Origin of the sequence: Aeromonas sp. 600724 (assembly GCF_049175135.1) — a bacterium.
In the GTDB taxonomy this organism is placed as follows: domain Bacteria; phylum Pseudomonadota; class Gammaproteobacteria; order Enterobacterales; family Aeromonadaceae; genus Aeromonas; species Aeromonas veronii_A.
This window is the reverse complement of sequence record NZ_JAAKUM010000008.1, coordinates 115343-171906: the sequence shown is the minus strand read 5'-3', so window position 1 is coordinate 171906 and position 56564 is coordinate 115343. Positions and strand designations below refer to the sequence as shown.

Genomic DNA, 56564 nt, shown 5'->3' with positions numbered 1-56564 from the left:
CCGCTCGCTGGCAGGCAAACTGATCCGTCAGGGCGAGGTCATGGTGGATGGTATTGTGGTCAAGCAGCCCGCCTTCCATATCAATGAGCAGAGCCAGATCGAGTTTGACGGCGTGCTGCTGACGCTGGAGCAGCGCAACCGCTATTTCATGCTGCACAAGCCGGAAGGGTATGTCTGCTCCAACGAGGATCCGGATCACCCGACCGTCTTCTTCCTGATGGATGAACCGGCGATGGGCAAGCTGCACGTAGTGGGTCGCCTCGACCTCGATACCACGGGTCTGGTGCTGGTGACCGATGACGGTCAATGGTCCCACCGCATCACCTCGCCGCGCCACGAGTGTGCCAAGACCTATCACGTCTGGCTGGCCGATCCGGTGAGCCCGGATGCAATCGAGCTGTTCGCCGAAGGGGTCTACCTGCGTAACGAGACCGATAAAACCCGTCCTGCCCAGCTGGAAATTCTCGGCGAGTGCGAGGCCCGCCTGACCATCCACGAAGGCAAGTACCATCAGGTCAAGCGGATGTTTGCCTCCATCGGCAACAAGGTCGTTGGCTTGCATCGCGAGCGGGTGGGCGGTTTGACGCTGGATGAAGATCTGGCACCCGGTGAATACCGCGAGCTGACCGCTGAGGAGATTGCCCTGTTCTGATCAGGGGGGGCCGGGTGTCAGTGAGTGCTGAAACCCAGCACCAGCGCGGTGCCCAGGGTGGCAATCAGTGCCCCCGCCCAGGCGGCAATGGATGGCCGCTCCCCCGAGTGCCACCACAACAGCGGCAGCAGCAGTACCGGTGTGGTAGAGGAGAGAATGGCCACCATGCCCACCTCGCCCTGCCGCAGCGCCATCAGGATCAGCGTCATCCCCAGCCCCATCGCCAGAAAACCGTTGGTGGCAATCATGGCGAGGATCTGGCGATTGACCGGTTTGAGCGGCATGGCCAGCGGCAAGCGCCCAAGCCGCAGGACGCAGTGGGCCAGCAGGGCACTGCCCATTCGGATACCCGATGCACTCACCGCATCCACCTCACCACTCATCATCACCGGCTTGGCGATGATGGCCCCCACGCTCTGACACAGTGCCGCCGTCAGGCCAAGGCCAATCCCCAGCGCCAGATTGCCACGGATCTGCTCCCACTCGTTGCTGCTACTGCGTCTGCCAAACAGGATCGCCAGCATCACGCCAGCAAAGACCAGCATGGCCCCCAGCAGTCGCCAGCCTGTCAGCTGTTCATTAAAGAGCCACAGCCCAAGCAGGGCGGAAAACAGCGCATGGCAGGAGAAGAGCAGGGCACTGCGTCTTGGCCCCAGCCGGTTCATGCAGGCAAACAGCGCCGTATCGCCCACGAAGATGCCGACCAGCCCCGAGATGGCGAGCAGGGGCAGGGCGCTTGCGGTGAGGGTTTGCCAGCCACCGGTGAGCAGACTCATGGTGCCGAGCATCAGGCTGACCAGAAACATGCGCCAGCGGCTGTAGGCAAATGCGCCGAGATGACGGGCCGGTTTGACCGAAATTAGCGCTGCAATTGCCCATAAACTGGCCGACGCGAGGGCCAGCCACTCATAACCCATAAAAACTCCTGAAAAAATTAACCCGAAAGACTCCATCTCCCGGGCAAGCCCGATACAATACGGGGCGTTTTCGGGGATAACAAGAGCGGTATCAGGCATTCATCAGGCGCGCCGTCGGCCTTCCCCTCCTGCAGTGGTTTTATTCGAGGTTTTGTCATGAGGTATGGTTTCTTCCCCAAGCTGGCGCAACGCTGGCTCTCCCCGCTATTGCTTGCCGTGCTGGCAGGGCCCCTGGCCCATGCCACCACCGTTGAGCAGCAGCCTTTGCTTGCCGATCGGCAAACCCTGGTCAAGGGCAACGGTGCCGAGCCGGAGTCGCTGGATCCTGCGCTGGTGCGCTCCGGTTTTCCGGGTGAGGCGGTACTGGTCGATCTGTTTGAAGGGCTGGTCAGCGAAGATGAGCAGGGGCATATCGTCCCCGCTCAGGCCCAGCGCTGGGAGGTGAGTGAAGATGGGCTGGAGTGGCGATTCTTCCTGCGCCCCCAACTGAAGTGGTCCAATGGCGAGCCGCTGGTGGCCGCTGATTTTGTCTATGCCTGGCGCCGTCTGCTCGATCCGGCCATCAACTCTCCCTCTGCCGGATTGCTGCTGGCCACGGGGATCAACAATGCGCAATCCATCTATGCCGGCGCGCTGGAGCTCGGCAATCTGGGCATTGAAGCGCAAAGCGATCAGATCCTGAAAATCACCCTGGAGCGGCCGGCTCCCTATTTCCTGCAGCTCATCAGTCAGCGCCCCTTTGTGCCGGTCAATCAGAAGGCGATTGCCAAATTCGGCAAACAGTGGACCGAGCCCGGCAAGCTGGTGAGCAATGGTGCCTACCGGCTGGCAAGCTGGACGCCAAACGAGCGGATCGAAGCCGAGCGCAATATCCACTACTGGGATGACTTTCACACCCGTATCGGGCGTGTCACCTACCTGCCGATCACCTCGCAACATGCCGAACGGCTGCGCTATGAGGCTGGTGAAATCCAGCTTACCAACAAGGTCTCCCTCGGCTATTACCAGAAGATGAAGCGCGAATATCCGGAGCGGCTCTGGGGCTTGCCGCTGTTTGGCACCTATCTCTATGCGTTCAATTTGAAGCGCCCCGAACTGCAGGATGTGCGGGTGCGTCAGGCGCTCTCCATGGCGGTTGATCGACAGCAGCTCATTGAATCAGTGAGCGGGCAGGATGAACAGGCGGCATGGTCGCTGTTGCCGGAGATGCCGGGTTACCCCCGGGTGATATTGCCTGTGGCGCTTGAAGATATGCCAACCCGCCAGGCCAAAGCGGCAGCGCTGCTGTCAGCGGCCGGGTATAACAGTGCGAATCCACTCAAGCTGAGCATTACCTACAACAGCGCAGAAACCCACAAGCAGATGGCGATGGCCATTGCCGCCATGTGGCAGAAGCTGGGGGTACAGGTCACCCTCAGCAGTCTGGAGTGGGGCGCCTATCAGGTGGCCAAGGATAGCGGTGATTTCCAGGTGGCCAGAAGCTTCCTGTTTGGCGATTACGTGGAGCCATCAGCCATGCTGGGCAGCTTCCGTTGTCAGGATCTGCGCAACGAGAGCGGCTACTGCAATCCCGACTTTGATCTGATGCTGGAGCAGGCAGCCAATACGCTGGACAGCGCGAGCCGGGTTGAACTCTACCGGCATGCCGAACAGTTGCTGCTTGAGGAGGCGCCGATCCTCCCCGTGTATCATTACAATCAGATGAGACTGGTCGATCCCGCGCTGCGAGGGCTGCCCAGCCAGAATTTGAAAGGGACGATTGCCACCAAGGATCTCTATTTCAGCCCGCAGTGAGGAGCATTTCATGAAACTTGCCATCATTTCCGACATCCACGGCAGCATCATTGCGTTGGAGCGGGTGCTGACCCAACTTGACTCCTGGCAGCCGGATCACTATCTGCTGCTCGGCGATCTGCTCAACCATGGCCCGCGTAATCCTCTGCCGGAAGGGTATAACCCGGCGGCAGTGGCTGACAGGCTCAACGAGCTTGCGCCACAGATCATCGCGGTGCGGGGCAATTGCGATTCCGAAGTGGATCAGATGCTGTTGCGCTTTCCCATCACCGCCCCCTACAACCAGTTGCTGATCGATGAGCGGCGCTGGTTTGTCAGCCACGGTCATCTTTATCGCCCGGACGAGGTACAGCTACCGGCGGGTAGTCTGTTCATGAGCGGCCACACCCATGTACCTGTGCTGGAGTGGCAGGGGGAGCGGGTATTGATGAACCCGGGGTCGATCTGTTTCCCGCGCGGCGAGTTGCCTGCCAGTTACGGGAGCTATGAGGACGGGGTACTGCGCGTCAATGCGTGTGAGGACGGGCGAGAGTTGTTGCGACTGGTGCTTTAAAACGGAGTGCAAAAATGCAAGGCCTGATAAGAGATGTCAGGCCTTGATACCGTAAGAGCGGGTGCCAGAGCGAGTGTTACCCTTGGCGTCATAGGTCAGGCTGTTGCGATCACGCAACTGACTCAGAAAGGTTGCCAGACGACGGTTGGAGACGATGCTCAATTCAAGCAAGCGACCGTTGATATCATTTTGTGCCTGGCAGGCATCCAGTTTTGCGCGAAGCTGCGCCATCTCGTCGGGATAGGCTGCTAGCTGCAGTGCCAGTTCCGGCATCTCTGCCAGTGTCTTGTCCAGAGTTTCTATCGCAGCAAGCAATTGCTGTTTGCGCTCGGTCAGTGCAGGCAGGGCCAGTGCCTGATGCTGCTCGAGCAAGCTGAACTCCTCTTCCAGAATGCCTTGCATCTGGCTAAGGTAATCATCTTGGGTGTGCAGTAACGAAGGTAAGTCCATCATCCCAGAACTTTGTCCAGATTGGCCTCGAAACTGAACATCTTCTTGGCTACAGCGTCGCTGTTAACCTGATATTCGCCACTCGCGACGGCTTTTTTCAGTCGTTCAACCTTGCTCTCGTTGCCGGTTGAGGCGGTATTGAGGTTCTGTTGCATTTTTTGCAATTGTTGCGCCTCACTGGTCAAGGAGACGGAGTCCAGCTTGACAGTGGTCGCTTTGTTTTCGGGCGATGAGGTGACTGACTTGCTGCCTGTCCCTTGGCTATTAGCGGTATTTTGCAACCGATTATTCGCCAAGTTGTTGATATTGTTGATGGCCATTTTAGTTACCTTCGTCTGCTTTAAGATTTGCTTACCTGTTTATCGGTGCGGCAGGTCAAAACTTTAGAAAAAAAATTGTCAGGCTCCAGATATCAAAAAGTGACTGATGCGGCACCGACTGCTGTGACTTTACCTTCCACCGTTTTGCCGGAGCGAATATTGACGAGTTTGATGATCTCTCCGAAACTGCCATCTTGCAAGGCTCGGGCCATGGTTTTGATCTGGAAGTTGCTGTTTTCGGCTGTCAGGGTGACCTGATCCCCTTTACATATCACGCAAACCTGGCTCAAGCGGATGGGCTGTCCCGGTTTGATCTCCCGCTTGCTGCGTACCCCAATCAAAGGGGCCGGGTTGGTCAGATAGTCACCACGGATCAGGGTTTGATCCTGAAACGCCACTACCAGCTTGCTTTCATTCAGCAGATCCCCTTTGGCAATGGGGTCGGTGACAGTAACAAAGGGTTTTTGAATACTGACCCTTACCGGTAAGTAGACATCCCAGGGTTTTTCTTCCTCACACTTCATGTAAACAGTTGTATTACGACGAATTTCCATTTTTGCTGGCAAGCTGATGGTCAACAGATCATCGCAACGGGTTAGCGGGAGTCTCTCATCAAGGGTCGCGGCAGTGACCTCTGCTCTGGCATCCAGCGGCAGATCGAGTTGACCATAAACGAACTCTTGTGCCTGCTCTCTCAGATAGGTTGTGACATCCGAGGCATGGCTCGAGGATATGCTGCCAAAAAAGAGGCTGATGAGTAAAAGTCGGTTAATCATTTTCGCTCGTCGGTCGATAAGTTGTTCACGCATATCACCATATTTAACTATGATTGCTTCAGAATCTGTTTGTTGTCACATCGATAGTCTGACGCAATCCATCACGCATGCATGATTAATGCCAAGCGTTTTTAGGGAGTGTTTATGGCCAGTATCCTGGACTCGGTCAACCAACGTACCCAGCTAGTGGGGCAAAACCGGCTGGAATTGTTGTTGTTTCGTCTCAATGGACGTCAAAGATTTGGCATCAACGTATTCAAAGTGCGTGAAGTGTTGCAGTGCCCCCCCTTGACCGTGATGCCCAAGTTGAACTCCTGTATTCGCGGAGTGGCTCATATTCGTGGCCAGACTATCTCGGTCATCGATCTCAGCATGGCAATGGGCAAGCGCCCCATTGAAGATTTGAGCAAGTGCTTCATTATCATCTCCGAGTACAACCGCTCCATTCAGGGTTTTTTGGTGCACTCGGTCGAGCGCATCATCAATATGAACTGGGAATCTATCCTTCCTCCCCCCAAGGGGGCTGGTCGCATCAACTATATGACGGCGGTTACCGAGGTTGATGGCGAGTTGGTCGAGATCCTCGACGTTGAACGTATTCTCAACGAAATATCTCCGGTTTCTACTGAGGTCAGCCAGGAGCTGGTGGAGGCCAGTGTCGAGCATCCGACCTTGGGACGTCCCGTATTGGTTGCTGACGACTCTTCGGTTGCGCGCAAACAGGTACAGCGTGCGCTGGAGGCGATCGGAGTTGAATGCGTGCTGGCAAAAGATGGCCGCGAAGCATTGAACATGCTGCTGGAGATGACCAAAAATGGCCCTATCAAGGATCAGATTGCGCTGGTGATTTCCGATATCGAAATGCCCGAGATGGATGGCTATACATTCACTGCCGAGATCCGGAATAATCCCAATCTCAAAGATTTGCATGTTATTCTGCATACCTCGCTCAGTGGTGTATTTAACCAGGCTATGGTGCAAAAAGTTGGTGCAAACAACTTTATTGCCAAGTTCCAGCCTGATGAATTGGCCAAAGCCGTACAAAACGCACTCTAATTTAAAGAAGAACAGCTGCATGAAGACACTTTCGGATGACTTATACAAACAGTTCAGCAACTTTCTTGCGGTTCAGAGCGGGATCGTGCTGGGTGATAACAAACAGTATCTGGTGAAGAGCCGTCTTTCACCTTTGATGGCACAGTTTGGCATCGAGAGTCTGTCTGAACTGGTCACCCGTGCAATGAGTGTACGAGAGCGTGACCTGAAAATGGCGGTTGTTGATGCGATGACCACTAACGAGACCCTCTGGTTTCGTGATACATATCCGTTCCAGCTGCTGACCGACAAGATTTTTCCTGAATTGGGCAAAAGTGGTCGCCCTGTCAAGATTTGGTCTGCTGCCTCATCTTCGGGACAGGAGCCATATTCTATCGCCATGACGGCGCTGGAGCAGCAGATGAAGAAGCCGGGTACCTTGCCCGGTGGAGTGCAGATTGTCGGGACAGACATATCGACTACCATGCTGAATCAGTGCAAGGAAGGGGTATATGACAGTCTGGCTTTGGCACGCGGATTGTCGCCAGAGCGCAAGAAGATGTTTTTTGAGCCCTATGGTGACAACAAAATGCGGGTGGTAGAGCGAGTCAGAAAATTGACCACCTTTCGGCCGCTCAATCTGCTGGAGAGTTATAGTCTGCTCGGTAAATTTGACATCATTTTTTGCCGTAACGTGCTTATCTACTTTGCACCGGAAGTGAAGTCAAAAATCCTCAACCAGTTTGCATCCAGCCTCAATCCTGGTGGATACCTGATGCTGGGAGCGTCGGAATCGCTGGCGGGTTTGACTGACCGATTCGAGATGATTCGGTGCAATCCCGGAATTGTTTACAAGGTCAAATAACGTTGCAGCCCATGGTATTCAATGAGTTGTGATTGGTGACATTGTTATAAGAGAAGGAGGCACAGTGCCTCCTTCTCTCTTTATGGCTCCATTCTTATAGCTCCATTCGTGATGGCATTGCACCATGTTCCTATCTATCGCGCAGCAGATCCTTGCACTCCGTTTAAAGGCTTTTATAGCTAGGCTCGACGGCCCGCAGCATTTTGAAAATCGTCTGGCACATCTCTTGCAGGCAAAATATACCAAGCAGGAGGTGTGCTATGGCTTTTTCATTCGACAAGGCATTTGGTATCCATCAATACACGCTGGGTGTTCGCGCCAAGCGTGCCGAGGTGTTGTCCAGCAATATTGCCAATGCGGACACGCCAGGTTTCAAAGCAAGGGATATCAACTTTGCACAGGCATTGCAGGATGCCCAGCATAAACAGGGTTTTGGCCTGGTAACAACCAGTGAAAAGCACTTTGCCTTGAATATGGATGCCCCCGGTACTGTTCAATACCGCAATCCGTTGCAGCCTGATACGGGTGATGGCAACACGGTGGATGTGCAGCAGGAACGGAGCGAGTTCTTGCGCAACAGTCTGGAGTACCAAACCTCCCTGGAATTTATGAATCGCAAGATCAGTGGCCTGCTTAAAGCCCTGAAAGGAGAGCAGTGATGAGTTTGTTCAAGGTCTTTGATATTGCCGGCTCGGCCATGAGTGCGCAGTCCGTGCGCCTCAATACAGTTGCCAGCAACATGGCCAACGCGGACAGCGTAAGCTCCAGCGTGGAAAACACTTACCACGCCAGGCGGCCAGTTTTTGCCGCTCAGCTCGATCAGGCCATGTCAGACAAGCAGGGATCGGTCGGCGTTGAGGTGAAGGGCATTGTCGAGAGCAAGGCTCCACTGCTCAAGGAGTACAACCCCAACCATCCGATGGCGGACAAGGATGGCTTTATCTTCAAACCGAACGTCAACATGGTTGAAGAGATGGCTGACATGATCAATGCCTCGCGCAGCTACCAGACCAATGTACAGGTTGCAGATTCGGCCAAGAAGATGCTGCAGCAGACGCTCCAGCTTGGCAAATCCTGATAGGAGGGATGCAACATGGTCGACACCACAAACAGTGTGAACGGCATTGGCCGTACCACGACCCAGACCACAGGCACCACAACGACGCCGAAGAAAGAGCTGGATCAGGCTTCGTTTATGAAACTGCTGACCATGCAACTATCATATCAGGATCCCTTCAAGCCGGTGGACAATGCCCAGATGCTCTCCCAGATGGCTTCCATGTCTACCTCGGAGGGGATCAGCAGTCTGTCTACCCAGATGGGCAAGCTCAATGAGCAGATGATCTCCAGCCAGGCTCTGCAAGCATCTTCTCTGGTTGGCCAGAATGTACTCTTGCCCAGCAATGTGGGCTATCTGGACAAGGAGGGCCCTGTTTCCGGTGTCGTTCAGGTTGGCACGACCAATCAATACGCGGGTGTCAAGATTATCGTTGAAGACGAGGCGGGTCAGGTCATCAAGGAATTTAGCCTGGAAGGAGAACAGAAGGGCAATGTGGAGATCGCCTGGGATGGCACTGACAAGGCGGGCAACCGGGTCAAGCCAGGCAAATACGTGATCAAGGCCAGTGGCAGTGTGGATGGCAAGGCAGAAACTATTCCCACATACGCTTATGGCAAGGTCGACAGCGTTGCCCTGGGGAATGCAACAAATCCCACAATGCTTAATTTGAAGGGACTGGGGAGCACCCTGCTGAGTTCCGTCCTGCAAATATCAGGCACCAATCCAAACCAGACGGCTACTCCGTCAAAAACCACGTCGACAGCATCGATCTAAGGAGCTGGATATGTCATTTAACAATGCCTTGAGCGGTGTCAACGCGGCACAAAAAGACTTGAACGTCACCGCTAACAACATTGCGAACGTCAATACAATGGGCTTTAAAGAGTCCCGTGCCGAGTTTGCGGATGTCTACGCCAACTCCATCTTTGTCAATGCCAAGACTCAGGTCGGTAACGGTGTGGCGACCGGTGCTGTTGCCCAGCAGTTCCATCAGGGTGCGCTGCAATTTACCAATAACGCACTGGATTTGGCCATTCAGGGGAACGGCTTCTTTGTCACCTCTGATGGTTTGACCAACCTGGATCGCACCTACACCCGTGCCGGTGCATTCAAGCTCAATGAAAACAGCTATATGGTCAACAATCAGGGCCACTATCTGCAAGGCTACGAGATCAACGCCGATGGCACACCCAAGGCGGTCAGTATCAATGCGACCAAGCCGATCCAGATCCCTGATCGGGCGGGTGAGCCGATCAAAACCAGCAAGATTGATGCAAGTTTCAACTTGCCTTCCACCGCATCGCCCCTGCCTGCAGGTAATGGTGCGGGGGATGCCTCCACCTTTGACCCTAAGGATTCCAAAACCTACTCCTCATCCACCTCAGTGGTGATTTATGACTCGCTCGGTGAACCTCACACTATCACCCAGTATTTTGTCAAAGAGGCAGATCCAACAGACCTGACCAAGCCAGCCAGCCCGACAGCTTGGCGCATGTATCTCTATCAAGGTGACAAGCCGGTCGATATCGTCGGAGGGGTGACGCCAACAATGGCCACAGGGTTGAATCCTGCACCTGCCGGTGCCCGAATTACCTTTGGTGCCGATGGTAAAATGATTACTCCGACCACACCGGCAAACATCCAAACGGAGCAGTTGGGGGCAGCAGGAGCGGGAATTATTACCAATGGTGCGGATCCTACCCAGCAGGTAGATATCACTTTCGGCACTGTGACCCAATATGCCTCACCGTTTGAAGTCAACAAGTTGTCACAGGATGGTTCCACTGTCGGCCGTTTGACCAAGGTCGAGATCACGCCGGATGGGATTGTCTCTGCAACCTACAGCAATGCCACCACCATCAAGGTAGCCATGGTGGCCATGGCCAAATTTGCCAACTCGCAAGGGCTGACCCAGGTGGGTGATACTTCCTGGCGGCAATCCCTGCTCTCCGGCGATGCTTTGCCGGGAACGCCCAATTCAGGCACCTTCGGTACCATCAAATCGTCGGCGCTGGAGCAATCCAACGTAGATTTGACCTCCGAACTGGTTGATCTGATCACTGCCCAGCGTAACTTCCAGGCGAACTCCCGCTCTCTGGAGGTCAACAGTTCGCTGCAGCAGACCATCTTGCAGATCCGTTAATTCCTCTCAGGCGACGGGGCACCTTGGGTGCCCCGTTTTTTTATCGTTCTCTACTGTCGAATGGCGTGGCATTCCCCTTCTGTTGGCATCCAAATTGCAGTTCTGCTGTCAGAGTCATCTGTTTGACGGAGAATCCCATGGATCACCTGCTTTATATCGCCATGTCCGGGGCCAAAGAGAACATGAACAGCCTGGCTGTTCGCGGTAATAACCTCGCCAATGCCAATACCACCGGCTTTAAATCCGATTTCGAGCAGGCCCGCAGCATGCAGGCCTTTGGTGAGGGGCTGCCCAGTCGGGTATTTGCCATGACGGAACGTCCCGGCCAGAACCTGCAGCATGGCATGTTGATGACCACGGGGAGGGATCTTGACGTGGCGGTGGATGGTCCCGGCTGGATTGCGGTGCAAGATCCGAAGGGGGGGGAGGCCTATACCCGTATGGGAAATCTGCAGGTCAATGCGACTGGCAACCTGCAGACCTCTACCGGCTTGAACGTCGTGGATGACGGTGGTCAACCCATCGTGCTGCCAATGCCGATGGAGAAGCTGGAGATTAACCGGGATGGCACCATCAGTGGCCGTCCTGAAGGGGCCGCCGCGAATTTGTCGGAAGATTTTCAGCGGATCAAACTGGTTAACCCGGCCGCCGATGCGGTAGAGAAGGGCCAGGATGGGCTTTTTCGGCGCAAAGATGGCCAGAATGAGCCTGCCTCTGCCAACGTTGGCCTGATCGCCGGCTCCCTAGAGGGGAGCAATGTCAATGTGGTGGATGAGATGACCAACCTGATCCGGTTACAACGACAGTTTGAAACCCAGGTCAAGATGATGAAAACGGCCGAAGAGAATGACGAGGCCCAAACCCAGTTGCTGCGTATCAGCTAATCAAGGAGTTACCTATGAATCCTGCACTCTGGATCAGCAAGACCGGGTTGGATGCTCAGCAGACCAATATTTCGGTCACCTCGAACAACCTGGCGAACGCCAGCACCGTTGGTTTCAAGAAATCGCGGGCCATTTTCGAGGATCTGCTCTATCAAAACATCAATCAGCCCGGCGGCCGTTCGTCGGCGGATACCGAGTTGCCCTCCGGCTTGATGCTTGGCGCGGGCGCCAAGGTGGTGGCTACCCAGAAAAACCACAGTCAGGGCAACGTACAGACTACGGATAATTCGCTGGATCTGATGATCAGTGGCCGTGGCTACTTTGAAATTCAATTGCCCGACGGCAGCCTGGCCTATACCCGTAATGGGCAATTCACCCTTAACAGCGAAGGCACCATAGTGACGCCGGGTAACGGTTATCCCCTGCAGCCAGAAATCCAGATCCCGGAAAATGCCCAGAGTGTCACTGTCGGCACTGATGGTCAGGTCTCGGTACAGCTGAAGGGGGATGGTGCTTCTCAAGTGGTCGGACAGATCACCCTGTCAGACTTTGTCAATGCCAGTGGTCTGCAGCCGATGGGTGAGAACATGTTTCTGGAAACCCAGTCCAGCGGTGCAGCCATTCAGGGAACTGCCGGGGCGGATGGCATGGGGGTCTTGAAGCAAGGGATGCTGGAAAGCTCCAACGTTAACGTCACCGAAGAGCTGGTGAATCTGATCCAGGCTCAGCGGGTCTACGAGATGAACTCTAAAGTCCTCTCTGCGGTGGATGGCATGATGTCCTTCCTGATCCAGCGGACCTAATGGGGGGAGCCATGATGAAAAGCGTATGGATGCTGGGGTTGCTGGTGTTGGGGGGGTGTAACAGTACCCCCAATACACCCAGGCCTGATGACCCCGAGTTTTCCCCCGTATACGGGGAGTCGGAGCCAGTCTCGGTGAGACCGACGGGTGCTATTTTTCAGCCGGATCAGGTTAATGGCATCTATTCGGATATCAAGGCGCACAAGGTGGGTGACATCATCACCATCGAGCTGGCCGAGTCCACTTCCGCCTCGAAGAAGGCAAATACCCAGAGTGGCAAGGATAACAAGTTCAATCTGGATCCGGTGACGCTGGGGGGCGTGCCTGTCACTGCCAGCCCCTATGATCTCTCCGCATCCATCGCTCAAAACAGTGCCTTCAAGGGGCAGGCCAAGGCGGATCAGAGCAACAGCCTGCAGGGCAATATTTCGGTCAGTGTGGCCAAGGTACTGCCCAATGGCAATCTGCTGGTACGGGGCGAGAAGTGGATCATGCTCAACAATGGCAATGAGTATATCCGTATCACAGGTCTGATTAGACCGGAGGATGTCACCTCGGATAACAGCGTGTCATCCCAGAAAGTGGCGAATGCCCGTATCTACTATGGTGGTACCGGCGATCTTGCCAATACCCAGGAACAGGGATGGCTTACCAGCTTTTTCAATGGTCCATGGTGGCCGCTCTAGGAGATGTTATGAAGTCACTCCGTTTGGTTACTCTGCTCTGCTGTCTACTGCCTTTGGGGATGGCGAATGCCGCCCGGATAAAGGACATCAGCTCAGTAGAGGGGGTGCGTAGCAACCAGTTGATCGGCTACGGTCTGGTCGTGGGTCTACCCGGTACCGGCGAGAAGAACAACGCCTTTACCGAACAGACCTTCCGCACCATGCTCAACAACTTTGGTATCAAGGTACCGGACAACATCAAACCCAAGATCAAGGATGTGGCGCCGGTGGCAATCCATGCGGATTTGCCGCCGTTTGCCAAGCCGGGCCAGACCATAGACGTCACTGTTTCTGCCATCGGTGAGGCCAAGAGCCTGCGCGGTGGTACGCTGCTGCAGAGTTTCCTGAAAGGGCTGGATGGGCGGGTCTATGCAGTCGCACAGGGCAGCCTGGTGGTAGGCGGGCTGGGTGCCGAGGGGGCTGATGGCTCCAAGGTAGTGGTCAATACTCCGACCGTCGGCCGGATTGCCAATGGTGCAACCGTAGAGCGAGAGGTGCCCAACTCATTTAGTCAGGGAGATACGATTACCTTCAACCTCAACCGCCCCGACTTTACTACTGCGCGTCGGCTGGCTGACGTAGTCAACGATCTGGTGGGGCCCAATACCGCTCAGGCTCTGGATGCCACCTCGGTCAAGGTCTATGCCCCGCGGGATCCGGGCCAGCGAGTCTCCTATCTGGCGACTATCGAGAACCTGGAGGTGGACCCGGCCAACGAGGCGGCCAAGATCATCGTCAACTCCCGCACCGGCACCATCGTTATCGGCAGTCAGGTGAAGCTCAAACCGGCGGCCATCAGCCACGGAGGCCTGACGGTGACCATAGCCGAAAACCAGCAGGTCTCTCAACCCAACCCGCTGGCAGGGGGCGAGACCACGGTCACCAACAACTCGACCATCAATGTCCAGCAGGAGCCCGGGCGGATGTTCAAGTTTGATACCGGTGCGACTCTGGACGATCTGGTCCGAGCGGTCAATCAGGTCGGGGTCGCCCCCGGTGATTTGATGGCTATCCTTGAGGCGCTGCAGCAGGCAGGTGCCATCGAGGGGCAACTGGTCATATTGTAACTGGCGGCAAGTGATTGCCACGGGTGGCAATGAGGTAAGCAAAATGGCGGAGTTTGACACCAACAGCGGCATGAATCTCGGGGTGGTGCAGGATATCAAGAACCTGGACCGTCTGCGCCAGATGAGCCACAGCAAAGAGGGACAGGCCGGGGCACTGCAGGGGGCTGCGCGCCAGTTCGAGTCAATCTTTACCCAGATGTTGTTTCAGAGCATGCGTCAGGCCAACGGGGTGTTGACTCAGGACAACCCGATGAACAGCAGCTATACCCAGTTCTATGAAGGGATGCTGGATGAACAGCGAGTGGCAGACATGTCCAGCAAGGGGGGGCTTGGATTGGCTGATATGGTGGCTAGGCAGCTCTCACCGGCGACATTTGTCCATCAGGATGGCCGGGTGCTCAAGATGCCGCAACGGACGGAACGGGTCTATAAACCCTACGAGCCACCCAAGACGGCTGCCACTGATTTGATCTCGGCATCAAAAGTTGGCAAAGATTTTGCTGAAAAAGAGATGACCGAGGGGGTCAAGGAGAGCCACGCACTCACTATGCCCCGTCGACCGCACCGCAGCATTCCGCCCATGGGACGCATGGCCAGCGAAGAGGGCAGTGCCGCCAGTAGTGGGGGCAAAGAGTTCGATACGCCGGAAGAGTTCGTTAATCGCCTGATGCCGCTGGCCAAGAAAGCGGCCGACAAGTTGGGGTTAAGCCCGGCGGTACTGGTCGCTCAGGCGGCATTGGAGAGCGGCTGGGGCAAACGGGTGATCAAGGATGGTGAAGGGCAGATGACCCATAACCTGTTTGGCATCAAGGCCGATCCTCGCTGGGAAGGGCCCAAGGCGGTAGTCAGCACCCTGGAATATGAAGAGGGAGTGGCGTCCCGCCAGAAAGCGGCGTTTCGTTCCTATGGCTCGTTTGAAGAGAGCTTCAACGACTATGTGGACTTTCTCACCTCCGGTTCCCGCTACAAGGGGGCCCTGGCCAGAGTGGACAGTCCGGATCGCTACTTCGAGGCGCTGCAACAGGCGGGTTATGCCACCGACCCGCACTATGCCAGAAAACTGAAACAGGTATTGCGCAGTGATGCCATTGCCCGATACAACGAGATGGAGCTGTAACATATGGCAAGCGATCTGCTTGGAATTGGTACATCGGGCGTGCTGGCACAGCAGCGCCTGCTGCAGAGCACCAGTAACAATATCGTAAACGTCAATAGCCAGGGCTATGTGCGTGAGCGTACGCTGGTGTTTACCAATGCCATCGGTCTTGGCACCGGTGACATCAGGACCGAGCGGGTAATCAACAGCTATATGCAGGGAGAAGTGCGTCGCGATACCTCTGCCTTTTACGCATCCCTGACTCATTACGAGCAGCTGGCCGGCGTGGATCGCCTGCTGGGAGATAGCAGCAATAGCGTAGGGGAGACTATCACCTCTTATTTCAAGTCCTTTCATTCGGCAAATGAATCACCCGCCGAGATCGGTGGCCGCAAGGTAGTGATGACGGAGCTGAGCGGTATGGTGAACCGCTTTCACACACTCTCGGCCCAGCTCGACAAGCAGAGCGATACCCTCAACACCCGTATTGAAGATGAGACCAAGCAGGTCAACAGTCTGCTCACCAGCATCAATGATCTCAACCAGGCGATCATCCGTACTCAGGGGTCTCCCGAAGAGAACCTGATGCTGTTTGATCAGCGTGACGAGGCGATCAGGCAGCTCTCCGAGAAGATGGATATCCGTACCGTAACCCAGGCTAACGGCAGCGTATTGGTCAATATGAGCACTGGTCATTCGCTGATCCTGGATGGGGGCGTTGCCCAGTTCAAGGTGGTGGCGGGCGATCCCGATTCCCGTGATCAGGAGTTGCAGCTGACTCTTGGCGACAATCAGGCTCTCATCGATCACGATACCTTCGGGGGGGCCATGGGAGGGCTGTTCAAGGCGCGTACCGACCTGGAGCCGACCAAGCGTGAACTGGGCCAGCTGGCCGTTGCGATGGCGGATGCCATGAACCAGCAAAACCGTCTCGGGATGGATCTGGACAACGAGTTGGGCAGCGATATTTTCACCCTGCCAACCAGCAAGGGATTGCCTTATGGCGACAACACAGGGTCGGTCGGAGCGAATGTCAGCTTTGTACCCGGCAAAGGAAGCTCTGTAACCCCCTTCGACTATGAAGTGCGCTTTAGCAGTGCGACCGGATATGAAGTGTTCTCGCTGGACAAATCTGGTAATCGCACCTCTGTGGCGACGGGCACCACGCCGCCAGCAACGTTTGAACTGGCTGGCCACGGGATCTCGATCGATCTCACCGGTACGCCAGCGGCAGGAGACAAGCTGCTGCTGCAACCAACCAAGGGGGCTGCTGCCGGGCTGGCTCAGCAGATCAACCGGCCGGAAGACCTGGCCTTGGCTGCACCTCTCAAAGTACAGAAGACTACCAACAACATCGGCAGTGCAGACATCAAGCTCGATGGCATCTTCAATACCGGAACGGGTTCCGGTTTTGGTACCAACAGTCTGGATCCCGCCGCTCCCCAGATCGTCAAGATCGGCAATAACGGCAATTATGAGGTGTATGCCGGTGATAGCACTACCTTGATCGGTGTCGCGCCGGCAGCCAGCAAAGGGCAGAATTTGATGGCCTCGATAGTAAACCCCTTTCCGGGTGGGCCTGCGGTCTACAGCAACCCGAAACAGAGCCCGGGCTACGAGTTCAGCATTACCGGCACGGTAGAACAAACCGACAGCTTCCAGCTTAGTTACAACACCAATGGTTTTGCTGATAACAGCAATGGTCTGGCAATGGCTGAGTTGCATAACAAGGATCTGGTACGCAAAAGCACCAATGGTGGTACCACCAACGACAAGATGACCTTTAACCAGGCTTACTCCGGGTTGGTGATGGAAGTGGGTAACAATACCAGTCAGGCAAAAACCCTGCTCAAGGCTAATGAATCCAAGCTGATCCAGAGTACCGGGATCTACGAGAGCGTCTCCGGGGTCAATCTGGAGGAGGAAGCGGCCAATCTGATCCGTTTCCAGCAATCTTACGCGGCATCCGCGCAGGTGGTCAGTACGGCCAAAACCATCTTCGATACACTGCTTTCGTCCGTGAGGTAACGTCATGCGCATCACTACAAACATGATCTACGATCGGAATCTTTACTCCCTCACCAATACCAACGAGCGACTGGACAAGGCCTATCAGCAGCTGCAAACCGGCAACAAGTTTCAGAGCGCCGGTGAGGATCCGGCAGGCATGAGCCAGAAGATGGCGCTGACCAAAGAGATTGAACTGTTTAAACAGTACGGGGTGAATGGCAGTTTGCTGCAGAACAGTCTGGGGCATGAAGAGACGGTATTGGACTCTCTCAATACTGCGATGCTCAGTGCCCAGACCCTGATCCAGAAATCCAATAATGGTGCCATTAGCCTGGATGACCGAAAGGCCATTGCCAGCGAACTGGAAGGGTTGCAGCAGCAAATGTTTGACCTGATGAACAGCAAGAACTCATCGGGTGAATTTATTTTCGGGGGCAATCAGAGCAAGACCCAGCCCTATGTGAAAGATGCCAACGGTAAATACATTTATCAGGGAGATCCTGGCCAGCGAAATATTCAGGTATCGCCCACAGTGCAAATTGCTGCCAATGACTCCGGACAAGATCTGTTTGAAATCGTAGCAACCAGAAGAACCGCCAGTGCCACCAGTGCGAATATCAAGGTCGGGGTCGGGGATCAGGGGGATTTTGATAATTTCTATAAATCCAGTTACGACCCGGCACTGCCCAGCAACACCTACACAGTCTCCACCACAATTGGCCCGCCCGATACCTATGATATCAAGGATGCGGGTGGCAATACCCTGCAGACAGGTAATTACACTCCCGGTACCAAAATACCGTTCAATGGTCTCGAACTGACACTGGATCAGCCTGCAGGTGGTGCAGCACAGCAGTTTGCTCTCAATCCTCCCAAGAATGACAACGTGTTGAACGGGATGTCAGACTTCATTACGGCTCTGCGTGATCCCAATATTTCAGCCGAGAGTTTTGAGCAAAAAGTGGCCGATGCCACCGTTCATATGAAAAATGCCCGTTTGAACATTGATCATGGGCTGGGTGAACTGGGTGGCCGGATGAACAGTCTGGAGCAGGTGATGGGTTCCAACGAGGGGTTGAGCACCCTCAATGCCGAGGCGAGAGCCAAGGTGTCGGAAGCCGATCTCTATGAGGTAATTTCAGCACTGTCAAAAGAGGATGCGGCATTGAGTGCCTCGCAGCTCTCGTTCAGCAAAATAAGTCGTCTGACGCTATTTGACTATATTCGCTAAGAAAAGGCCCCTATGGGGCCTTTTTGCTATGCATCCCCGGCAGATTTCCCCTGATATGTTCCGACAATTGTAACAAGCTGTTGCCATACCCTGTTTCCTGGTTGAGGCGGGGTTGACCTCCCTGTGGGATTGGATAATCATGCCGCCCGCACAACAGAGGGTTGTGCATATTATTTGCAGCATCTCGTTAGGCGAGGCTCCTGTATAAACACAGGCCACTGATCTCACGACGTCCAGAGACGCCCAAGATCAGGACAGTTTTCATCGGATTAAGGTGTAAACCCAAGTGGCTTCCGGCATGCCGGATACGTTATGCAGTGCTAAAGCTGGTACGTGGGGATGATGACACGCCGAACGGCGTCATTTCCTGCCTATTACTCGTCAATCAAATTGCTGTTTTCTTTCAGACAGCGAACGGTCTCCGCTCGCGCTCAGGCTTGCCTGAAATCACATGAGGTTCTTTGTGATGAAGAAAACACACACCATTCTCAACCGTCATCAACTGCTCGATCTCGCCAGCCTGCAAGGCTGGCTGGAACACAATCTGGATCCGGTTCAGCGCGCCGATCAGCTGCTGACCCTGCGTCCGGAAGAGCTCAACTGCATCTTTGACACCTTGCCTGCGTCAGAAGGGGCAGAACTGATCGCTTCTCTCTCCGCAGAGAGTGCCGGTCGCCTTTTGCTGCGGCTCCATGGCAGCATCGTCAGCGTGTTGCAGGAGGCTATTCCCCGTCGCGAAATGGTGGCTATCCTGCGCAAACTGAGTCGTCAGGATCGCACCATGTTGCTGGCTCGCTTCCCGACCCAGGCGCAGGCCATCTACTACTCACTGCTGGATTGGCCGCCTGAGTCCGTCGGGGCCAATATGCGCCACGAGTATCTGGCAGTGAGCGAACAGGATTCCGTCGGCAAGGCCAAGCAGCTGATCCACGATGCCTGGGACAATGCCCAGCTGTTCCGCCACATCTATGTGGTCAACGTGGATGGCCGTCTACAGGGGAGTATCTCGCTCAAGAGCTTGCTGATTGCTGACCCCGAGGCCAGTGTCGCTAACCTGATGGACCGAGAGACGGTGCGGATCAACGCTCGGGCTGATCAGGAGCTGGCGGCGCGCCTGCTGATCGACCGCGACCTGTCGGTATTGCCGGTCGAGGATCAGGGGCGACTGGTCGGTATTTTCCACGTCGATGATGCCGCCGACATCCTGGAGCTTGAATCTACCGAGGATGCCGAGATGCAGGGTGGCTCATCACCGCTCGATACCCCTTACTTGCAGGCGACCCCCTGGCAGTTGTGGCGCAAACGGGTGGGCTGGCTGCTTATCCTGTTCGTGGCGGAAGCTTACACCGGCACCGTGCTGCGGGCATTCGAGGAGCAGCTGGAAGCCGCCATCGCGCTGGCCTTCTTCATTCCGCTCCTGATCGGTACTGGCGGTAACAGCGGCACCCAGATCACCACCACCATAGTACGTGCCATGGCGGTCGGGGAGGTGAGTCTGCGCAATCTCGGCACCGTGCTGAAAAAGGAGCTCTCCACCGGTCTGCTCATCTCGGGGGCCATTGCCATGGCGGCCTGGGTACGGGCATGGAGTCTCGGCGTCGGTCCCCAGATTGGCATGGTGGTGACCTTTACTATCATCGCCATCGTGCTCTGGAGTGCCACGGTCGCATCCATTATTCCCATGGTGCTGCGTCGTTTCCGCATCGATCCGGCGGTGGTCTCTGCACCCTTCATCGCGACGCTGGTGGATGGTACCGGCCTTATCATCTACTTCGAGATGGCCAAGCTGTTGCTGCCCGAGTTGCAGTAACCGGGAGATTGAGATGCAAAAGGCAGCCATTGGGCTGCCTTTTGCATTTATCTTTTTCCGGTTTAGCCGAGCTGGAACAACAGTGGCCAGCCCTGCTCCTGGCAATAACGATGCTCCTTCTCCAGATTCTGCATCAGGAGACGGTTCTCCTCGCACCAGTCAATCGGCAGGGTCACGACCAGCTGATCCCCTTGTACCGCGACTTTCCACTCGGGCAGCAGGTTGTCCTGGCGCTTGTGGTGAGCGGCGACTGCGAGGCGCAAGATGCGGATGCAACGCAGCACCGTTTGCATGTCGTGGTTGGGTAGGGGCGGCAGCTCGGAGAGCTTGAGCCCCTTGCGCTGAAAGCGTACCAGCGCTGCCAGCAGGGCCTGATCGTCCTGGTTGAAGCCAGGCAGGTCGGTGTGTTGCAGGATATAGGCTGAGTGGCGATGAATGCCGCTGTAGTTGATGGCAAGGCCGATTTCGTGCAGCCGCGCTGCCCAGCCGAGGATGGCGCGATAGGGCTCAATCTCCATCTGCCAGGGCTCTTGCAGGGCATCAAACAGGGTCAGCACGCTCTGCTCAACCCGGGCTGCTTGTTTGCGGTCCATCCGGTAGTGGGTGCCGAGCGCCTGCGCGGTACGCTCGCGAATATCGTGGTGCTGCAAGCGTTCCTCGAATTCATAAAGCAACCCTTCGCGCAGCGCACCATCGGAGTAGTCGAGCCGCTCTATGGGCAGCGAGGTAAACAGCCCGAGCAGGATGGCGACCGCAGCGGCAAACACCTCCTGACGCTCCTCGGTAAGCCCGACCAGTTTGAGGTTATCGACTCGCTTGCGCTCAATCATCAGCGCCTTGAGCCGCTCCAGCCCCTCCAGCGTAATGCTGCCGTCAGTCAGCCCTTCCCCCTGCAGCACGTCGCGCACGGTACGAATGGAGCCTGAGCTGCCAAGGCAGCTCTGCCAGCCCAGCTTGCGGTACTGGTTGACGATGGGGGCGAGTTGGTGCTGCGCCTCTAGCACGGCATTGGTGAAGTGTTTGTCGCTCAGCTTGCCGCTGGCGAAGAAGCTTTGGGTAAAGCTGACGCAGCCCATCTTGCGACTGGTGAGGGCCTTGTGTTCAAACCCTTCACCGATGATGAGTTCGGTGCTGCCGCCGCCGATATCGATCACCAGTACCTGACCCTCGATATGCTGGGTATGGGCGACACCCTGATAGATGAGGCGTGCTTCTTCCTGCCCGCTGATGATCTCGATGGGGTGGTTGAGCACCTTGGCTGCTTCACTCACAAATTCGCGGGCGTTGCTGGCACGGCGCAATGTGTAGGTACCGGCGATGCGGATCTGATCCGGTTTGATGTTGGTGAGCCGCTCGGCAAACAGCGACAGACAGGCGAGGCCGCGTTCCATCGCCTCCGGGCTCATGCGTTTTTGCTCATCCATCCCTTCCGCCAGCCGCACTCGCTCCTTGATGCGATCGACGATGCGAAAACGCCCTTCGCTCAGATGGGCGATCACCATATGAAAACTGTTGGAGCCGAGATCCACGGCGGCATAGAGACTATTGTCCATTGTTTGACTCGATACGTTTGAGATAGTCGTAAATCGCCACCTGAGAGCGGATCTTGCGGCGGTTGCCCCGCTTCACATATTCGTTCTGCTGGTCGGCATCAATGACCCGCGCCTTGCAGGTATCACTCAGTTGTAGTTCGAGAATGTCCATGATGCGCTGCTTGAGCCGCTCATCATAAATGGGGGTGCCCACCTCAATACGGCCGTCGATATTGCGGCTCATCCAGTCAGCGCTGGAGATATAGAGCTGGGGGTTGCCCTTGTTGTGGAACACCATCACCCGCGGGTGCTCGAGGAAGCGGTCGATGATGCTGATCACCTTGATGTTGTCACTGAGGCCAGGTACGCCCGGACGCAGGGCGCACATGCCACGGATGATCATCTGGATCGGCACCCCGGCCTGCCCGGCGGCATAGAGGCGGTTGATGAGATCCTTGTCCACCAGATTGTTGATCTTGAGGATGATGCCGCTCGGCTGGCCCGCCTTGGCGTTGGAGAGCTCGTTGTCGATGAGGCGATAGAGCTGACGGCGGCTGTTGATGGGGGAGACCAGCAGGTGGTTGAATTTGTAACGCTTATAGGGGTACTCGATGTATTCAAATACCCCTTCCACTTCGGCGGTGATATCCGGATTGCGGGTCAGCAGCGAGAAGTCGGTGTAGATCTTGGCGGTCTTCTCGTTGAAGTTGCCGGTACCGATATGGGCATAGCGCACCGCCTCGCCATTTTCGTGGCGGGTGATGAGGCAGAGCTTGGAGTGGATCTTGAGGCTCGGTACCCCGAATACCACCTTGACCCCGGCATCGGTGAGAATATTGGCCCAGTCGATGTTGGCCGCCTCGTCGAAACGGGCGCGCAGCTCGACCACCACGGTCACCTTCTTGCCGTTGTTGGCGGCATCGATGAGGGAGTGGATGATCCGCGACTTCTTGGCCACCCGATAAATGTTGATGCGAATGGCGCTGACCGCCGGGTCGAACGCCGCCTGGCGCACCAGCTCGGTGAAGTGGTGGAATTTGTGGTACGGGTAGTAGAGCAGGATATCCTGCTTGGTAATCGCATCGAAGGCGTTGACGAAGCCGTCAAAATCGCGGCAATCCAGCGCCGGCAGCTTGGGGTTTTCCAGATAGTCACGGCCCACGTTGGGGAAGCCGATGAAATCCTTGAAGTTGTGATAGCGTCCGCCCGGCATGATGGCGTCGTAGGAGCTGATCTGCAGCTTGAGTTTCAGGAAGCTTATCATGGCAGCGGGCATCTCCCGCTCGTAGACGAAGCGCACCGGCATGGCGGTGAGGCGCTGCTTCAAGCCATCACTCATCTTGTCCACCAGGCTCAAGTCCAGCTGGTCGGAGAGATCATATTCGGCATCCCGGGTCAGCTTCACCGCATAGGCGGCAATCTCGTCGTAGTCGAAGAAGCCCTTGAAGATCTCGTCGAGGCAGAAGCGGATGACGTTATCCAGAATGATGATCTGCTTCTTGCGGCGGGTCCCTTCCGGCGGCAGCTGGAAGAAGCGGGGCAGGTCGTCGGTCGGCACTTCCACCAGGGCGTACTGGATCACCTGACCGTTCTTCTTCATCTCGATGGCCAGATAGGTGTACTCATCCTTGAGGAATTTGACCGGATTGACCTCTTTGTTGAGCAGGATCGGGATGATGTGACGCAGCACCTTCTCCTTGAAGAAGACCCGCAGCCACTTCTGAATGGCATCGGAGAGCTGGTTCTCGTTGACCAGGAAGATGTTGTGGCGAGCCAGCGCAATCAACAGCTCCTTGTAGGTGTTGTCGAACGCCTCACCGAGCGCCATCACTTTTTGCTGGATGGCGCGCAGCAGCACTTTCGCTTCATCGTCGCCACCATGTACTTCATTGATGAGGATGCGACGCTTGACGTCCGATACCCGTACCTTGAAGAACTCATCCTGGTTGGAGGAGAAGATCCCCAGAAAACGAACCCGCTCGATGAGGGGCACCGTCTTGTCCATTGCCTCTTGCAACACCCGTTCATTGAATGAGAGCCAGCTCAGCTCTTTCTCTTCATACTGCTTGTCGGTGCTCATCTTGTGCCTCTGTTTCAGGTCGCGTCTGCGCGGCAGTTATGGCGTTAATATATGACAAATAAATGACAGTATTGTTACTGCTCGCTGAACGCTTCGTCGATGTCGACCACCAGATCGTCGGAGAGGGATTCCAGCGCGGTGATAAGCGTATCCATCGCGAGCCCGTCGGGCAGGGCAACCAGCGCATGGGCATAGAAGAGAGGGGCGCCGGAGTGGGGCGCCGGTTCACAGCCAGTGGTGAGATCGGCCACGTTGATCTCGAGCTGGCGCAGGATGCTGGCAACTTCGTGGACGATACCGGGGCGGTCGTTGCCGGTCACTGTCATCATGACTTGATGGGCTGGCTCGGCGGTAGGTGTCCCTTCGGCAAAGCTGATGGTCAGACCCGGTAGCAGGGCCAGTGCTTCGCACAGGCTGCGATAGTGCTCATCGGGGACAGAGACATGGAGGATACCGGCAAACTGTCCCGCCAGTTCGCTCATGGCGCTGCCCAGCCAGTTGCCCTGCTCGCTGCTGATGACTGCAGCCAGACTCTCGACGATCCCGGGTTTGTCTGCACCGATCACGGTGACCACCAATTGCTTTTGCATCCTGCTCTCCTTGAAATGGGATTTCTTGCTCTATCCCTATTGTGCCTGCTGGGGCTGGTCATATGAACCCCCGCCTGCTGACAAATAGATAAAAAGACGGGACTTTTCACTTTCTATACACGGGTCTGCTGCCTTGCTCCGTGGCGGCTGTGGTAAAGTAATTCCCCTTTCGTGTCGTGAACTGGATCGTGCTCTCATGAATACCCTTGTCCTATCGGGATTGCTGTTGCTGGCGCTGCTTGTGCTGGCGATCTTCTGGAGCAGAGGCAGACAGCAAAAGCGCCTGCCCTATGATGTGCAGGAGACCCTGTTCAGTCCCGCCGAACGATCGTTCCTCGCGGTGCTGGATCTGGCGGTGGGTGACAAGGCCCGGGTCTTTGCCAAGGTAAGAGTGGCCGATGTGCTGACGCCGCAGGCCGGGATCGGCAAGAGCAAATGGCAGCAGCACTTCAACAAGATCAGCGCCAAGCATTTCGACTATCTGCTTTGCCACCCTTCTGATCTCTCCTTTATCTGTGCCATCGAACTCGATGACAGCTCCCACCGCCATCAGAAGCGCAAGGCGCGGGATCTCTTTCTGAAAACCGCCTGCGACAGCGCCGGTCTGCCCTTGCTACAGATCCCGGCAAGTGCCAGCTATCTGGTGGAAGAGCTGCGCGAACAGATCCTGCCGCTGCTGGTCAAAACCAGCGAACCCTTGATTGACGATCTGCCGCACGGGGCGCGCCGCGAGCCGACGTTCAACCCTCTGCTGCTGGATGGTGTGGATGTTGGTGCCGGGATGCGTGGCCGCACTGCCCATGCCGAGGCTGTCTCGTCCTCGTCGCTCCACGAACCTGCCATCCGGGCCAAGGGGATGGTGGAGACACCACAGAGTGAGGGTGAGCTGGTCGATGGACTGTTCGCCGATGTAGAGGAGGACGAGGAGCTCGAGGTGCAGCATTGCCCCCGTTGCGATGCGCCGCTGGTGGAGCGGGAGGCGAAAAAAGGCCCCCACGCCGGTCGACTCTTCCTGGCCTGTAGTCGTTTTCCCGAGTGTCGTTATGCGGCGCCGCATCACCACCACAGCCACTGAGTTCATCTGACCGTGCTGCATGCTGCCCTCTGACGAGGGCAGTTTTCTTTCCGCCATTGGCGGCGTTTGCTAGCGGCGCCAATGCAGAAAATTCCTCGGCAAAATTTATCTAATCTCCCGTTTCTATCGATACACTTAGCCTGAATACGACAATTTTTGACAATGTGTCGGTTTTTTGGCACTTTGTGTGCCTGCAAAAAGACAGTCAGTAGCTGTTTTATTACTAAATAAAACAATAAGTTAGTTCAGGATATCGCGAGGGATGGATATGGTGGAGATGGGCGTGTTGATTGTTGATGCCGATGCGCAGCGGCGCCAGCAGTTGGGAACCGTGCTCTCGTTTATGGGGATCCTGTGGCAGGATGTCGCAGAAGGGGACCTGGATGTCGCCATCGAATCTTCTGGCCCACTGCAAGGGGTGCTGGTGGGTGAACTGGCAGGTCGCACCTTGCCCGAGTTAGTTGCCGCTTTCCCTCGTACCCCCTTTATCTCGCTGGTTGAGGCGGAACTGCCCAACAGCAACTTTATCGGGGTCGCGCTCTCGCCTTTTACCTATGAATCCCTCACCCGTCATCTGCACTTCTGTCAGGCTTTTGTCTCTCTCCATCCCCGTCAACAGACCCACGACAAGGGGCAGACGTTGCTGCGTTTGCTGGTGGGCAAAGGGAAGGGGATCCAGGAGGTTCGCCGCCTCATCAGCCAGGTGGCCGAGACCGATGCCAACGTGCTGATCCTTGGTGAATCGGGAACCGGCAAAGAAGTGGTGGCCCGTGCCATTCACGAACTCTCGGCCCGCAGTAGTGGCCCCTTTGTGCCTATCAACTGTGGTGCCATTCCTGCCGAGTTGCTTGAGAGCGAACTGTTCGGTCACGAGAAGGGAGCCTTTACCGGCGCCATCGCAGCTCGTCGCGGTCGTTTCGAGCTGGCGCAGGGTGGCACCCTGTTCCTCGACGAGATTGGCGACATGCCGATGCCGATGCAGGTCAAACTGCTGCGGGTATTGCAGGAGCGGCTGTTCGACAGGGTCGGTGGTGGCAAGCCCATTCAGGCCGATGTGCGCATCATTGCGGCGACCCATCGGGATCTGGAGGCATTGATCCGCAGTCAGGGTTTTCGTGAAGATCTCTACTACCGCCTCAACGTCTTCCCCATTGAGACCCCGCCACTGCGGGATCGCATCGATGACATTCCGCTGCTGCTGCAGGAGTTGCTCAACCGTCACGCGGAGCAGCACCACAGTGTGATCCGTCTGACCCAGCGGGCGCTGGAGTCGCTGATGCAGTACCCCTGGCCGGGCAATGTGCGCGAGCTTTCCAACCTGCTGGAGCGGCTGCTTATCCTCTACCCGCAACAGATCGTCGATGTGGCGGATCTGCCGAGTCGTTATCGTCTGTTGCCGAGCGAGCCGCGGGATGAGCGGCTGACCGAGATGGATGAGCGGGATGCGCTGGCGGCGGTGTTCCAGGAGCCGCCGGAGCTGGATCACCCCCTCGCCTCTGCCCGCACCATGCAACTGCCGGAGGAGGGGGTCAATCTCAAGGAGATGCTGGCCGACCTTGAAGTGGAGCTGATCCGCCAGGCGCTGGAGTCGCAGGACGGGGTGGTGGCCCGCGCCGCCGATCTGCTCGGCATGCGCCGTACCACCCTGGTAGAGAAGATGAAAAAGTACGGGATGAGCAAGGACGTTTAAGGGTCAAAGCCTTGACGTTAACATGCAATCTATTGCTTTAATTGAAATAATTTAGTGGCATGGAAATTGAATAACCTGACCCAATAGCCAGTTTGAGGTCAGGTTTATGACGATCCAGCAGCAGGACATGCCACTCCAGTCCCACGAAGTGAGCCAGCTCTATGCCATCTTCAAGGCGCTCCCCACCGGGGTGTTGCTGCTTGACGGGGCTGGGGTGGTCACCCGCGCGAATCCGGCAGCCATCTCCCTGCTGGGGGAGCCGCTGGAAGGAGAGCTCTGGCGCCGCATCATTGCCCGCTGTTTTGAACCACGTGAGGATGATGGCCACGAGATCTCCCTGCGCGACGGACGACGGGTCCAGCTTTCTACCCAGCCGCTGCCGGATCAGAGCGGCCAGCTGGTCTTTATCAATGACCTCACTGAAACCCGCAAGCTTCAGGATCGCATTAACCACATGAAGCGGCTGTCGGCGCTGGGCAATATGGCGGCTTCGCTCGCCCACCAGATCCGCACTCCGCTCTCCGCCGCCATGCTCTATGCCGCCAACCTGGCCAACCGTACCCTCAAGCCGGAGTCCCGCAGCCAGTTTCAGCAAAAGCTGATGGCCCGCCTCCAGGATCTGGAGAAGCAGATCAACGACATCCTGCTGTTTGCCCGCAATGGCGACAATCAGGTGGTCACCCCCATCTCGGTACAGGGCTTGCTGGCTGAAGTGCAGGCTGGTGCCGAGGCTTTCTGTCAGCAACAGGGCTGCGAACTGCACATGGAGGCGCCGGAGCCCGATCTCTGCCTGCTGGCCAACAGCAGCGCACTGGCGGGCGCCATCAACAACCTGATCGCCAATGCCCAGCAGGCGGGGGCCACGTCACTCTTGGTCAGCGCGGTGCGCAGTGGTGTCCGGGTGGAGATGCGTGTCATCGACAATGGCAAGGGGATCCCTTCTCACCTGCTTGGTCAGGTATTCGAACCCTTCTTTACCACCCGCTCCCAAGGCACAGGCCTCGGGCTGGCTGTGGTGCAATCCGTCGTGCGTGCCCATCAGGGGGAGGTCGGTGTGGCCTCGGTTCCCGGTGAAGGCACCTGTTTTACTCTGTCGTTCCCCCTGCATCAGCAGCAGGTGCAACTTGGAGGTGCAGCATGAGCCTTGTTAAGGAGCTGTGCCTGCCGAGAGGGAGCCATATCAATGCGGCCAGGTTGGCTGTCGTGGGAGGTGTAGCATGACTCAGGCCCGGATCCTGGTTGTAGAAGATGACAATGGCCTGCGCGAAGCGCTGGTGGATACCCTTTTGCTCGGCGGTTATGAGTGCCGTGAAGCGGACAGCGGCGAGCGGGCTCTGCTGGCTCTCTCCCGTCAGCCGTTTGACATGGTGATCTCCGATATCCAGATGGGGGGAATGGACGGCCTCACCCTGCTGGCGACCATTCGCCAGCAATATCCGCAGATACCTGTGCTGCTGATGACCGCCTACGCCAATATCGACGGCGCGGTGCGCGCCATGCGCGAAGGGGCCATCGACTATCTGGCCAAGCCCTTTTCGCCGGAGGTGCTGCTCAATCAGGTCAGCCGGTATGTGCCCGCTCAGAAGGTGGAAAAACGTGCCGTGGTCTACGGGGATCCCAAAACTGCCGAGCTGTTCCAGCTGGCGACCCGGGTGGCCAGAAGCGAAGCGACCGTGATGGTGACCGGCCCGAGCGGGACGGGTAAAGAGGTGCTGGCCCGTTACATTCATGACAACTCCAGCCGCGCCGAGCTGCCCTTCGTCGCCATCAACTGTGCCGCCATTCCGGAAAACATGCTGGAGGCGACCCTGTTTGGCTACGAGAAGGGCGCCTTCACCGGTGCGGTACAGGGGTGCCCAGGCAAGTTCGAACAAGCGCAGGGAGGCACCCTGCTGCTCGACGAGATCACCGAGATGGATCAGGGGCTGCAAGCCAAATTGCTGCGGGTGTTGCAGGAGAAAGAGGTGGAGCGGCTCGGCAGTCGCAAGATGATCCCGCTGGATGTGCGGGTCATCGCCACCAGCAACCGGGATTTGAAAAAAGCGGTGCAGGATGGCCTGTTCCGCGAAGATCTCTACTATCGCCTCAACGTCTTCCCGCTGCGCTGGTCTGCCCTCTGCGAGCGGCCCGGCGACATTCTGCCACTGGCGGAGCATCTGCTGGCGCTTCATGCCAGTCAGCAGGGACTGCCGACACCACAGCTGACGGACGCCTCGCGGGAACGGCTGCTGGCCCACCCCTGGCCCGGCAATGTGCGGGAGCTGGACAACGTGGTACAGCGCGCCCTGATCCTCACCCCGGACGGGGTCATTGATTGTGACCACCTCATTCTGGAGGAGCTGGATGAGCAGGAGATGGAGTTTGTCAGCGTGGAGCGCAGCTATGGTGGCGATCGCCTCGGCAGCGAGCTCAAGCAGCAGGAGCACCAGATCATCCTCGACACCCTGCAAGATTGTAACGGCAGCCGCAAGGCGGTGGCCGACCGACTCGGCATCAGCCCGCGCACCCTGCGCTACAAGCTGGCCCAGATGCGGGAGGCGGGGATCGATCTGCCAGCCTGAGGCCGGGAGGGAAACCGCACTGTGTGGGGGCTGTCATGGTCTTGACGGCCCGGCTCGATTATCATGGGGCCCTTGGCGCTTTGAGCCTGGGCCCTGTTTTTATTGGTAAAGCAGAGGACCGAGCCTTAATAAGGGACCCCTATGATCTCTCATCGAAAACTCGAAACCGTACTGAACCATCTGCTTGAGCCCCACGCCATCAAGGATTACTGCCCCAACGGCTTGCAAGTGGAGGGGCGCGAGCGCATTCGCAAGGTGGTGACCGGTGTCACCGCCAGTCAGGCGCTCATCGACGCGGCGGTGGCTGCCGAGGCCGATGCCATTCTGGTCCATCACGGCTACTTCTGGAGCGGTGAACCGGCCCAGATCACCGGCATGAAGCAGCGTCGGCTCAAGACCCTGCTGACCCACGATATCAACCTGTTTGCCTACCATTTGCCGCTGGATGTCCATCCCGAGGTGGGTAACAACGCCCAGCTCGCCAAGCTGCTTGACATCAAGGTGCGTCGCGGTCTGGAGCCGTGGAACAGCAAGAGCGTCGCCATGGTGGGCAAGCTGGAAGAGCCGATGAGTGGCGCCGACTTTGCCAAGCTGATTGCCGAGCGCCTTGGCCGTGAACCACTCTATTGTGGCGATACCGGCCCCGAGCTTATCCGTTCCGTGGCCTGGTGCAGCGGCGGCGGTCAGAGCTACATCAATCTGGCGGCGGAGCAGGGCATCGATGCCTTTATCTCCGGTGAAGCCTCAGAGCAGACCATTCACACCGCCCGCGAGATGGGGATGCACTTCTACGCCGCGGGCCATCACGCCACCGAGCGTTACGGCGTCAAGGCGCTGGGGGAGTGGCTGGCGACCGTGCATGGGCTGGATGTCACCTTTATCGATATCGACAATCCGGTGTAGGGTCGCTTGGCCGAGTAATCCGACCTAACCGCTGCAATCGTGCGGTAGGTAGAAATGACAAGGGAGGCCTAAGCCTCCCTTGTTGTATCTGACATGCAGTTGTTAGCTGTTACTCGCAGGCGTAACCAGCGGGGCCCAGCAGGGCGCCATCCAGTTGCACAGCGCCGTCCACCATCTGCAGCCTGCCTTCGCATAACCAGCGCACCACCAGCGGGTAGATTCTGTGCTCCTGCGCCTGCACCCGTGCTGCTACCTCGTCCGCAGTGTCCCCTTCAAAGATGGGGACGCGGGCCTGCAGGATCACCGGGCCCCCGTCCAGCTCTTCGGTCACGAAGTGGACGCTGGCGCCGTGTTCACTGTCACCGGCATCTATGGCGCGCTGGTGGGTGTGCAGGCCCTGATACTTGGGCAGCAGGGAGGGGTGAATATTGATCATCCGCCCGGCGAAATGGCGCACCAGATCGCCGCTCAATATCCGCATAAACCCGGCCAGCACCACCAAGTCCGGCTGATAGTCTGCCATCAGCGCCAGCAGGGCGGCGTCGTACTCCTCCCGGCTGGCAAACTGCTGCTGGGCCAGAATGGAGGTCGCCACCCCCGCTTCTTTGGCGCGAACCAGACCATAGGCATCGGCCTTGTTGCTGATGACGCCGACCACTTCACCGACAATCTTACCGCTTGCGCAGTGGTCGAGGATCGCCTGCAGATTGCTACCGCTGCCGGAGATTAGGACGAGGATCCGCATCATTTGATGACGACCTGCTCCTCACCGTCTGCTGCCTTGGCGATATGACCGATGTGCCATGCGTTCTCGCCTTCCGCTTTGAGCAGGGTCAGCGCCTTCTCCAGCTGATTGGCGGGCAGGGCGATGATCATGCCGACACCGCAGTTGAAGGTGCGATACATCTCGTGACGGGTGACGTTGCCAGCCTGCTGCAGCCAGCTGAACACAGCCGGCCACTGCCAGCTCTGCTCGTCGATCACCGCTTGAGTATTGGCAGGCAATACGCGGGGGATATTCTCCCAGAAGCCGCCACCTGTGATGTGGGAGAGGGCGTGGATCTCGCACTCCTTGATGAGCTTGAGCACAGGTTTCACATAGATGCGGGTCGGCTCCAGCAAGGCATCTGCGAGGGTGCGGTCACCCAGCGGCTGATGCACGTCGGCTTTGGAGACTTCCAGAATTTTACGGATCAGGGAGAAGCCGTTGGAGTGAGGGCCGCTGGCGGCCAGGGCGATCAGGGTATCCCCTTCACCGACCTTGCTACCGTCGATGATTTCGCTCTTCTCCACCACACCGACGCAGAAACCGGCGATGTCGTAGTCTTCCCCTTCATACATACCCGGCATCTCGGCGGTCTCGCCGCCCACCAGGGCACAGCCTGACTGCTCGCAACCGGCACCGATCCCGGTGACCACCGCGGCTGCGGTGTCCACGTCCAGCTTGCCGGTTGCATAGTAGTCGAGGAAGAACAGCGGCTCGGCGCCCTGTACGATCAGGTCATTGACGCACATGGCCACCAGATCGATGCCCACGGTGTCGTGCTTCTTCAGGTCGATGGCCAGCCGCAGCTTGGTGCCCACACCATCGGTACCGGAGACCAGTACCGGCTCCTTGTAGCCCGCAGGGATTTGACACAAGGCCCCAAAGCCGCCAAGACCACCAAGGACTTCAGGACGACGAGTGCGCTTTGACACGCCCTTGATACGTTCAACCAGTGCATTGCCGGCATCGATATCTACGCCAGCATCCTTGTAGCTCAGTGAGGTTTTGTCAGTCACGAGTATTCCCCGTCATGTAAAGAAGTGGAGGGTAAAATTCGGGGCGTATTCTAACAGTGGCGGTGAAAAACCAGAAAGGAAATCGTTTGCGCGTTTTTGCGCGGAAATGCTCTACAAGCGGTGGCTTTTGTTGTATGATTCCGCGATTTTTTTGCGGCAGGTTAGAGGAGATAATAATGAAAGTCGTTGAAGTCAAACACCCCCTGGTCAAACACAAGATCGGTCTGATGCGTGAAGGCGATATCAGCACCAAGCGTTTCCGTGAACTGGCCAAAGAAGTGGGCAGTTTGTTGACCTATGAAGCGACCTCTGACTTCGAAACCGAGAAGGTTATCATCGATGGCTGGAATGGGCCAGTAGAAGTTGACCAGATCAAAGGCAAGAAGGTAACCGTCGTACCTATCCTGCGTGCCGGCCTTGGCATGATGGATGGCGTGCTGGAGCACATGCCGAGCGCCCGCGTCAGCGTGGTCGGTATCTACCGCGATGAAGAGACCCTGCAACCGGTTCCCTATTTCGAGAAGATCGTCAGCAACATCGAAGAGCGTCTGGCGCTGGTCATCGATCCGATGCTGGCCACCGGTGGTTCCATGATCGCTACCATCGATCTGCTGAAGAAGAAAGGCTGCCAATCCATCAAGGTGCTGGTACTGGTTGCCGCGCCGGAAGGGATCAAGGCGCTGGAAGCCGCTCACCCCGACGTAGAGCTCTACTGCGCTTCTGTCGACCAGGGGCTGAACGAGAAAGGCTACATCGTGCCGGGTCTGGGCGATGCAGGCGACAAGATCTTCGGTACCAAATAAGTTTATGCCTTGACCTTCTTCCCATGTGGAAGGGGTGATCGGAGCCGGCGCATCGCCGGCTCTGCTGTTTGTGGCCGCTTGTGCCAGCCTTGCCGCAGGATGCGCCTTGCCGCTACCATAAGCACACTCTCCCATTTCGAGACTCTGTTCATGTTCAAACGTGTTGTGACCGCCCTCTGCTGCGGCTTGTCATTCATGGCCTCGGCCGCTCAGGTGACCGACCTCTATCAGGGCAAGGCCCCGACCAGTGGCGACATGGTGGCCGCTCAAGGGCAGGCACTGGGTCAGGTGCTGATCAAGGTCACCGGCAAGCGCGACATCCTCACCCAGCCGGTGGTGGTCAAGGCGCTGGCGGCCCCGGGCGACTATGTCAAAAGCTATGGCTATCAGGATCAGGACTCCGTCAAGTATCTGAAAGCCGAGTTCAAGAGTGACAAGGTCAACAGCCTGGTCTCCGAGAGCCAGTTTGCCCTGCTTGGCCCGGCTCGTCCCCAAATGGCCATCTGGCTGGTGGTGGATCAGGGGGAGCGCCGTCTGCTGGCGGATCAATCCAGCGATGGTTGGGCGCAAGCCTTGCGCGAGCAGGCCCAGACGCTGGGGCTACCCATCAGCATTCCGCTGATGGATCTCGATGACAACATGGCGGTCAGTGCCACCGATGTCTGGGGCCGCTTTGCCGACCCGATTTTGCAGGCAAGCCAGCGCTATGGCGCCGAGATGGTGGTGTTGGGCAAGCTGACACCGGAAGGTGACAAGTGGAGCATCGATTGGGGACTCTACGGCCCCAAAGCGGCCGGTGAAGTGACCGAGCTGACCCGTGGCAATAGCACCGGCACTCAGGCCGAAGTGGCGCAAGGGTTTGCCGATACCCTGGCGGCCTGGCTGGTGAAAAACTACGGTGCCCGCATTTCTGGTCCGGCAACCAGCCAGACCCTGGTGGTAGATGGCCTCTCCGAAGTGGACAGCATGATCGCCGTGCAGAAGATGCTGCAGGGGATGGCCAACGTCAGCAAGGTGGCGATCGGCAAGCTGGAGGGGGACCAGGTCACCTTCAACTTCACCCTGCAAGGGGAGCAGGCCGAGCTGGTACGGGCGCTGCAGCTTGAGAGTCGTTTGCGCAAGGTTGACGATAATGGCAGCGGTTTGCGTTACCAATGGTCGCAGCCCTGATGTTATAAGGCTTTTGTCTACCGCCCGGCTTGTCCGGGCGGTTCTCTATCTGCCATTGCGATGGTACACTTAGCCACAAATGTCACAGTCAAAGCCCAACGAGTGAAGCAACCGGCCCAACTGTCTTTAGCCGTACAACTACCGGATGATGAAACCTTCGTCAGTTTTTATCCCGGCAACAATGCTCATCTGATCACCGCCCTCAAAAACGCGGCCATCGGTCAGGGATCACCTTTCCTCTATTTCTGGGGAGCCAAGGGATCCGGACGCTCTCATCTGCTCCACGCCACCTGTGCCGAGGTCAACGCCCGCGATGCGGCGGCGGCCTATCTCTCCCTCGATCAATTTGAACAGCTCGATCCCAGCATGCTCGATGCCCTCGAAAGCCTGCCGCTGGTCTGTCTCGACAGTCTCGAGGCGATCGCCGGCAATGCCGTGTGGGAGCGGGCGCTGTTCGACTTCTACAATCGCTGGCAGGAGAAGGGCGAGGGGACGTTGGTTGTCACAGGTTGCAGCGCACCGCGCAAACTGGGGCTGCAACTGCCGGATCTCGCCTCGCGCTTGGATTGGGGGGTGAGTTTCCATCTCGAAGAGCTGGATGATGAAGGCAAGCTCAGTGCCCTGCAGCTGCGTGCCGAGCTGCGGGGCTTCAAATTGCCCATCGATGTGGGCCGCTTCCTGCTCAACCGACTCTCCCGCGATATGCGCACCCTGCTCACCACCCTCAATCAGCTCGACAACGCCTCATTTCGCGCCAAGCGCAAGCTGACCATTCCCTTTGTCAAAGAGATCCTCGAGCTCTGATCCTCTCTGCGGTGTGCGGTTGTGGCCTGACTTTCGTTTGAATGGCAGATAAAAAGAAACCCCGGCATCAGGCCGGGGTTTTGCTATTTCAAGGCAGCTCTCTTATTAGTGGAACTGATCTTCTTCGGTGGAGCCGGTCAGTGCGGTCACCGAGGATTGGCCACCCTGAATGACGGTGGTCACCTTGTCGAAGTAACCGGTACCAACCTCCTGCTGGTGTGCCACGAAGGTGTAGCCACGGCTGGCGGCGGCAAATTCCGGCTCCTGCACCATCTCGACGTAGTGCTTCATCCCTTCGCCACGGGCGTACTGGTAGGCCAGCTCGTACATGTGGAACCACATGTTGTGGATACCCGCGAGGGTGATGAACTGGTACTTGTAGCCCATGTCGGAGAGCTCCTGCTGGAAGCGGGCGATGGTGGCATCGTCCAGATTCTTCTTCCAGTTGAAGCTCGGGGAGCAGTTGTAGGCCAGGATGCGGTCCGGGAACTTGGCCTTGATTGCTTCGGCAAATTTACGCGCTTCGTCCAGATCCGGCTTGGCGGTTTCACACCACACCATGTCGGCGTAGGGGGCGTAAGCCAGACCGCGAGCGATGGCCTGATCGATACCGGCACGCACCTTGTAGAACCCTTCGGCAGTGCGCTCGCCAGTCAGGAAGTCTGCATCGTATGGGTCGGCGTCGGTGGTCAACAGGTCAGCGGCATTGGCGTCGGTACGGGCGATCACCAGGGTGGTGGTGCCGCACACATCGGCTGCCAGACGGGCTGCAACCAGCTTCTGCACCGCTTCCTGAGTCGGTACCAGCACCTTGCCGCCCATATGGCCGCATTTTTTCACCGATGCCAGCTGATCTTCGAAGTGCACGCCAGCGGCGCCGGCTTCAATCATCCCCTTCATCAGTTCGAAGGCGTTAAGCACGCCACCGAAACCGGCTTCCGCATCGGCCACGATCGGCAGGAAGTAGTCGATAAAGCCCTCATCCTGCGGCCCAACCTTGTTGGCCCACTGGATCTGGTCGGCGCGGGCGAAGGAGTTGTTGATGCGCTCCACCACGGACGGTACCGAGTTGGCCGGGTAGAGGGACTGATCCGGATACATGGTGGAGGACAAGTTGTTGTCCGCCGCCACCTGCCAGCCGGAGAGGTAGATCGCCTCGATCCCCGCCTTGGCTTGCTGTACTGCCTGACCACCGGTCAGGGCACCGAGGCAGTTGACATAACCTTTCTTGGCGTCGCCGTGGATCAGACCCCACAGCTTGTCGGCACCACGCTGGGCCAGGGTGTGCACCGGCTGCAAGCTGCCGCGCAGATTCACCACATCTTCGGCGCTGTAGCCGCGCTTGATCCCTTTCCAGCGGGGGTTTTCCGCCCAGTCTTTCTCGATAGCCTGGATCTGTTGCTCACGGGTCAGTGCCATATCAGTTCCCTCTTTCATTGATTTCACGTTTCCATTGACTTGTTATTGGCGAGCCCCGCCCGGGGCCCGGAGTTCAGAGCCGCTCGTAACCGGGCAGCGTCAGAAAATCGATCAGGGTATCGGCGCAGGTGATCTCTTCCATCAGCTCGCTCGCCTCGGCAAAGCGCCCCGCCTGCCAGCGCTCGGCACCCACCTCGGCTTTGACCACCTCCTGCTCCTCGGCCAGCATCTGGCGGAACAGCGCCTTGGTCACCACCTTGCCGTTGGCGAGGCTCTTGCCGTGGCGGATCCACTGCCAGATGGAGGTGCGGGAGATCTCGGCAGTGGCGGCATCTTCCATCAGACCGTAGATGGGCACGCAGCCGTTGCCGTTGATCCAGGCCTCCAGATATTGCAGGGCAACCCGGATATTGGTGCGCATCCCCGCCTCGGTCCGTTTGCCCTCACAGGGGGCCAGCAGGTCGGCGGCAGTGATGGGGGCATCCTGCTCGCGCAGTACGCCGATCTGGTTCTTGGCGCCAGCCTTAATGGTGGCGTTGAACACCGCCATGGCGATATCAGCGAGGCCAGGGTGGGCGACCCAGGTACCGTCGTGGCCGTTGTTGGCTTCGCGCTCCTTGTCGGCCTTGACCTTGGCGAAGACCTGCTCGTTGACGGTCGCGTCCTTGGCCGGAATAAAGGCTGCCATACCGCCCATCGCCAGCGCACCGCGCTTGTGACAGGTCTTGATCAGCAGCCGCGAGTAGGCGGAGAGGAACGGCTTGTCCATGGTCACCACCTGACGATCAGGCAGTACCCGATCCGGATGGTTCTTCAAGGTTTTGATATAGCTGAAGATGTAGTCCCAGCGGCCGCAGTTCAGCGCAACGATGTGATCCTTCATCTGATAGAGCAGCTCATCCATCTCGAATACGGCTGGCAGGGTTTCAATCAGCACGGTGGCCTTGATGGTGCCACGTGGCAGACCGAACTTGTCCTCGGTCCAGGCGAACACCTCGCTCCACCAGCGCCCTTCCAGATGGCTCTGCAGCTTGGGTACGTAGAAGTAGGGGCCGGAGCCTTTGGCCAACAACGCCTGATAGTTGTGCAGGAAGTAGAGAGCAAAATCGAACAGGCCGCCGGGAATGGGCTCGCCATCGAAGGTGACATGTTTTTCTGGCAGGTGCAGACCGCGAACCCGGCAGATGAGGACGGCCGGATCGGCGTTCAGGGTATAAGCCTTTCCTTCCGGACTGGTGTAAGAGATGGTGCCGTTGACCGCATCGCGCAGGTTGATTTGGCCCTCGATCACCTTATTCCAGGCGGGAGCTAGTGAATCCTCGAAATCCGCCATGAACACCTTGACGTTGGCGTTGAGGGCGTTGATCACCATCTTGCGCTCGACCGGGCCGGTGATCTCCACACGGCGGTCTTGCAGGTCGGCAGGAATGCCGCGAATGGTCCAGTCACCTTCACGGATGTGGGCGGTTTCCGGCAGGAAGTCCGGCAGCTCGCCGCCATCGATACGGGCCTGGCGTGCCACACGTTGTTTCAGCAATTCCCCTCTTTGGGGAGCAAAACGTTCCACCAGTTCGGAGACCAGAGCCACCGCGTCCGGCGTCAGAATTTGCGCGTATTCGGGCAGCATCTCGCCCTGGATGCGAAGGCGGGCGCTGCAGTGGGTCTGAGCCGGTGCCGACATAAGTTTCACTCCTTTGAGAATTACATTTTGAACTTACTAACTACGACTAAAGTCGAATCCCTGTTCCTGAAACGTTCCCGCAACAACGGGGTAACACGATTGATAAGGTGCGAAATATTGTTGAGTGCGTCAACAGTTTTTTTTAAACACCTGTTTTTTGGATATGGTTAAGTTGATGTTTTTTATTGTTTTATTGGGTTGGTGTAAAAGCTCTACACAGATGGTTATGCTCCTGCTTTTTCCCTTCGGACAACGGCTAATTTGGGCCGTTACCCTGACCCTCATTTTGTAACTTATTACGTAATAAAATTACAAATGCAAAAACAAATCCCGACCTAACTCCAGGCTTTGCCAAAACAGCCGTATAAAGCGCGTTTGAATGTGGCAATGAATGTTTTGCTAATGCTAGACCTGATTGGTGAACGTTCGTTTTAAACTTGGTGTGGTGATGCAGGCTCTGTTGGCACCAGCGGTTGCAGCGATGGAAAGTGAAGCGCAATAACGTAGGTTTGTATCAGTTGTCGGGGGCAATGCCGGAGAGAGAAGGGGGAGACACATCAGTCAATAATACTGCCATCCTTGATAGAATTAGCAGTTTGTCGTTTTTTGCAGATTTCTCGCCAAGGGCCTGAAACGGAGAGCGTTGAACAGGCGATGTGCCGGTGATTGAACAGCCATCTGACCGTGCTCAATAGTCATCATCCGGTTCGGCCAGATCGATCACATCCAGCTGGATGACCTGTTCATTTTCGCTTTCGGTGTGGCAAGGGGTGTCGTGAGGAACGGAATAAAGCGTAATGGCGGGTGCGAAATCGGTGTTCTGGTTCATGCCTGGTCCTGTGTTGCACGCAAGCCGGACAGTGATCCCTTCACTCGTGTTTCCACCTCCCTGTGTTGTCTACCGGCGGAAAGTTGCGCATCTTAATGAGTTCGGCAAAAAGATTCAAGTGGTTCTGAGTGTTTTTTGTGCTTGATAGGTAGGCATCGTCAGGAAGATAAATCGGAGGCAAAAAAATAGCCCAGTCGTTTGACTGGGCTATTCTCGGGGAAAATGGTCGGTGTGAGAGGATTCGAACCTCCGACCCTCTACACCCCATGCAGATGCGCTACCTGGCTGCGCTACACACCGACGGAGTCAGACTCGGCTGACGGGGAGGAAGTCTAATAGCATGGCCAAACGGGTGCAACTCCTTTTTTATCATAGAGATGCCGATTGCTTCTTTATTGCTCAGTCGGGATGCGGCTTGGGTCTGACGTGCAGATTTGGCATAATCGCCGCCCTGTCAGCGATGCTAATCATGCCTGCTATCTATGGAATTATCTGACAGGTGTGGGTCGCGGGAATGCAAACGGCACAATTGAACAATATAAAGAGGGGATGGGCGTGAAACCATCAGAGGTCCCAGAAATACCGAGTCAGGCACAGAGTCAGATCGAGCAGGACGAACAGTGGATGCGCCATGCCATGGCATTGGCCGCTCGGGCCGAAGGGATTGGCGAGATCCCGGTCGGTGCCGTACTGGTGCTGGATGGTCAGGTGGTGGGAGAGGGGTGGAACCGCTCCATCAGCGAACACGATGCCTGTGCCCATGCCGAGGTGATGGCAATTCGGGCGGCGGGCCAGCAGCTGGCGAACTACCGCCTGCTCGACACCACACTTTATGTGACGCTGGAACCCTGCTGCATGTGTGCCGGTGCGCTGATCCATAGCCGGGTCAAGCGGGTGGTTTACGGCGCACGTGATCTCAAGACCGGTGCTGCGGGGTCTGTGTTCGAGATCTTGCAGGACCCGCGCCACAACCACAGTGTCGAGCTGACCGGCGGTGTGCTGGCCGATGCCTGCTCGGCCCAGTTGTCGGCCTTCTTCAAGCGTCGCCGCGCCGAGAAAAAGGCGGCCAAACTGGCGCTGCAACAATCAAACGATGCCCTTTCCTGAATCATTTGGGGGCAGCACAGGCTGCCCTTGCTGATTATTCTCACAAATATCTCTTTATAAACAATATATTGTGTTCACTTTCCCTCGAAAGGACCCCCGCCCATTTTTCCACTAGCAACCTCGGTTAAAGCGCTCTCGATGTAACAAAACTGTCATGCAACCGCCATATAATGCCGCCAAGCCTAGCTTACATTGAGGTCTTGCATGTCATCGGAATCGTTAAACCTGGTCATGGCGGGCAGTAGAAAACGCCGGATCAAGGATAAATTGGCCAAATATGGCGTCACCACAGGCGGAGCCCTGGTACTGGTGGCGCTGCTGCTTATCTTCTTTTATCTGCTCTATGTGGTGAAACCCATCTTCAATGGCGCCTCCATGGAGCCAACTGCCTCATTTACTCTGCCTGCAGCAGGGAAGACCGCCTGGCTCGGCGTGGAAGAGCAGAACGAGATCGGCTATCGCTTCAGCGATAAAGGACTGGTCAACTTCTTCGCGGTGCAGGGAGATGACAAGATCAAGGTCGGGCAATCCCTTGGTCATGCTGAGGTCACCGGTGATGTCACTGCGGTGGCGCCACCGTCCCCTGGTCAGAAGCTGATCGCCTACGGTTTCGCCGATGGCAAGGCGCAGGTCGTCCAGCCTGCGTTCAAGGTCTCCTATCCCAACGATGTGCGGGTGATCGAACCCAGTCTGCAATATCCCTTTGGCGAGGAGCCGGTAGTGGTCGATCCGCAGGGCAAAGCGCTCAGTGCCATGGTGTTTGAGGCCACCAAGGACAAGATGGCGACCGCCGCCGTGACCGAAGATGGTCGTGGCGTACTGATGGTGATGAGCGGTGAGGAGAACTTCCTCTCCGGCGAGATTGAGTGGAGCAGTGAGAACTACACCATTCCGTCCCTGCCGCGCCATGTGGATCAGATGCTTTTGACCCCCAATCTGCGGATCCTCTTTGTGCGGGAAGGCAATCGTCTCTCTGTCTATGACATTCATGACCTGAGCAATATATCCGTGCGCAACGTGCTGGAGATCAATGCGCCAGATGCCAACGTGACCCGGGTCGAGCTGCTCTCCGGTGCCTCCTCCCTGCTGGTGGGCAACGACAACGGCATCATCTCCCAGTGGTTTGAAGTGGCAAAAGATGGCAAACGCCAGTTCACTCAGATCCGTGACTTCAAGGGCGATGGCGCGGTGGATCTTCTGACCCCCGAGCACTATCGCAAAGCCTTCATCAGTGCCGACAAGGACGGCATCATCAGCTTCTTCCACGCCACTGGCGAGACCAAGCTGCTGACCGAGACGGTGGAAGGGGGTGAACTCTCTGCTCTGGCCATCTCCCCCCGTCACAACCTGTTGCTGATGCAGCAAGGGGAGACCTTCAAGCTTTTCTCGGTGGAGAACGATCACCCCGAGGTGACCTGGTCGGCCCTGTGGCAAAAGGTATGGTATGAAGGGTATCCGGAGCCCCAGTATGTGTGGCAATCCACCTCCGCCAGCAACGACTTTGAAGCCAAGCTGAGCCTGGTGCCACTGGTATTCGGTACGCTGAAAGCCTCTTTCTACGCCATGGTGTTTGCGGTGCCGCTCGGTGTCGCCGGTGCTATCTATACCGCCTACTTCATGTCGGCGGGGCTGCGCAAATACGTCAAACCGACGGTGGAGATCATGGCGGCGTTGCCGACCGTTATCCTGGGCTTCCTGGCGGGTCTGTGGCTGGCGCCCATCATAGAGGGGGCGCTGCCCGGGGTGATCCTGCTGTTGATCCTGCTGCCGATGGGGATGCTGTTGACCGCACTGGTCTGGAACTACCTGCCGGAGCGTGGCAAGTCCTGGCTGCCGGAGGGATGGCACGCCATCCTGCTTATTCCAGTGCTGCTGCTGATTGGCTGGGGGGCCTTCGCCCTGAGCCCGCTCATCGAGAATGCCTTTATGCACGGTGATTCGCGCATCTGGCTGACCCACGAAATGGGTATCAAGTTTGACCAGCGCAATTCGCTGGTGGTCGGTATCGCCATGGGCTTTGCGGTCATCCCCACCATCTTCTCCATCGCCGAAGATGCGGTCTTCTCGGTGCCCAAGCACCTGACCCAGGGCTCGCTGGCGTTGGGGGCTACCCCGTGGCAGACCCTGAGCCGAGTGGTGATCCTCACTGCCAGCCCGGGCATCTTCTCGGCGGTGATGATGGGCCTTGGCCGTGCCGTGGGCGAAACCATGATCGTACTGATGGCTACCGGCAACACCCCCATCATGGACTTCTCCATGTTCCAGGGGCTGCGTACTCTGGCCGCCAACATTGCGGTGGAGATGCCGGAGTCGGAAGTGGGCAGCTCCCACTATCGGGTATTGTTCCTCGCGGCCTTCGTCCTGTTTGTGTTCACCTTTATGTTCAACACCCTGGCCGAGTTTGTCCGTCAGCGGTTGCGTGAAAAATACAGCTCGATGTAAGGGGCGGCTCTGTAATGGACAAGGAATCGACAATGGGTAAGTGGTTTAAATCAGGGGCCCCCTGGATCTGGATGACCGGCGGAGCCGTCAGCCTGAGTCTGGTGGCGGTACTGGGTCTGCTGCTGCTGATCGGATGGCGTGGTCTGGTCTACTTCTGGCCGCACCCCATCTATGAGTGGCAGCTGGAGGACGCCAGCGGCAACAAGAGCGTGCTGATCGGCGAGATCAACGATCGCGAGCTGGTGCCGGTGGAGCGACTGCGCGCCGCAGGTCTGCCGCTGGAGGGGGAAGAGCGCGAGCTGCTGACCCGCTATCTGGTCAAGACCGGCAACCGTGAGTTCGTCGACCTCGATTTTCGCTGGGTATTGGAGACGGACATCAAGTCCCAGAGCCAGCCAGCCGAGCTGGCCATGGTTGAGCGTGCCACCAACGGTAACTTCTACGGTTATATCGTCGGGGTAAAAGAGGATGGCCGCGAGCTGACTTCGGATCTGCATCCTGCCCTGCAGCGGGTGCTGGCGAGAGCCAATGCCCTCTCCGAACAGGCCAACGATCTGCAAAAAGGGGACATCGGCAGCATCAACTATCAGCTGGAGCGGCTGCGCCTGAAAGAGCGCAAGGCCGAGCTGGAAGAGAAGCTGACCGATCAGCTGAAAGCTCAGCTGGAGCGTGAACGTCAGGCCCTTAACGATCGTTATCAGGTGCTGGAAAAAGAGCTCTTCTCACTGCGCAGTCAGGCTGACCGGGACAGCATCACCGTCAAGGATATGCGTGGCGAGCTGGTGACCATGCCCATGTCCAGGGTACTGGATGTGGTATGGCCCAACGACATGAGCCTGCTGGCCAAGGTGGGTCACTGGTTCCACCAGATCGGCAAGTTTGTATCCGACGATCCCCGTGAGGCGAACACCGAGGGCGGCGTCTTCCCGGCCATCTTCGGCACCGTCTTCATGGTGTTCCTGATGGCGATCATCGTGACCCCGCTCGGCGTGGTGGCGGCGGTCTACCTGCACGAGTACGCAGGCAAGAACAGCCTGACCAAGATCATCCGCATCGCGGTGATCAATCTGGCGGGCGTGCCCTCCATCGTCTACGGCGTGTTTGGTCTGGGCTTCTTCGTCTACACGCTCGGTGGCTCGCTGGATCAGCTGTTCTACCCGGAAGCGCTGCCGAGCCCGACCTTTGGTTCACCTGGCGTGATCTGGTCGGCGCTGACCCTGGCCATCCTGACCCTGCCGGTGGTGATCGTCTCCACCGAAGAGGGGCTGGCGCGGATCCCGAGCACCATCCGTCAGGGCTCGTTGGCACTGGGCGCCACCCAGGCCGAGACCCTGTGGCGCATCGTGCTGCCGATGGCGAGCCCGGCCATCATGACCGGCCTTATTCTGGCGATCGCCCGTGCAGCCGGTGAAGTGGCGCCGCTGATGCTGGTGGGGGTGGTGAAACTGGCACCGACTCTGCCGATGGATGGCAACTTCCCGTATCTGCATGTGGAGCGCAAGTTCATGCACCTGGGCTTCCACATCTATGACGTCGGCTTCCAGAGCCCCAACGTCGAGGCGGCCCGCCCGCTGGTCTACGCCACCTCCTTCCTGCTGGTGACGGTGATCGTGGGTCTGAACCTGACCGCTATCGGTATTCGTAACCACTTGCGCGAGAAATTCCGGTCGCTGGAGCATTAATCCGGCGCCGCATGAGTGATACAAGAGTGAGATAACAGAGGGGCGGCCGAGCGCGAGCCGCCATCTCTCTGCACCAATACGTGGGGGGCGCCGGCAGCAGTCCGGCCACTCCAGATAGATTTTGAGGTAACAGATGATCAACGTAACGACCACGTCTACCCAGCACACCGCGCTGGACCTGCTCAACCTGACCCCGGAGCAGACCGCGCTGGAGGTGAAGGATCTCAACCTGTACTACGGCAGCAAGCAGGCGCTGTTCAACGTCAACATGAAGATCCCCAAAGGGCAGGTAACCGCCTTCATCGGCCCGTCAGGCTGTGGCAAATCGACCCTGCTGCGCTGCATCAACCGGATGAACGATCTGGTGGAGATCTGCCGCATCGAGGGGGAAATCCAACTGCACGGCCACAACATCTATGACAAGAGCGTTGATGTTTCCGCCCTGCGCCGTCAGGTGGGCATGGTGTTCCAGCGCCCGAACCCGTTCCCCAAGTCCATCTACGAGAACGTGGTCTATGGTCTGCGCCTGCAGGGGATCAACGATCGTCGCACTCTGGATGAAGCTGCCGAGCGCTCCCTGCGCGGTGCGGCCCTGTGGGACGAGGTGAAGGATCGTCTGCACGACAACGCCTTCGGTCTCTCCGGTGGTCAGCAGCAGCGTCTGGTGATTGCCCGTGCCATTGCCATCGAGCCGGAAGTGTTGCTGCTCGATGAACCGACCTCGGCGCTCGACCCCATCTCCACCCTCACCATCGAGGAGCTGATCAACGAGCTCAAGAGCCAGTTCACCGTGGTGATCGTGACCCACAACATGCAACAGGCTGCGCGCGTGTCGGATCAGACCGCCTTCATGTATATGGGCGAGCTTATCGAGTACTCGGATACCAACACCATTTTCACCACCCCGGCCAAGAAAAAGACCGAAGATTACATTACCGGTCGTTACGGCTAAGGAGAGGAGAGGATGAATCTCAGCAAACAGATTGGCAGTCGGTTCAACGGCTAAGGCATAATCGGAGCAATCAAGGATTATTTGTATGGACAATATGAACCTCAATAAACACATCTCCGGTCAATTCAATGCCGAGCTAGAGAGCGTGCGCAACCAGGTGCTGGTGATGGGCGGTCTGGTAGAGCAGCAGCTCACCGACGCCATTGCGGCGATCCACGATCAGGATCTCGATGCGGCGCGCAAGATCGTGGCCAACGACCACAAGGTCAACGCGATGGAAGTGGCGATCGACGAGGAGTGCACCCGCATCATCGCCAAGCGTCAGCCGACAGCCTCCGACCTGCGACTGGTGATGGCCATCATCAAGACCATCACCGATCTGGAGCGCATTGGCGACGTGGCCGACAAGATCGCCCGCATGCTGACCGACAACGCCAACAAGCCGCAGCCGCCGCTGGTGTCGCTGGAGAACATGGGCCGTCGTACCATCAAGATGCTGCACGATGTGCTCGACGCTTTCGCCCGCATGGATCTGGATGCGGCGCTGGCGGTCTACAAGGAAGATGACAAGGTAGACCGCGAGTACGAGTCCATCATCCGCGAGCTGATGACCTATATGATGGAAGATCCCCGCACCATCCCCCAGGTGCTCAACGTCCTGTGGGCGGCGCGTGCCATCGAGCGGGTCGGCGATCGCTGCCAGCACATCTGCGAGTACATCGTCTACTACGTGAAAGGCAAGGATGTACGCCACACCAAGGCGGACGATCTGGGCACCTTGCTGGGCAAGGGCTAACCGGAAGTGAATAAAAAGGCGCGTGAAGCGCCTTTTTTGTTGCATAACTGGTCGGAGTAAGATAAAGCCCCCAACTGGCTGTTTTCTGATAGAATACTCCCCCTGTGTGAGTCCCGGATGGGCTCACGGTCCGGTCTCCCGGGCCCAGTTTGCCGTCTTGTGCTAAGGCGGGTGTAGCAATAGGTTAATCATGAGTTTTGCCGATAGTTTGTTCTTTTTAATGCTGCTGGTTGGCGGCAGTGTGTTCTTCTCCCTCTCCGAGATCTCTCTCGCCGCGTCTCGCAAAATCAAATTGCAGGTGATGGCGGATGAAGGTAATCGCCAGGCCGAAAAGGTGCTGGCCCTGCAGGCCCAGCCGGGCAACTTTTTCACCGTGGTGCAGATTGGCCTCAATACCGTCGCCATTCTGGGTGGTATCCTGGGTGAGTCTGCCCTCAACCCCGCCATCAAGGGGATTGTCTCCCAGTTCTACCAGGGACCCTGGCTTGGCGAGATCAGCTCTGGTGCGTCCTTCGTGTTCGTCACCGGTATGTTTATCCTGATCGCCGATCTGATGCCCAAGCGTCTGGCCATGATCATGCCCGAGCAGATTGCCGTGGTGGTGGTGCGCCCCATGCTCTTCTTCGTCACCCTGCTGATGCCGCTGGTATGGATTTTCAATGGTCTGGCCAATACCCTGTTTCGCCTGATGCGCATTTCTACAGAGCGCAACGACGAGATCACCTCCGATGATATCTATGCGGTAATGGATGCCGGTGCCGAGGCTGGAGTTATCCAGCGCGAGGAGCATCAACTCATCGAGAACGTGTTCGAACTGCAGTCACTCTGCGTCACCTCCGCCATGACGGCTCGCGAGAGCCTCATCTACTTCACCCTGCAAGAGGATGAAGAGGACATCAAGGCGAAGATCGCCGAACACCCCCACAACAAGTTTCTGGTCTGTGACCACAACCTCGACAGCATCAAGGGCTTTGTCGATGCCAAGGAGCTGCTGATCCGCGTCATCAGCGGCCAGAGCATCGATCTCAACAGCGGCTCGCTGGTACAAAACGTCATCATCATTCCCGATACCCTGAACCTCTATGAGGCGATGGAGTACTTCAAAAATCATCGTGGCGACTTTGCCGTGGTGATGAACGAGTACGCGCTGGTGGTTGGGATCGTCACCATGAACGACCTGATGAGCACCGTCATGGGCGAGTGGGCGACCCACGTGGTGGAAGAGCAGATCGTCCAGCGGGACGAGAACTCCTGGCTGGTGGACGGGGTGACCCCGATCTCAGACGTGATGCGCGCCTTCGATATAGAAGAGTTTCCGGACGATCAGAACTACGAGACCATCGCCGGTTTCATCATGTATATGCTGCGCAAGATCCCCAAGCGCACTGACTCGGTCAAATATGCCGGTTACAAGTTCGAAGTGGTGGATATCGACAGTTACAAGATCGATCAGCTGCTGGTTACCCGGGTCGAGCCGGTGGTGGCCGAGAAGCCAGCTCAGGAATCGTAAAAGGAGCGACATAAAAGTCATGAAGATGCAGTCTCATTCCCGTGCGCTGGCCTGTGTCGCGCTCGCCCTGGCACTGGGTGCCTGTAGCCAGAGCGCGCCGCGCAAAGCCACAGTGGCAGCCAAGCCGGTTGCCCCCAAGCCCGCGGTGGTCGTGCCGCAGCCGGATCCCGATGCGGTGGTGCAAAGCGGCATGGCCGAGCCGAGCCCGGTCTTTGATGAGCAGTACCATGGCCCGGATCAGGGGTCGCTGGAGTCGGTGACCGCCCTGTTTGCCCGTGGCTACATCGAGTCGGCTATGCGCGAGACCATGCTGGCGGCGGTGCACAACGACTATCCGCTGCTCGGCATGCGGGATGTGCGGTTGACCGATCCGGTCTCCAAATTCCTCACCTCCGAGCATGCGGCCACCACGGCCCATGACTACCTATATGCAGGCGTACAGCGTCGCCTCGGTCGTCCGCTCAGCCCTGCCCAGTGGGAGCAGATCTGGCGCGGTTTGCCGCAGCAGGGTCGGGTCTCCGACTGGGTCAAACAGATTAAGCGAGTGCTGGCCGGGCGTTAAGTCGCCAGCGGATCAAGATAGTGATGAGGCCACCTTTGGGTGGCCTCTTGCATTTCTGCGTTTGCCTCGCCGTTTGCACGCTGATTTCTGCTGATACTGATTGCCGCCCGTGGCACTTTGTTTTATCTTACTTTGGCCATCTAAACATCTATATGTTTAGATGGCTGCATAATAAAAGGGCTTCCCAGGATGAAGCGGGACGATCTGCAGCGATTCGATGCGAAACCGCAGATCAACAAAACAAACAGATAAATACGCAAATAAACAACGCACATAACTAAGAGACACGACAGATGGAAACCAGGGAATTGTGGGTGCTGGATGGGGGTATGGGGCGCGAGCTGGCACGGCGGGGTGCACCGTTTCGTCAGCCGGAGTGGTCGGCGCTGGCCCTGATGGAGGCGCCAGAGACGGTGCGCGACGTGCATCAGGCCTATGTGGCGAGCGGAGCCCGGGTCATTACTACCAATAGCTATGCGCTGGTGCCGTTTCATATCGGCGATGAGCGTTTCTTTGCCGACGGGGAGGGGCTGGCAGCGCTGGCCGGACAACTGGCCCGTGAGGTGGCTGACGCGCAGAAGGGTGCCGTGCAGGTGGCGGGCTCTCTGCCGCCGCTGTTTGGCTCCTACCGTGCCGACCTGTTCAAGGCGGACAAGGTGAGCGAGCTGGCGACGCCGCTTATCCGCGCGCTATCCCCTTATGTGGATATCTGGTTGGCCGAGACCATGAGCCTGATTGCCGAGCCACTGGCCCTGAAAGCGCTGCTGCCTGACGATGGCAAGCCGTTCTGGGCCTCCTTCACGCTGGAAGATGAGGCGCCGGGCAACGAGCCGCGACTGCGTTCCGGCGAGCGGGTGGCTGATGCGGTTACCGCACTGGTGGCGGCCGGAGTCGATGCCATCCTGTTCAATTGCTGTCAGCCCGAGGTGATCGAGGGGGCCCTCGAGGTTGCTCGCGCCCGATTGCAGGCGCTGGGCCGCGCTGACATTCGCCTCGGTGCCTATGCCAACGCCTTCCCGCCGCAACCCAAGGAGGCCACCGCCAACGACGGGCTGGACGAGATCCGCGCCGATCTGGGGCCGCTGGATTATCTCGGCTGGGCCGAGCGCTGGCGTGCGGCCGGGGTGAATTTGATCGGCGGTTGCTGCGGTATCGGCCCCGAGCATATTCAGGCGCTGAGCAGCCGGCTGCGCTAAGGAGTCCCCATGAAAGAGAACAAGATTGGGCTCTGGTCTCTCACCGCGCTGGTGTTCAGCTCCATGGTGGGGGCGGGGATTTTTAGCCTGCCCCAGAACATGGCCGAGGTGGCTGGCGCCCGCGCCGTGCTGATCGGCTGGGGCGTGACGGGTGTGGGCATCCTGGCGCTCGCCATGAGTTTTCTCTATCTGTCGCGGTTAAGGCCCGATCTCGACGGCGGCATCTACAGCTACGCCCGCGCCGGTTTTGGCGATCTGGTGGGCTTCTTCTCCGCCTGGGGGTACTGGCTCTGCGCCACCATCGGCGTGGTGGGTTATCTGGTGATCGCCTTTGCGGCGCTGGGCAGCTTCGTCGATACCCCGGAGCAGGTCTGGTTTGGTGAGGGAAACACGCTGGCAGCGTTTGTCGGCGAGTCCTGCATCCTCTGGGCTGTGCACCTGCTGGTGGCCCGCGGCGTGCAGCAGGCGGCGCTATTCAATCTGGTGGCGACCCTGGCCAAGAGCCTGCCGCTGCTGCTGTTTATCCTGTTTGCCTGCTACTGGTTCGATCCGGTCACTTTCGCGGCGGATCAGCAGGGCAGTAGCCTGGCGGTACCGGTCTCCGAGCAGGTGCGCAACACCATGCTCATCACCCTCTGGGTCTTCACCGGTATCGAGGGGGCTGCGGTGCTGTCGGCTAGGGCGAGAAACAAGCGGGATGTGGGTACCGCCACTGTGCTTGGTGTGGTGCTGGCGCTGCTGCTCTATGTGCTTATCTCGGTGCTGGCGCTCGGAATATTGAGTCGGCCCGAGCTGGCAGCGCTACCCAACCCCTCCATGGCAGGGCTGATGGCCCAGATGACCGGCTCCTGGGGCAAGCTGCTCATCAGCGTCGGCCTTATCGTCTCGGTGCTTGCCTCCTACGTGAGCTGGACCCTCTTCTCGGCGGAGGTACCGTTCAGCGCGGCCCGACACGGTGCGTTTCCCGCCATCTTCCGGCGCCAGAACCGCAATGGGACGCCTATCGCATCGCTCTGGCTCACCAGCCTGACGGTGCAGACTTGCCTGCTGCTGGTATGGCTGCTCGGCAAGGGCTACACCAGTCTGCTGCTTATATCGACCTCGATGATTTTGGTGCCTTACCTGCTGATCGGTTTGTTTCTGCTCAAGCTCTCGTTCAGCAGGATGGGTGAGAGCGTGCAAGGCCGGGGCCTGATGCGGGCGGTGGCGCTGGTGTCGAGCGGTTACGGCTTCTGGCTGCTCTATGCCGCCGGGGTGGAGTATCTGCTGCTGTCGTTGTTGCTCTACGGGCCGGGTCTGCTGCTGTTTCTCTACAGCCGCCGTCAGCTAGGAGCGGATCTGCGCCTGAGCGGCCGCGAGCGATGGCTGGCCGGAGTGACCTTGCTGAGCCTGATCCCCGCCGTCTGGTCGTTCGCCCATCTCTGATATCGAAGAGGTGACTGAGCATAAAAGAGAGCGCCACAGTGGCGCTCTCTTGTTATCAGGGACTGGTTATCAGGGGCTTGCTATCCGGGAGTTGCTATTCGATGCGAAGGCTCAGCGGCTGGCTGGTCCGGCCGGTTTGCCAAACAGCACTGCGAGCTTTTGTCGCCAGGGTAGGCCACGGGCGTCACGCAGCATGTCGCGCCACTCATGGAAGGTGAGAGTGAGGGGGTTGAAGCTGTGGATAGGCTTGGTGATGCCGAAGCGGCACGGCTCGGCCGGGTCTTCTTCCACAAAGGTGCCAAACAGACGATCCCAGATGATCAGCACCCCGGCGAAGTTGCGGTCTATGTATTTGGCGTTGCTGGCGTGGTGCACCCTGTGGTGGGAGGGGGTGTTGAAGATCCACTCAAGCCAGCCGAGCTTGCCCACCACCTGGGTGTGGACGAAAAACTGGAAGCCCAGGCTCAGCAGCACGGTGGCGACCACCGCCTCGGGCGGGAAGCCGATGACAATCATCGGGATCCAGAACAGCCACATGCCGGAGATGGGGTACATCAGGCTCTGGCGAAAGGCGGTGGAGAGGTTGAGCCGCTCCGAGCTGTGGTGCACCACGTGGGAGGCCCACAGCCAGCGCACATGATGGCTGGTGAAGTGGAACAGCCAGTAACAGAGATCCTGCAACAGGAACAGCAGTAGCACACTCCAGAGATTCAGCTCGATATCGAACAGTCGCCAGCCCCAGAGGGTGTCATACAGATAAGCAATGGCGATGGCCGCCAGCGCATCGCCCCCCTGATGCATCAGGGCCAGGGCGGCGTTGGCGAACAGATCCCGCCACTGGTAGGTAGCGGTGGGAAAGGCCGCGCCATGTTTGCGCAGGTAGAGCATCTCCCAGCCGATAAAGGCCAGAAAAACCGGTGAGAGGTAGAGCAGAAGCAGTTGCACATCCATATGCGGCCATCCATTCAGAGCAATTGCTCTCCAGCATAAAGGATGGTTTTAATATTTCATTAACATTTTTCAGCCAACGAAGAGATGGCATGAAATATGGCTCGGCAGCAGAGGAAGGCGCAGTGGATGGCTATGCTTGATGCAGGCTTTTTCAGGAGGTGCTGGCTTATGCGCGTCTGGTGTTGCTTGTTGCTGGGGTTGTGCATGATGGCGCACGCCAAGACCCGGGTCGAGATCTTGGCTGATGCCGCCTATCCCCCCTACTCCTGGCAGGAAGGGGAGGAGGTCAGGGGGATCTATGCCGACATCATCCGTGAGGTGACCTCTGCCATGCCTGACTATGAGGTGGTGCTCAAGCCCATGCCGTGGCGGCGCGGTCTGAGCATGGTGGAGCAGGGGGCCGCCTTCGCTATTTTTCCACCTTACTACATGCCCGATACCCGCCCTTATATGTGGCCCTACTCCCAGCCGATGCTGGATGAAGAGCTGGTGGTGATGTGCGGCGCCAGTGTGGCGGCCAATACCCCGCAGGCTAGGTTTCCGCTCGACTATCACGGTTTGCGTTTTGGCATGAACGCCGGTTTTGCCGTCGGCGGCGATGCCTTCTGGCAGGCGGTAAAAGAGAAGCAGATCGACGTGGAGGAGGTGAAAAGCAATCGGGAGAACCTGCTCAAGATTGTCCGCGGCCGGGTCGATTGCACCATCAATGATCGCCTCTCCCTGCTCTATGAGTTACTCAACATGATAAAGGCCGATCAGCTGGCGGTGGCCGATATGTCCCTGCTCAAACAGGGGCCGGTGCTCAGCAAGGAGCAGGGGTTTCTCGGCTATAGCCGCAAGGGGGAGTACCCCTACAAACAGGCCTTTATCGACCAGTTTGACAAGGAGCTCTATCAGCTCAAAAAACGTGACGGGGTGAAAGTGATCGTGGAGCGCTATCTGGGAAAGTCCCCGCGCTGAGCCGATGAGAGGGGCACTCGGGTTCAGCTGGGTTAAGCCTTCTCAGCGTGACACACAAGAAGAGGGACCTTGCGGTCCCTCTTCGTTTATCCAGCAGAGCATGTTGGCTACAGCACCTGACTGAGGAACTGGCGCAGGCGTGGGGAGGGGGGATTGTCGAAGAAGTCGGCCGGTTTTTCATCTACCAGCAGTTCGCCACTCTCCATAAAGAGCACCCGATCCGCTACCTCGCGGGCAAAGCCCATCTCGTGGGTCACCACCACCATGGTCATTCCTTCGCGGGCCAGCCCCTTCATCACATCCAGCACTTCCCCCACCATTTCGGGGTCGAGCGCACTGGTGGGCTCGTCAAACAGCATGATGCGTGGCTGCATGGCGAGCGCCCGGGCGATGGCCACCCGCTGTTGCTGACCGCCGGAGAGTTGGGAGGGATAGCTGGCCGCTTTCACCGACAGCCCCACTTTCAGCAGCAGCGCCTTGGCTCTGTCTTCGGCCTCACGGCGCGACAGGCCACGCACCTTCTGCGGGGCGAGGCAGATATTATCCAGCACCGTCAGGTGGGGAAAGAGGTTGAAGGACTGAAACACCATGCCCACCTCTTCCCGCAGCTTGTTGACATCGCCCGGCTCGGTCAGGCAGATGCCGTCGACTACTATGTTGCCGTCGTTGATGGTCTCCAGCTGGTTGAGGGTGCGCAGGAAGGTGGACTTGCCCGAGCCACTGGGGCCGACGATCACCACCACTTCCCCTTCGGCCACCTGGGTGCTGACCTTTTTCAGGGCGTGCACTTCGCAGCCGTAGAACTTCTCTACGCCGGTCGCTTTGATGATGGGATCAGTTGCTGCGCGCATATTTCACCTCCAGAAAACGAACCGGGAAGGCGAAGAGGGTGTCGGTGATGGCTGCACTTCTCGACGCCTGTTGCACCTTGATGATGGGATCAGTTGCTGCGTGCATATTTCACCTCGAGACGGCGTACCAGAAAAGAGAGGGTGCCGGTGAGCACCAGATAGAGCAGGGCCACGGTGAACCATACCTCGAACGGGCTGAAGGTGGAGCTCACCACCTCGCGCCCCGCCTTGGTCAGATCGGTGATGGAGATGACCGAGACCAGCGAGGAGTCCTTGATCAGGTTGATGAACTGGCCCGCCAGCGGTGGCAGTACCCGCTTGAACGCCTGCGGCAGAATGACATAGCGCATGGTCTGGGCGGAGGTCATACCCAGGCTGCGGCCCGCCTCCATCTGCCCCTTGTGGATGGAGCTGATACCGGCGCGGACGATCTCCGCCACATAGGCGCCGGTAAAGACCGCCAGTGCCGCGACCCCGGCGGTGAAGCGGTCGAGGTTCAGCACGGTGCCGATAAAGAAGTAGACGATGAAGATCTGCACCAGCAGCGGCGTGCCGCGGATGAGCTCAACGTAGGTGACCGCCAGATTGCGCAGGGCGGGATTGGGGGAGAGGCGCGCCAGCCCGGCCAGGGTGCCGAGCAGGATGGCGAAGATGCCTGCTACCAGCGAGAGCTTGACGGTGACCCAGACGCCCCAGGCGATGGGGCCTGCGGTCCAGCTCAGTTGGGTGTCGAGGGTATCGCCACGAAAAACGGTATCCCCTTCGGCGACTTGTACGCCAGTGCTGGCGATGGCTTGCCGCACATTGGGGTCGAGATCGTCTTGCAGGAACAGCTTGCCCTTCTCGGCCTCGCTGGTGCCCGCTATCACGGTGCCGTCAAATTCGGCCAGATTCTTCTGCTCCGCCTGATAGGCGATGTATTGGGGAATGCGTTCCCAGCGCCAGGTGTAATCCACTGACTGGACAGCCTTGTAGATGCCGAATACGGCAACCAGCAGCATCAGCAGGAAAACCCCATGCCAGAGCAGCTGATTGGGCTGTTTTTCCATCTGTCTTGTCGGTTTGGGTGTGTGCACAGTCACAACCTCTTCTCGTTATTGTGTGGGGTGTTGCGAGAGGGGGCGGCAAGGCGCCCCCTTTTGAGGTTATTTGAGCTGGTTCAGCCAGGCGTTGGATTCGAACCACTTCTTGTAGAGACGGTCGTAGCTGCCATCGCCCTTGATCTGGCGCAGGTAGTTGTTGAACCAGTTGAGGGTGTCCTGATCCCCTTTGCGGATGGCCCAGGCCAGCGGCTCGAAGGTGAACGGCTTGTCGAGGTGCACCACGGCGCCCTGATTCTGGGAGGCGAAAATAGCGTTGTAGGGCAGGTCATAGACGAACGCATCGACCTTGCCGTTGATCACTTCCAGCTTGGCGTCATCCTGGGTTTCAAACTGCAGCAGGGTGGCTTTGGGGATCAGGCGCTTGACTGCCTGCTCGCCGGTGGTGCCGAGCTTGACCGCGATCTTGTATTTCGGGTCGTTGAGGTCGCTGAAGGATTTGATTTCGCCCGCCTTCTCTTTGCGCAGGACTATGGTCTGGCCGACCACGATGTAGGGATCGGCAAAGTTGACCCGCAGGTTGCGCTGGGGAGTGACGGTCATGCCGCCCATGATGACGTCGAACTTGTTGGTCAGCAGCGCCGGAATGATGCCATCCCAGGCGGTGTTGACGAACTCGGCCTTCACGCCCATCTCTTTGGCGACCATCTTGGCGAGATCCACATCAAAGCCGATGTATTGGCCCTGCTTGTTGGTCATCTCGAAGGGTTGATAGCCGGCATCAAAGCCGACTCGCAGCACGCCGCGTTCGAGCACGGCATCCAGGGTGGAGGTAGGGGCTGGGGTCGGGGCCGCCGTGGCGATCCCGCAAAACAGCAGGGTAGAAAGAATCAGTTTTTTGATCATAAGTGACGTCTCTGTCGGTGGTGTGTTCGGCCTTGAACCTGATCCCGTGCGACTCCGTGGCACAAGAGACTGCTGCATCCGGCAACAGGCAAGACAGGATGAATGTCTTGAGCGGGACAAAAGCCCCATATGAGATGCTATGAATAGTGGTTGAGTGAAAAATGTACCAAAAACAGATTGTGTCAGAAGACTCAACAGGTTAGAGACATTTATTGCTCATGGCTTCATTCATAAAATCACACGAAAACAACATATCTATCTAATTGAGTGGGTTCAAGCCCAAATTATCCCCAAGACATTTTGTTACAAAGCCAGGGCGCCGCTTGCGGCTCTTATTGTGCTATCGGGCTCCGTAAGAGGCTTTTTATGGGGCTGATACGAATACGCATTGGTGGGATATCACGCTCATTGCGCTGTTTGTCAGCAAACGAACGGGCTTTATTATGAAAACCATCAAGTCCCACTGGGTCTTGGCAAACGCTTCTCATATACTCAGTTACCCTCTCTGCATGGCTTTGGTATGGACGCCTCACTACTGCTTAAGCTGGATATTTTTACCTTGATGATCATGGCCTTGTGTGGCTATTGTCTCGGTTTCCTGACTCTTACCATCATTCGTGTTACCCACAACGATATTCCCGGTGTCGGGGTCTGGTGGTGGTCCAGTCTGTTTGCCATGCTGGGTCAGGCTGGATTTGCCAGCTTGCTGCTGACCCCCACCCCCTATGGCTCCTGGGTTGGCAATGTCTTCCTGATTTTTCATGTGTCGCTGCTGCTGGTTGCCCAGCGCTGTTTCTTCCGGCAATCGCCAGGCTGGCCTGCCTGCTGGGGATTCATCCTGCTGTTTGCCGCCATCATGACCTGGTCGGTCGCCATCGATGGCCGGATTGCTGTGCGGGTGATGATCAGCAGCGCCACCTTCCTCATGCTCAGTACGCTCATCATCTGGCAGCTCTGGCGTCACGGCCGACCCGATTATCAGGTGGCGGTCTGGGTGCTGATTGGCCTCAATCTGGTGCTGATTGCCATGACATTGATGCGGATGTTTACCGTGTGGGGCGAGGTGATCGAAAG

At 57.7% G+C, this 56564-nt stretch carries 53 protein-coding genes, 1 tRNA gene and 1 riboswitch (2 of these 55 running past the window's edge); of the genes, 36 read left to right on the top strand and 18 right to left on the bottom strand.

Annotation, left to right across the window (positions count from 1 at the left end; all coding sequences use genetic code 11):
• Positions 1-652, top strand: the 3' portion of a protein-coding gene (rsuA, locus tag G5168_RS09795; protein WP_108542280.1) for a 16S rRNA pseudouridine(516) synthase RsuA. It extends 41 nt beyond the left edge of the window; 652 of the gene's 693 nt are visible here — the last part of the coding sequence; its start codon lies beyond the left edge, outside the window; the stop codon is at positions 650-652.
• 17 nt (positions 653-669) lie between these two features.
• Here the strand turns inward: rsuA and G5168_RS09790 are convergent, their stop codons facing one another.
• Positions 670-1569, bottom strand: a complete 900-nt coding sequence (locus G5168_RS09790; protein ID WP_108542279.1) for a DMT family transporter — start codon at positions 1567-1569, stop codon at positions 670-672.
• 156 nt (positions 1570-1725) lie between these two features.
• Between G5168_RS09790 and G5168_RS09785 the strand changes: the two genes are divergently transcribed.
• Complete coding sequence (locus G5168_RS09785) at positions 1726-3363, top strand: peptide ABC transporter substrate-binding protein (protein ID WP_421173086.1); 1638 nt, start codon at positions 1726-1728, stop codon at positions 3361-3363.
• Positions 3364-3373: 10 nt separating this feature from the next.
• Positions 3374-3916, top strand: a complete 543-nt coding sequence (gene yfcE, locus G5168_RS09780) for a phosphodiesterase (protein ID WP_421173085.1) — start codon at positions 3374-3376, stop codon at positions 3914-3916.
• Positions 3917-3952: 36 nt separating this feature from the next.
• On the opposite strand, the gene G5168_RS09775 is transcribed toward yfcE, so the two are convergent.
• From G5168_RS09775 to flgA, 3 genes are all read right to left on the bottom strand, one after another.
• Positions 3953-4369: a flagella synthesis protein FlgN gene (locus G5168_RS09775; protein WP_040066163.1), complete on the bottom strand. Its 417-nt coding sequence runs from the start codon at positions 4367-4369 to the stop codon at positions 3953-3955.
• A complete protein-coding gene (flgM, locus tag G5168_RS09770; RefSeq protein WP_005344518.1) occupies positions 4366-4686 on the bottom strand; it encodes a flagellar biosynthesis anti-sigma factor FlgM in 321 nt (106 codons plus the stop codon). The genes G5168_RS09775 and flgM overlap by 4 nt, the downstream gene beginning before the upstream one ends.
• Positions 4687-4778: 92 nt before the next feature.
• Positions 4779-5462, bottom strand: coding sequence for a flagellar basal body P-ring formation chaperone FlgA (gene flgA, locus G5168_RS09765; protein ID WP_216954405.1), 684 nt, complete (start codon positions 5460-5462; stop codon positions 4779-4781).
• A 144-nt stretch (positions 5463-5606) separates the two neighbouring features.
• Here flgA and G5168_RS09760 point away from each other — a divergent pair, with 144 nt between their 5' ends.
• The 14 genes from G5168_RS09760 to mgtE all read left to right on the top strand — a co-directional run bounded on the left by G5168_RS09760 (position 5607) and on the right by mgtE (position 20191).
• The gene (locus tag G5168_RS09760) at positions 5607-6518 is read left to right on the top strand and encodes a chemotaxis protein CheV (protein WP_005344523.1); all 912 of its coding nucleotides are present in this window, start codon (positions 5607-5609) and stop codon (positions 6516-6518) included.
• Between the two features lie 19 nt (positions 6519-6537).
• On the top strand, positions 6538-7362 hold the full coding sequence (locus G5168_RS09755) for a CheR family methyltransferase (protein ID WP_005344525.1): 825 nt from the start codon (positions 6538-6540) through the stop codon (positions 7360-7362).
• Between the two features lie 260 nt (positions 7363-7622).
• A complete protein-coding gene (flgB, locus tag G5168_RS09750; protein WP_005344526.1) occupies positions 7623-8021 on the top strand; it encodes a flagellar basal body rod protein FlgB in 399 nt (132 codons plus the stop codon).
• The gene (gene flgC / locus G5168_RS09745; RefSeq protein ID WP_005350658.1) at positions 8021-8440 is read left to right on the top strand and encodes a flagellar basal body rod protein FlgC; all 420 of its coding nucleotides are present in this window, start codon (positions 8021-8023) and stop codon (positions 8438-8440) included. Before flgB ends, flgC begins: the two co-directional genes overlap by 1 nt.
• A gap of 15 nt (positions 8441-8455) precedes the next feature.
• Positions 8456-9196, top strand: coding sequence for a flagellar hook assembly protein FlgD (locus G5168_RS09740; RefSeq protein ID WP_216954111.1), 741 nt, complete (start codon positions 8456-8458; stop codon positions 9194-9196).
• A 10-nt stretch (positions 9197-9206) separates the two neighbouring features.
• On the top strand, positions 9207-10565 hold the full coding sequence (flgE, locus tag G5168_RS09735) for a flagellar hook protein FlgE (RefSeq protein ID WP_227340839.1): 1359 nt from the start codon (positions 9207-9209) through the stop codon (positions 10563-10565).
• Between the two features lie 137 nt (positions 10566-10702).
• Positions 10703-11449: a flagellar basal-body rod protein FlgF gene (gene flgF / locus G5168_RS09730; RefSeq protein WP_005344530.1), complete on the top strand. Its 747-nt coding sequence runs from the start codon at positions 10703-10705 to the stop codon at positions 11447-11449.
• A 14-nt stretch (positions 11450-11463) separates the two neighbouring features.
• Positions 11464-12252, top strand: coding sequence for a flagellar basal-body rod protein FlgG (gene flgG, locus G5168_RS09725; RefSeq protein ID WP_216954109.1), 789 nt, complete (start codon positions 11464-11466; stop codon positions 12250-12252).
• A 14-nt stretch (positions 12253-12266) separates the two neighbouring features.
• Complete coding sequence (gene flgH / locus G5168_RS09720; RefSeq protein ID WP_421252152.1) at positions 12267-12938, top strand: flagellar basal body L-ring protein FlgH; 672 nt, start codon at positions 12267-12269, stop codon at positions 12936-12938.
• 8 nt (positions 12939-12946) lie between these two features.
• The gene (locus G5168_RS09715; protein ID WP_227340838.1) at positions 12947-14044 is read left to right on the top strand and encodes a flagellar basal body P-ring protein FlgI; all 1098 of its coding nucleotides are present in this window, start codon (positions 12947-12949) and stop codon (positions 14042-14044) included.
• Between the two features lie 43 nt (positions 14045-14087).
• A complete protein-coding gene (gene flgJ, locus G5168_RS09710) occupies positions 14088-15161 on the top strand; it encodes a flagellar assembly peptidoglycan hydrolase FlgJ (RefSeq protein WP_227340837.1) in 1074 nt (357 codons plus the stop codon).
• Positions 15162-15164: 3 nt separating this feature from the next.
• Positions 15165-17168 (top strand): FlgK family flagellar hook-associated protein, encoded by a 2004-nt coding sequence (locus tag G5168_RS09705; protein WP_421252140.1) that lies wholly within the window; start codon positions 15165-15167, stop codon positions 17166-17168.
• A gap of 4 nt (positions 17169-17172) precedes the next feature.
• Positions 17173-18381 (top strand): flagellar hook-associated protein FlgL, encoded by a 1209-nt coding sequence (gene flgL, locus G5168_RS09700; RefSeq protein ID WP_216954104.1) that lies wholly within the window; start codon positions 17173-17175, stop codon positions 18379-18381.
• A gap of 176 nt (positions 18382-18557) precedes the next feature.
• Positions 18558-18727: riboswitch (M-box (ykoK) riboswitch) on the top strand.
• Positions 18728-18847: 120 nt separating this feature from the next.
• Entirely contained in the window at positions 18848-20191 is a 1344-nt protein-coding gene (mgtE, locus tag G5168_RS09695; protein ID WP_216954102.1) for a magnesium transporter, read from the top strand.
• Between the two features lie 62 nt (positions 20192-20253).
• Here mgtE and ppx read toward each other — a convergent pair whose 3' ends face one another.
• From ppx to G5168_RS09680, 3 genes are all read right to left on the bottom strand, one after another.
• Positions 20254-21744 (bottom strand): exopolyphosphatase, encoded by a 1491-nt coding sequence (gene ppx / locus G5168_RS09690; RefSeq protein WP_139444045.1) that lies wholly within the window; start codon positions 21742-21744, stop codon positions 20254-20256.
• Positions 21734-23803 (bottom strand): polyphosphate kinase 1, encoded by a 2070-nt coding sequence (ppk1, locus tag G5168_RS09685; protein ID WP_005350671.1) that lies wholly within the window; start codon positions 23801-23803, stop codon positions 21734-21736. The genes ppx and ppk1 overlap by 11 nt, the downstream gene beginning before the upstream one ends.
• 74 nt (positions 23804-23877) lie before the next feature.
• Positions 23878-24393 carry a glycine cleavage system protein R gene (locus G5168_RS09680; RefSeq protein WP_421252139.1) on the bottom strand — a complete coding sequence of 172 codons (516 nt, stop codon included), beginning with the start codon at positions 24391-24393 and terminating at the stop codon, positions 23878-23880.
• 196 nt (positions 24394-24589) lie between these two features.
• Here G5168_RS09680 and G5168_RS09675 point away from each other — a divergent pair, with 196 nt between their 5' ends.
• From G5168_RS09675 to G5168_RS09655, 5 genes are all read left to right on the top strand, one after another.
• Positions 24590-25468 carry a DUF2726 domain-containing protein gene (locus tag G5168_RS09675; protein ID WP_421231561.1) on the top strand — a complete coding sequence of 293 codons (879 nt, stop codon included), beginning with the start codon at positions 24590-24592 and terminating at the stop codon, positions 25466-25468.
• Between the two features lie 268 nt (positions 25469-25736).
• Entirely contained in the window at positions 25737-27158 is a 1422-nt protein-coding gene (locus G5168_RS09670) for a sigma-54 dependent transcriptional regulator (RefSeq protein WP_421252151.1), read from the top strand.
• A gap of 106 nt (positions 27159-27264) precedes the next feature.
• Entirely contained in the window at positions 27265-28299 is a 1035-nt protein-coding gene (locus tag G5168_RS09665; RefSeq protein WP_421173081.1) for a sensor histidine kinase, read from the top strand.
• Between the two features lie 76 nt (positions 28300-28375).
• On the top strand, positions 28376-29719 hold the full coding sequence (locus G5168_RS09660; RefSeq protein ID WP_421173080.1) for a sigma-54-dependent transcriptional regulator: 1344 nt from the start codon (positions 28376-28378) through the stop codon (positions 29717-29719).
• Positions 29720-29860: 141 nt separating this feature from the next.
• Entirely contained in the window at positions 29861-30622 is a 762-nt protein-coding gene (locus G5168_RS09655) for a Nif3-like dinuclear metal center hexameric protein (RefSeq protein ID WP_421231562.1), read from the top strand.
• A gap of 109 nt (positions 30623-30731) precedes the next feature.
• On the opposite strand, the gene purN is transcribed toward G5168_RS09655, so the two are convergent.
• Positions 30732-31370 carry a phosphoribosylglycinamide formyltransferase gene (purN, locus tag G5168_RS09650; RefSeq protein WP_421231563.1) on the bottom strand — a complete coding sequence of 213 codons (639 nt, stop codon included), beginning with the start codon at positions 31368-31370 and terminating at the stop codon, positions 30732-30734.
• Positions 31367-32404 carry a phosphoribosylformylglycinamidine cyclo-ligase gene (purM, locus tag G5168_RS09645; protein ID WP_227340830.1) on the bottom strand — a complete coding sequence of 346 codons (1038 nt, stop codon included), beginning with the start codon at positions 32402-32404 and terminating at the stop codon, positions 31367-31369. The genes purN and purM overlap by 4 nt, the downstream gene beginning before the upstream one ends.
• A gap of 176 nt (positions 32405-32580) precedes the next feature.
• Between purM and upp the strand changes: the two genes are divergently transcribed.
• The 3 genes from upp (at position 32581) to hda (ending at position 35181) form a co-directional block, all read left to right on the top strand.
• On the top strand, positions 32581-33207 hold the full coding sequence (gene upp / locus G5168_RS09640; protein ID WP_005334115.1) for a uracil phosphoribosyltransferase: 627 nt from the start codon (positions 32581-32583) through the stop codon (positions 33205-33207).
• 150 nt (positions 33208-33357) lie between these two features.
• The gene (locus tag G5168_RS09635) at positions 33358-34377 is read left to right on the top strand and encodes a DUF2066 domain-containing protein (RefSeq protein ID WP_040066189.1); all 1020 of its coding nucleotides are present in this window, start codon (positions 33358-33360) and stop codon (positions 34375-34377) included.
• Positions 34378-34479: 102 nt separating this feature from the next.
• Entirely contained in the window at positions 34480-35181 is a 702-nt protein-coding gene (hda, locus tag G5168_RS09630) for a DnaA inactivator Hda (protein WP_013723920.1), read from the top strand.
• A gap of 105 nt (positions 35182-35286) precedes the next feature.
• Here hda and aceA read toward each other — a convergent pair whose 3' ends face one another.
• The 4 genes from aceA to G5168_RS09610 all read right to left on the bottom strand — a co-directional run bounded on the left by aceA (position 35287) and on the right by G5168_RS09610 (position 39410).
• A complete protein-coding gene (aceA, locus tag G5168_RS09625; RefSeq protein ID WP_005344572.1) occupies positions 35287-36600 on the bottom strand; it encodes an isocitrate lyase in 1314 nt (437 codons plus the stop codon).
• 73 nt (positions 36601-36673) lie between these two features.
• A complete protein-coding gene (gene aceB / locus G5168_RS09620; RefSeq protein WP_421252138.1) occupies positions 36674-38281 on the bottom strand; it encodes a malate synthase A in 1608 nt (535 codons plus the stop codon).
• 688 nt (positions 38282-38969) lie between these two features.
• Complete coding sequence (locus tag G5168_RS09615) at positions 38970-39110, bottom strand: hypothetical protein (RefSeq protein WP_005334106.1); 141 nt, start codon at positions 39108-39110, stop codon at positions 38970-38972.
• A gap of 223 nt (positions 39111-39333) precedes the next feature.
• Positions 39334-39410, bottom strand: a tRNA-Pro gene (locus tag G5168_RS09610).
• 249 nt (positions 39411-39659) lie between these two features.
• Between G5168_RS09610 and tadA the strand changes: the two genes are divergently transcribed.
• From tadA to G5168_RS09565, 9 genes are all read left to right on the top strand, one after another.
• Positions 39660-40217 carry a tRNA adenosine(34) deaminase TadA gene (gene tadA, locus G5168_RS09605; RefSeq protein ID WP_408082950.1) on the top strand — a complete coding sequence of 186 codons (558 nt, stop codon included), beginning with the start codon at positions 39660-39662 and terminating at the stop codon, positions 40215-40217.
• Between the two features lie 204 nt (positions 40218-40421).
• Positions 40422-42659 (top strand): ABC transporter permease subunit, encoded by a 2238-nt coding sequence (locus G5168_RS09600; RefSeq protein ID WP_227340827.1) that lies wholly within the window; start codon positions 40422-40424, stop codon positions 42657-42659.
• Between the two features lie 32 nt (positions 42660-42691).
• A complete protein-coding gene (gene pstA / locus G5168_RS09595; RefSeq protein WP_042012620.1) occupies positions 42692-44341 on the top strand; it encodes a phosphate ABC transporter permease PstA in 1650 nt (549 codons plus the stop codon).
• Between the two features lie 133 nt (positions 44342-44474).
• Positions 44475-45293: a phosphate ABC transporter ATP-binding protein PstB gene (gene pstB, locus G5168_RS09590; RefSeq protein WP_005334102.1), complete on the top strand. Its 819-nt coding sequence runs from the start codon at positions 44475-44477 to the stop codon at positions 45291-45293.
• A gap of 85 nt (positions 45294-45378) precedes the next feature.
• Positions 45379-46089, top strand: coding sequence for a phosphate signaling complex protein PhoU (gene phoU, locus G5168_RS09585; protein WP_005334097.1), 711 nt, complete (start codon positions 45379-45381; stop codon positions 46087-46089).
• 190 nt (positions 46090-46279) lie between these two features.
• Positions 46280-47599 carry a hemolysin family protein gene (locus G5168_RS09580; RefSeq protein WP_216954078.1) on the top strand — a complete coding sequence of 440 codons (1320 nt, stop codon included), beginning with the start codon at positions 46280-46282 and terminating at the stop codon, positions 47597-47599.
• A 19-nt stretch (positions 47600-47618) separates the two neighbouring features.
• Positions 47619-48161 carry a hypothetical protein gene (locus G5168_RS09575; RefSeq protein WP_069555291.1) on the top strand — a complete coding sequence of 181 codons (543 nt, stop codon included), beginning with the start codon at positions 47619-47621 and terminating at the stop codon, positions 48159-48161.
• Positions 48162-48454: 293 nt separating this feature from the next.
• On the top strand, positions 48455-49357 hold the full coding sequence (locus G5168_RS09570) for a homocysteine S-methyltransferase family protein (protein WP_421252137.1): 903 nt from the start codon (positions 48455-48457) through the stop codon (positions 49355-49357).
• A gap of 9 nt (positions 49358-49366) precedes the next feature.
• On the top strand, positions 49367-50782 hold the full coding sequence (locus G5168_RS09565; protein WP_421231565.1) for a basic amino acid/polyamine antiporter: 1416 nt from the start codon (positions 49367-49369) through the stop codon (positions 50780-50782).
• A 111-nt stretch (positions 50783-50893) separates the two neighbouring features.
• Here G5168_RS09565 and G5168_RS09560 read toward each other — a convergent pair whose 3' ends face one another.
• The gene (locus G5168_RS09560; RefSeq protein WP_319889271.1) at positions 50894-51733 is read right to left on the bottom strand and encodes a sterol desaturase family protein; all 840 of its coding nucleotides are present in this window, start codon (positions 51731-51733) and stop codon (positions 50894-50896) included.
• A 168-nt stretch (positions 51734-51901) separates the two neighbouring features.
• On the opposite strand from G5168_RS09560, the gene G5168_RS09555 reads away from it, so the two are divergent.
• Complete coding sequence (locus tag G5168_RS09555; protein ID WP_005350714.1) at positions 51902-52693, top strand: substrate-binding periplasmic protein; 792 nt, start codon at positions 51902-51904, stop codon at positions 52691-52693.
• 107 nt (positions 52694-52800) lie between these two features.
• On the opposite strand, the gene G5168_RS09550 is transcribed toward G5168_RS09555, so the two are convergent.
• The 4 genes from G5168_RS09550 to G5168_RS09535 all read right to left on the bottom strand — a co-directional run bounded on the left by G5168_RS09550 (position 52801) and on the right by G5168_RS09535 (position 55490).
• Positions 52801-53544, bottom strand: a complete 744-nt coding sequence (locus G5168_RS09550) for an amino acid ABC transporter ATP-binding protein (protein WP_335851474.1) — start codon at positions 53542-53544, stop codon at positions 52801-52803.
• The gene (locus G5168_RS09545) at positions 53528-53650 is read right to left on the bottom strand and encodes a hypothetical protein (protein ID WP_005350727.1); all 123 of its coding nucleotides are present in this window, start codon (positions 53648-53650) and stop codon (positions 53528-53530) included. The genes G5168_RS09550 and G5168_RS09545 overlap by 17 nt, the downstream gene beginning before the upstream one ends.
• Complete coding sequence (locus G5168_RS09540; RefSeq protein ID WP_216977437.1) at positions 53634-54593, bottom strand: amino acid ABC transporter permease; 960 nt, start codon at positions 54591-54593, stop codon at positions 53634-53636. The genes G5168_RS09545 and G5168_RS09540 overlap by 17 nt, the downstream gene beginning before the upstream one ends.
• A 96-nt stretch (positions 54594-54689) precedes the next feature.
• Positions 54690-55490 (bottom strand): transporter substrate-binding domain-containing protein, encoded by an 801-nt coding sequence (locus G5168_RS09535; protein ID WP_421252136.1) that lies wholly within the window; start codon positions 55488-55490, stop codon positions 54690-54692.
• A 520-nt stretch (positions 55491-56010) separates the two neighbouring features.
• On the opposite strand from G5168_RS09535, the gene G5168_RS09530 reads away from it, so the two are divergent.
• Positions 56011-56564, top strand: the 5' portion of a protein-coding gene (locus tag G5168_RS09530; RefSeq protein ID WP_421173156.1) for a GGDEF domain-containing protein. It continues 580 nt past the right edge of the window; 554 of the gene's 1134 nt are visible here — the first part of the coding sequence; the start codon lies at positions 56011-56013; its stop codon lies off the right edge, out of view.

Excerpts from the sequence above, each read along its gene's own strand:
- G5168_RS09760 (WP_005344523.1), top strand. The coding sequence starts at position 5,607 with ATGGCCAGTATCCTGGACTCGGTCAACCAACGTACCCAGCTAGTGGGG.
- G5168_RS09740 (WP_216954111.1), top strand. The coding sequence starts at position 8,456 with ATGGTCGACACCACAAACAGTGTGAACGGCATTGGCCGTACCACGACC.
- G5168_RS09755 (WP_005344525.1), top strand. The coding sequence starts at position 6,538 with ATGAAGACACTTTCGGATGACTTATACAAACAGTTCAGCAACTTTCTT.
- yfcE (WP_421173085.1), top strand. The coding sequence starts at position 3,374 with ATGAAACTTGCCATCATTTCCGACATCCACGGCAGCATCATTGCGTTG.
- G5168_RS09545 (WP_005350727.1), bottom strand. The coding sequence starts at position 53,650 with ATGCACGCAGCAACTGATCCCATCATCAAGGTGCAACAGGCGTCGAGA.
- purN (WP_421231563.1), bottom strand. The coding sequence starts at position 31,370 with ATGATGCGGATCCTCGTCCTAATCTCCGGCAGCGGTAGCAATCTGCAG.
- phoU (WP_005334097.1), top strand. The coding sequence starts at position 45,379 with ATGGACAATATGAACCTCAATAAACACATCTCCGGTCAATTCAATGCC.
- G5168_RS09555 (WP_005350714.1), top strand. The coding sequence starts at position 51,902 with ATGCGCGTCTGGTGTTGCTTGTTGCTGGGGTTGTGCATGATGGCGCAC.
- aceA (WP_005344572.1), bottom strand. The coding sequence starts at position 36,600 with ATGGCACTGACCCGTGAGCAACAGATCCAGGCTATCGAGAAAGACTGG.
- G5168_RS09675 (WP_421231561.1), top strand. The coding sequence starts at position 24,590 with ATGAATACCCTTGTCCTATCGGGATTGCTGTTGCTGGCGCTGCTTGTG.
- flgJ (WP_227340837.1), top strand. The coding sequence starts at position 14,088 with ATGGCGGAGTTTGACACCAACAGCGGCATGAATCTCGGGGTGGTGCAG.
- aceB (WP_421252138.1), bottom strand. The coding sequence starts at position 38,281 with ATGTCGGCACCGGCTCAGACCCACTGCAGCGCCCGCCTTCGCATCCAG.
- upp (WP_005334115.1), top strand. The coding sequence starts at position 32,581 with ATGAAAGTCGTTGAAGTCAAACACCCCCTGGTCAAACACAAGATCGGT.
- G5168_RS09570 (WP_421252137.1), top strand. The coding sequence starts at position 48,455 with ATGGAAACCAGGGAATTGTGGGTGCTGGATGGGGGTATGGGGCGCGAG.
- G5168_RS09670 (WP_421252151.1), top strand. The coding sequence starts at position 25,737 with ATGGTGGAGATGGGCGTGTTGATTGTTGATGCCGATGCGCAGCGGCGC.
- G5168_RS09580 (WP_216954078.1), top strand. The coding sequence starts at position 46,280 with ATGAGTTTTGCCGATAGTTTGTTCTTTTTAATGCTGCTGGTTGGCGGC.
- G5168_RS09655 (WP_421231562.1), top strand. The coding sequence starts at position 29,861 with ATGATCTCTCATCGAAAACTCGAAACCGTACTGAACCATCTGCTTGAG.
- G5168_RS09665 (WP_421173081.1), top strand. The coding sequence starts at position 27,265 with ATGACGATCCAGCAGCAGGACATGCCACTCCAGTCCCACGAAGTGAGC.
- flgE (WP_227340839.1), top strand. The coding sequence starts at position 9,207 with ATGTCATTTAACAATGCCTTGAGCGGTGTCAACGCGGCACAAAAAGAC.
- flgA (WP_216954405.1), bottom strand. The coding sequence starts at position 5,462 with ATGATTAACCGACTTTTACTCATCAGCCTCTTTTTTGGCAGCATATCC.
- ppx (WP_139444045.1), bottom strand. The coding sequence starts at position 21,744 with ATGGACAATAGTCTCTATGCCGCCGTGGATCTCGGCTCCAACAGTTTT.
- pstB (WP_005334102.1), top strand. The coding sequence starts at position 44,475 with ATGATCAACGTAACGACCACGTCTACCCAGCACACCGCGCTGGACCTG.
- G5168_RS09715 (WP_227340838.1), top strand. The coding sequence starts at position 12,947 with ATGAAGTCACTCCGTTTGGTTACTCTGCTCTGCTGTCTACTGCCTTTG.
- G5168_RS09660 (WP_421173080.1), top strand. The coding sequence starts at position 28,376 with ATGACTCAGGCCCGGATCCTGGTTGTAGAAGATGACAATGGCCTGCGC.
- G5168_RS09540 (WP_216977437.1), bottom strand. The coding sequence starts at position 54,593 with ATGGAAAAACAGCCCAATCAGCTGCTCTGGCATGGGGTTTTCCTGCTG.
- G5168_RS09790 (WP_108542279.1), bottom strand. The coding sequence starts at position 1,569 with ATGGGTTATGAGTGGCTGGCCCTCGCGTCGGCCAGTTTATGGGCAATT.
- G5168_RS09600 (WP_227340827.1), top strand. The coding sequence starts at position 40,422 with ATGTCATCGGAATCGTTAAACCTGGTCATGGCGGGCAGTAGAAAACGC.
- flgC (WP_005350658.1), top strand. The coding sequence starts at position 8,021 with ATGAGTTTGTTCAAGGTCTTTGATATTGCCGGCTCGGCCATGAGTGCG.
- G5168_RS09575 (WP_069555291.1), top strand. The coding sequence starts at position 47,619 with ATGAAGATGCAGTCTCATTCCCGTGCGCTGGCCTGTGTCGCGCTCGCC.
- G5168_RS09565 (WP_421231565.1), top strand. The coding sequence starts at position 49,367 with ATGAAAGAGAACAAGATTGGGCTCTGGTCTCTCACCGCGCTGGTGTTC.
- flgL (WP_216954104.1), top strand. The coding sequence starts at position 17,173 with ATGCGCATCACTACAAACATGATCTACGATCGGAATCTTTACTCCCTC.
- G5168_RS09705 (WP_421252140.1), top strand. The coding sequence starts at position 15,165 with ATGGCAAGCGATCTGCTTGGAATTGGTACATCGGGCGTGCTGGCACAG.
- G5168_RS09775 (WP_040066163.1), bottom strand. The coding sequence starts at position 4,369 with ATGATGGACTTACCTTCGTTACTGCACACCCAAGATGATTACCTTAGC.
- G5168_RS09550 (WP_335851474.1), bottom strand. The coding sequence starts at position 53,544 with ATGCGCGCAGCAACTGATCCCATCATCAAAGCGACCGGCGTAGAGAAG.
- G5168_RS09615 (WP_005334106.1), bottom strand. The coding sequence starts at position 39,110 with ATGAACCAGAACACCGATTTCGCACCCGCCATTACGCTTTATTCCGTT.
- flgM (WP_005344518.1), bottom strand. The coding sequence starts at position 4,686 with ATGGCCATCAACAATATCAACAACTTGGCGAATAATCGGTTGCAAAAT.
- flgF (WP_005344530.1), top strand. The coding sequence starts at position 10,703 with ATGGATCACCTGCTTTATATCGCCATGTCCGGGGCCAAAGAGAACATG.
- flgB (WP_005344526.1), top strand. The coding sequence starts at position 7,623 with ATGGCTTTTTCATTCGACAAGGCATTTGGTATCCATCAATACACGCTG.
- G5168_RS09635 (WP_040066189.1), top strand. The coding sequence starts at position 33,358 with ATGTTCAAACGTGTTGTGACCGCCCTCTGCTGCGGCTTGTCATTCATG.
- G5168_RS09785 (WP_421173086.1), top strand. The coding sequence starts at position 1,726 with ATGAGGTATGGTTTCTTCCCCAAGCTGGCGCAACGCTGGCTCTCCCCG.
- G5168_RS09680 (WP_421252139.1), bottom strand. The coding sequence starts at position 24,393 with ATGCAAAAGCAATTGGTGGTCACCGTGATCGGTGCAGACAAACCCGGG.
- tadA (WP_408082950.1), top strand. The coding sequence starts at position 39,660 with ATGGGCGTGAAACCATCAGAGGTCCCAGAAATACCGAGTCAGGCACAG.
- G5168_RS09535 (WP_421252136.1), bottom strand. The coding sequence starts at position 55,490 with ATGATCAAAAAACTGATTCTTTCTACCCTGCTGTTTTGCGGGATCGCC.
- pstA (WP_042012620.1), top strand. The coding sequence starts at position 42,692 with ATGGGTAAGTGGTTTAAATCAGGGGCCCCCTGGATCTGGATGACCGGC.
- ppk1 (WP_005350671.1), bottom strand. The coding sequence starts at position 23,803 with ATGAGCACCGACAAGCAGTATGAAGAGAAAGAGCTGAGCTGGCTCTCA.
- mgtE (WP_216954102.1), top strand. The coding sequence starts at position 18,848 with ATGAAGAAAACACACACCATTCTCAACCGTCATCAACTGCTCGATCTC.
- flgH (WP_421252152.1), top strand. The coding sequence starts at position 12,267 with ATGAAAAGCGTATGGATGCTGGGGTTGCTGGTGTTGGGGGGGTGTAAC.
- flgG (WP_216954109.1), top strand. The coding sequence starts at position 11,464 with ATGAATCCTGCACTCTGGATCAGCAAGACCGGGTTGGATGCTCAGCAG.
- G5168_RS09560 (WP_319889271.1), bottom strand. The coding sequence starts at position 51,733 with ATGGATGTGCAACTGCTTCTGCTCTACCTCTCACCGGTTTTTCTGGCC.